General features: G+C 40.5%; 54 protein-coding genes and 1 tRNA gene (1 of these 55 running past the window's edge). 29 read left to right on the top strand and 26 right to left on the bottom strand.

The window, feature by feature from the left end:
• The 3 genes from pyrF to LU635_RS14925 all read right to left on the bottom strand — a co-directional run.
• Window positions 1-262 carry the start of an orotidine-5'-phosphate decarboxylase gene (gene pyrF / locus LU635_RS14935; RefSeq protein WP_240100308.1) on the bottom strand. It extends 557 nt beyond the left edge of the window, so 262 of the gene's 819 nt are visible here — the first part of the coding sequence; it begins with the start codon at window positions 260-262; its stop codon lies off the left edge, out of view.
• Window positions 263-373: 111 nt separating this feature from the next.
• Window positions 374-1,450 (bottom strand): peptide chain release factor 1, encoded by a 1,077-nt coding sequence (gene prfA / locus LU635_RS14930; protein WP_240100307.1) that lies wholly within the window; start codon window positions 1,448-1,450, stop codon window positions 374-376.
• A 62-nt stretch (window positions 1,451-1,512) separates the two neighbouring features.
• A complete protein-coding gene (locus tag LU635_RS14925) occupies window positions 1,513-2,211 on the bottom strand; it encodes a hypothetical protein (protein WP_240100306.1) in 699 nt (232 codons plus the stop codon).
• A gap of 467 nt (window positions 2,212-2,678) precedes the next feature.
• Here LU635_RS14925 and LU635_RS14920 point away from each other — a divergent pair, with 467 nt between their 5' ends.
• On the top strand, window positions 2,679-3,326 hold the full coding sequence (locus tag LU635_RS14920) for an ATP-binding cassette domain-containing protein (protein WP_240100305.1): 648 nt from the start codon (window positions 2,679-2,681) through the stop codon (window positions 3,324-3,326).
• On the opposite strand, the gene LU635_RS14915 is transcribed toward LU635_RS14920, so the two are convergent.
• Both LU635_RS14915 and LU635_RS14910 read right to left on the bottom strand, forming a co-directional pair.
• Window positions 3,323-4,501 carry an AIR synthase related protein gene (locus LU635_RS14915; RefSeq protein WP_240100304.1) on the bottom strand — a complete coding sequence of 393 codons (1,179 nt, stop codon included), beginning with the start codon at window positions 4,499-4,501 and terminating at the stop codon, window positions 3,323-3,325. The genes LU635_RS14920 and LU635_RS14915 overlap by 4 nt on opposite strands.
• A gap of 123 nt (window positions 4,502-4,624) precedes the next feature.
• Window positions 4,625-6,811 carry a glutamine synthetase III family protein gene (locus LU635_RS14910; protein WP_240100303.1) on the bottom strand — a complete coding sequence of 729 codons (2,187 nt, stop codon included), beginning with the start codon at window positions 6,809-6,811 and terminating at the stop codon, window positions 4,625-4,627.
• Between the two features lie 306 nt (window positions 6,812-7,117).
• Between LU635_RS14910 and LU635_RS14905 the strand changes: the two genes are divergently transcribed.
• The gene (locus LU635_RS14905) at window positions 7,118-8,146 is read left to right on the top strand and encodes a glutamine synthetase beta-grasp domain-containing protein (protein WP_240100302.1); all 1,029 of its coding nucleotides are present in this window, start codon (window positions 7,118-7,120) and stop codon (window positions 8,144-8,146) included.
• A gap of 60 nt (window positions 8,147-8,206) precedes the next feature.
• On the opposite strand, the gene LU635_RS14900 is transcribed toward LU635_RS14905, so the two are convergent.
• Entirely contained in the window at window positions 8,207-9,151 is a 945-nt protein-coding gene (locus LU635_RS14900) for a calcium/sodium antiporter (RefSeq protein ID WP_240100301.1), read from the bottom strand.
• Window positions 9,152-9,354: 203 nt separating this feature from the next.
• On the opposite strand from LU635_RS14900, the gene LU635_RS14895 reads away from it, so the two are divergent.
• Window positions 9,355-9,507: an SsrA-binding protein gene (locus LU635_RS14895; protein ID WP_240100300.1), complete on the top strand. Its 153-nt coding sequence runs from the start codon at window positions 9,355-9,357 to the stop codon at window positions 9,505-9,507.
• On the opposite strand, the gene LU635_RS14890 is transcribed toward LU635_RS14895, so the two are convergent.
• Window positions 9,504-10,019: an adenine phosphoribosyltransferase gene (locus LU635_RS14890; protein WP_240100299.1), complete on the bottom strand. Its 516-nt coding sequence runs from the start codon at window positions 10,017-10,019 to the stop codon at window positions 9,504-9,506. The two genes, LU635_RS14895 and LU635_RS14890, sit on opposite strands and share 4 nt — an antisense overlap.
• 9 nt (window positions 10,020-10,028) lie before the next feature.
• Window positions 10,029-10,682 (bottom strand): DUF2461 domain-containing protein, encoded by a 654-nt coding sequence (locus LU635_RS14885; protein ID WP_240100298.1) that lies wholly within the window; start codon window positions 10,680-10,682, stop codon window positions 10,029-10,031.
• Window positions 10,683-10,867: 185 nt separating this feature from the next.
• Between LU635_RS14885 and LU635_RS14880 the strand changes: the two genes are divergently transcribed.
• From LU635_RS14880 to LU635_RS14850, 7 genes are all read left to right on the top strand, one after another.
• Window positions 10,868-11,215: a hypothetical protein gene (locus LU635_RS14880; protein WP_240100297.1), complete on the top strand. Its 348-nt coding sequence runs from the start codon at window positions 10,868-10,870 to the stop codon at window positions 11,213-11,215.
• A gap of 205 nt (window positions 11,216-11,420) precedes the next feature.
• Window positions 11,421-14,627, top strand: coding sequence for a TonB-dependent receptor (locus LU635_RS14875; protein WP_240100296.1), 3,207 nt, complete (start codon window positions 11,421-11,423; stop codon window positions 14,625-14,627).
• 132 nt (window positions 14,628-14,759) lie between these two features.
• The gene (locus tag LU635_RS14870; protein WP_240100295.1) at window positions 14,760-15,968 is read left to right on the top strand and encodes an MFS transporter; all 1,209 of its coding nucleotides are present in this window, start codon (window positions 14,760-14,762) and stop codon (window positions 15,966-15,968) included.
• A gap of 24 nt (window positions 15,969-15,992) precedes the next feature.
• The gene (locus LU635_RS14865; protein WP_240100294.1) at window positions 15,993-16,514 is read left to right on the top strand and encodes a GNAT family N-acetyltransferase; all 522 of its coding nucleotides are present in this window, start codon (window positions 15,993-15,995) and stop codon (window positions 16,512-16,514) included.
• 97 nt (window positions 16,515-16,611) lie between these two features.
• Window positions 16,612-17,010, top strand: a complete 399-nt coding sequence (locus LU635_RS14860) for a group III truncated hemoglobin (protein WP_240100293.1) — start codon at window positions 16,612-16,614, stop codon at window positions 17,008-17,010.
• A 4-nt stretch (window positions 17,011-17,014) separates the two neighbouring features.
• Complete coding sequence (locus tag LU635_RS14855) at window positions 17,015-17,521, top strand: RidA family protein (protein WP_255749889.1); 507 nt, start codon at window positions 17,015-17,017, stop codon at window positions 17,519-17,521.
• Between the two features lie 143 nt (window positions 17,522-17,664).
• Window positions 17,665-18,783 carry a formylglycine-generating enzyme family protein gene (locus LU635_RS14850; protein WP_423738500.1) on the top strand — a complete coding sequence of 373 codons (1,119 nt, stop codon included), beginning with the start codon at window positions 17,665-17,667 and terminating at the stop codon, window positions 18,781-18,783.
• Window positions 18,784-18,914: 131 nt separating this feature from the next.
• On the opposite strand, the gene LU635_RS14845 is transcribed toward LU635_RS14850, so the two are convergent.
• Window positions 18,915-19,619, bottom strand: coding sequence for an NUDIX hydrolase (locus LU635_RS14845; RefSeq protein ID WP_240100291.1), 705 nt, complete (start codon window positions 19,617-19,619; stop codon window positions 18,915-18,917).
• 467 nt (window positions 19,620-20,086) lie between these two features.
• Between LU635_RS14845 and LU635_RS14840 the strand changes: the two genes are divergently transcribed.
• From LU635_RS14840 to moaA, 15 genes are all read left to right on the top strand, one after another.
• Entirely contained in the window at window positions 20,087-20,722 is a 636-nt protein-coding gene (locus LU635_RS14840; RefSeq protein ID WP_240100290.1) for a Crp/Fnr family transcriptional regulator, read from the top strand.
• A 206-nt stretch (window positions 20,723-20,928) separates the two neighbouring features.
• Entirely contained in the window at window positions 20,929-22,326 is a 1,398-nt protein-coding gene (locus tag LU635_RS14835) for a CmpA/NrtA family ABC transporter substrate-binding protein (RefSeq protein ID WP_240100289.1), read from the top strand.
• Window positions 22,327-22,336: 10 nt separating this feature from the next.
• Window positions 22,337-23,443: an ABC transporter permease gene (locus tag LU635_RS14830; protein WP_240100288.1), complete on the top strand. Its 1,107-nt coding sequence runs from the start codon at window positions 22,337-22,339 to the stop codon at window positions 23,441-23,443.
• Window positions 23,444-23,459: 16 nt separating this feature from the next.
• Window positions 23,460-24,299, top strand: a complete 840-nt coding sequence (locus LU635_RS14825; RefSeq protein WP_240100287.1) for an ABC transporter ATP-binding protein — start codon at window positions 23,460-23,462, stop codon at window positions 24,297-24,299.
• Window positions 24,300-24,317: 18 nt separating this feature from the next.
• Window positions 24,318-25,154, top strand: coding sequence for an ABC transporter ATP-binding protein (locus LU635_RS14820; RefSeq protein WP_240100286.1), 837 nt, complete (start codon window positions 24,318-24,320; stop codon window positions 25,152-25,154).
• Between the two features lie 23 nt (window positions 25,155-25,177).
• Window positions 25,178-26,446: an alginate export family protein gene (locus LU635_RS14815; protein WP_240100285.1), complete on the top strand. Its 1,269-nt coding sequence runs from the start codon at window positions 25,178-25,180 to the stop codon at window positions 26,444-26,446.
• A gap of 274 nt (window positions 26,447-26,720) precedes the next feature.
• Complete coding sequence (locus LU635_RS14810; RefSeq protein ID WP_240100284.1) at window positions 26,721-27,902, top strand: molybdopterin molybdotransferase MoeA; 1,182 nt, start codon at window positions 26,721-26,723, stop codon at window positions 27,900-27,902.
• On the top strand, window positions 27,892-28,230 hold the full coding sequence (locus tag LU635_RS14805; protein WP_240100283.1) for a winged helix-turn-helix domain-containing protein: 339 nt from the start codon (window positions 27,892-27,894) through the stop codon (window positions 28,228-28,230). Before LU635_RS14810 ends, LU635_RS14805 begins: the two co-directional genes overlap by 11 nt.
• Window positions 28,227-28,808, top strand: coding sequence for a molybdenum cofactor guanylyltransferase (gene mobA / locus LU635_RS14800; protein ID WP_240100282.1), 582 nt, complete (start codon window positions 28,227-28,229; stop codon window positions 28,806-28,808). The genes LU635_RS14805 and mobA overlap by 4 nt, the downstream gene beginning before the upstream one ends.
• Before the next feature lie 39 nt (window positions 28,809-28,847).
• On the top strand, window positions 28,848-29,648 hold the full coding sequence (gene cobA, locus LU635_RS14795) for a uroporphyrinogen-III C-methyltransferase (RefSeq protein WP_240100281.1): 801 nt from the start codon (window positions 28,848-28,850) through the stop codon (window positions 29,646-29,648).
• Window positions 29,649-29,692: 44 nt separating this feature from the next.
• Window positions 29,693-29,980 carry a MoaD/ThiS family protein gene (locus tag LU635_RS14790; protein WP_240100280.1) on the top strand — a complete coding sequence of 96 codons (288 nt, stop codon included), beginning with the start codon at window positions 29,693-29,695 and terminating at the stop codon, window positions 29,978-29,980.
• Between the two features lie 2 nt (window positions 29,981-29,982).
• Entirely contained in the window at window positions 29,983-31,044 is a 1,062-nt protein-coding gene (moeB, locus tag LU635_RS14785) for a molybdopterin-synthase adenylyltransferase MoeB (RefSeq protein ID WP_240100279.1), read from the top strand.
• Window positions 31,013-31,456 carry a molybdenum cofactor biosynthesis protein MoaE gene (locus LU635_RS14780; protein WP_240100278.1) on the top strand — a complete coding sequence of 148 codons (444 nt, stop codon included), beginning with the start codon at window positions 31,013-31,015 and terminating at the stop codon, window positions 31,454-31,456. The genes moeB and LU635_RS14780 overlap by 32 nt, the downstream gene beginning before the upstream one ends.
• 1 nt (window position 31,457) lies before the next feature.
• Window positions 31,458-32,372: a bifunctional molybdenum cofactor biosynthesis protein MoaC/MoaB gene (moaCB, locus tag LU635_RS14775; protein WP_240100425.1), complete on the top strand. Its 915-nt coding sequence runs from the start codon at window positions 31,458-31,460 to the stop codon at window positions 32,370-32,372.
• Window positions 32,365-33,372 (top strand): GTP 3',8-cyclase MoaA, encoded by a 1,008-nt coding sequence (moaA, locus tag LU635_RS14770; RefSeq protein ID WP_240100277.1) that lies wholly within the window; start codon window positions 32,365-32,367, stop codon window positions 33,370-33,372. The genes moaCB and moaA overlap by 8 nt, the downstream gene beginning before the upstream one ends.
• A 4-nt stretch (window positions 33,373-33,376) precedes the next feature.
• On the opposite strand, the gene LU635_RS14765 is transcribed toward moaA, so the two are convergent.
• The 14 genes from LU635_RS14765 to LU635_RS14700 all read right to left on the bottom strand — a co-directional run bounded on the left by LU635_RS14765 (window position 33,377) and on the right by LU635_RS14700 (window position 50,324).
• Complete coding sequence (locus tag LU635_RS14765) at window positions 33,377-34,819, bottom strand: rubredoxin (RefSeq protein WP_240100276.1); 1,443 nt, start codon at window positions 34,817-34,819, stop codon at window positions 33,377-33,379.
• Window positions 34,816-38,337: a nitrate reductase gene (locus tag LU635_RS14760; protein ID WP_240100275.1), complete on the bottom strand. Its 3,522-nt coding sequence runs from the start codon at window positions 38,335-38,337 to the stop codon at window positions 34,816-34,818. The genes LU635_RS14765 and LU635_RS14760 overlap by 4 nt, the downstream gene beginning before the upstream one ends.
• 125 nt (window positions 38,338-38,462) lie before the next feature.
• Entirely contained in the window at window positions 38,463-39,881 is a 1,419-nt protein-coding gene (locus tag LU635_RS14755) for an MFS transporter (RefSeq protein ID WP_240100274.1), read from the bottom strand.
• A gap of 170 nt (window positions 39,882-40,051) precedes the next feature.
• Complete coding sequence (locus LU635_RS14750) at window positions 40,052-40,705, bottom strand: response regulator transcription factor (protein WP_240100273.1); 654 nt, start codon at window positions 40,703-40,705, stop codon at window positions 40,052-40,054.
• Between the two features lie 51 nt (window positions 40,706-40,756).
• On the bottom strand, window positions 40,757-42,574 hold the full coding sequence (locus LU635_RS14745; RefSeq protein ID WP_240100272.1) for a sensor histidine kinase: 1,818 nt from the start codon (window positions 42,572-42,574) through the stop codon (window positions 40,757-40,759).
• A gap of 13 nt (window positions 42,575-42,587) precedes the next feature.
• Entirely contained in the window at window positions 42,588-43,172 is a 585-nt protein-coding gene (locus LU635_RS14740) for a DUF4202 domain-containing protein (RefSeq protein WP_240100271.1), read from the bottom strand.
• Between the two features lie 15 nt (window positions 43,173-43,187).
• Entirely contained in the window at window positions 43,188-43,565 is a 378-nt protein-coding gene (gene nirD, locus LU635_RS14735) for a nitrite reductase small subunit NirD (RefSeq protein WP_240100270.1), read from the bottom strand.
• Between the two features lie 21 nt (window positions 43,566-43,586).
• A complete protein-coding gene (nirB, locus tag LU635_RS14730; RefSeq protein WP_240100269.1) occupies window positions 43,587-46,097 on the bottom strand; it encodes a nitrite reductase large subunit NirB in 2,511 nt (836 codons plus the stop codon).
• Between the two features lie 331 nt (window positions 46,098-46,428).
• Window positions 46,429-46,502: transfer RNA gene (locus LU635_RS14725), tRNA-Arg, on the bottom strand.
• An 89-nt stretch (window positions 46,503-46,591) separates the two neighbouring features.
• A complete protein-coding gene (locus tag LU635_RS14720) occupies window positions 46,592-46,867 on the bottom strand; it encodes an ATP-dependent Clp protease adaptor ClpS (RefSeq protein ID WP_240100424.1) in 276 nt (91 codons plus the stop codon).
• A gap of 54 nt (window positions 46,868-46,921) precedes the next feature.
• Window positions 46,922-47,755: a 50S ribosomal protein L11 methyltransferase gene (gene prmA, locus LU635_RS14715; protein ID WP_240100268.1), complete on the bottom strand. Its 834-nt coding sequence runs from the start codon at window positions 47,753-47,755 to the stop codon at window positions 46,922-46,924.
• 1 nt (window position 47,756) lies between these two features.
• Entirely contained in the window at window positions 47,757-48,509 is a 753-nt protein-coding gene (gene tpiA / locus LU635_RS14710; RefSeq protein ID WP_240100267.1) for a triose-phosphate isomerase, read from the bottom strand.
• Between the two features lie 146 nt (window positions 48,510-48,655).
• Complete coding sequence (locus tag LU635_RS14705) at window positions 48,656-49,750, bottom strand: BT_3928 family protein (protein ID WP_240100266.1); 1,095 nt, start codon at window positions 49,748-49,750, stop codon at window positions 48,656-48,658.
• A 13-nt stretch (window positions 49,751-49,763) separates the two neighbouring features.
• Window positions 49,764-50,324 carry a DUF1599 domain-containing protein gene (locus tag LU635_RS14700; RefSeq protein ID WP_240100265.1) on the bottom strand — a complete coding sequence of 187 codons (561 nt, stop codon included), beginning with the start codon at window positions 50,322-50,324 and terminating at the stop codon, window positions 49,764-49,766.
• A gap of 87 nt (window positions 50,325-50,411) precedes the next feature.
• Here LU635_RS14700 and folP point away from each other — a divergent pair, with 87 nt between their 5' ends.
• Both folP and cdaA read left to right on the top strand, forming a co-directional pair.
• The gene (gene folP / locus LU635_RS14695) at window positions 50,412-51,236 is read left to right on the top strand and encodes a dihydropteroate synthase (RefSeq protein ID WP_240100264.1); all 825 of its coding nucleotides are present in this window, start codon (window positions 50,412-50,414) and stop codon (window positions 51,234-51,236) included.
• 37 nt (window positions 51,237-51,273) lie between these two features.
• On the top strand, window positions 51,274-52,047 hold the full coding sequence (gene cdaA / locus LU635_RS14690; protein WP_240100263.1) for a diadenylate cyclase CdaA: 774 nt from the start codon (window positions 51,274-51,276) through the stop codon (window positions 52,045-52,047).
• A gap of 3 nt (window positions 52,048-52,050) precedes the next feature.
• Here the strand turns inward: cdaA and LU635_RS14685 are convergent, their stop codons facing one another.
• A complete protein-coding gene (locus LU635_RS14685; protein WP_240100262.1) occupies window positions 52,051-53,817 on the bottom strand; it encodes an ABC transporter ATP-binding protein in 1,767 nt (588 codons plus the stop codon).
• Window positions 53,818-54,564: a tRNA pseudouridine(38-40) synthase TruA gene (truA, locus tag LU635_RS14680; protein ID WP_240100261.1), complete on the bottom strand. Its 747-nt coding sequence runs from the start codon at window positions 54,562-54,564 to the stop codon at window positions 53,818-53,820.
• Between the two features lie 109 nt (window positions 54,565-54,673).
• Here truA and LU635_RS14675 point away from each other — a divergent pair, with 109 nt between their 5' ends.
• Window positions 54,674-55,162, top strand: a complete 489-nt coding sequence (locus tag LU635_RS14675) for a metallophosphoesterase family protein (protein ID WP_240100260.1) — start codon at window positions 54,674-54,676, stop codon at window positions 55,160-55,162.
• Window positions 55,163-55,221: 59 nt separating this feature from the next.
• Here the strand turns inward: LU635_RS14675 and LU635_RS14670 are convergent, their stop codons facing one another.
• Window positions 55,222-55,632, bottom strand: coding sequence for a DUF4293 domain-containing protein (locus LU635_RS14670; RefSeq protein ID WP_240100259.1), 411 nt, complete (start codon window positions 55,630-55,632; stop codon window positions 55,222-55,224).
• Window positions 55,633-55,828: 196 nt separating this feature from the next.
• On the opposite strand from LU635_RS14670, the gene rho reads away from it, so the two are divergent.
• Window positions 55,829-57,436, top strand: a complete 1,608-nt coding sequence (gene rho, locus LU635_RS14665) for a transcription termination factor Rho (RefSeq protein WP_240100258.1) — start codon at window positions 55,829-55,831, stop codon at window positions 57,434-57,436.
• Window positions 57,437-57,671: the final 235 nt, after the last annotated feature.

Genomic DNA, 57,671 nt, shown 5'->3' with positions numbered 1-57,671 from the left:
CCGGGTATTCAGAATGCAGATACTCAATGGTCTTTTTTAGAGCTTTCCAGCCATCAACACCTATAGCCTCGTAAAAAGCGATATTTGGTTTATAGGCCACACAGTATTTATGAGTAGCATCAATAATTGCCTTATTAAAACTGAACACGGGGTCTTTTTCGGAAAGTAAATAGGTAGGGATCCTGTCAAGATCGGTATCTAAACCTACACATAAAAAAGATTTTTTCTTGAAAATTTGCTGCGTCAGCTCCTGTGAAGTCATTTTTTAGTATTCAGTGTTCGGTGTTCAGTTTTCAGAAAGGAAAAATCGAAATTTTAGATCAGAAAGTTTTTTCAAATTCAACTTTCAACTTAAAGCTTTAAACTTTCCTCATTAAATAATATCTGAGTTCTCCTTAAGTTTTTCTGTATTTTCTGCCAGTCTTAATTCATCGATGATCTTCTGGATATCTCCGTTCACGATGTTTGAAAGGTCGTATAAAGTAAGGTTGATACGATGATCTGTCACCCGCCCCTGCGGATAATTATAGGTCCTGATTTTCGCACTACGGTCTCCACTGGAAACCATGGAATTTCGCTTGGCTGAATCGGCCTCCTGTTTCTTGGCAAGCTCCATTTCATAAAGTCGGGAACGAAGTACGCGGAAAGCTTTTTCCTTGTTCTTATGCTGTGATTTCTGATCCTGACACTGCGCCACCAATCCCGTTGGTTCGTGAGTAAGTCTTACTGCCGAATAAGTTGTGTTCACTGACTGTCCCCCAGGACCTGAAGAACAGAAATAATCGATCCTTACGTCTTTAGGGTCTATCTCCACCTCAAACTCTTCGGCTTCAGGCAGGACCATAACGGTAGCGGCAGAGGTATGCACACGTCCCTGAGTTTCGGTTTGCGGCACCCGCTGTACACGATGTACCCCGGCTTCAAATTTCATGGTACCGTAAACTTCCTCCCCGCTCACCTCGAAGATTATTTCTTTGAAACCACCACTGGTACCTTCGCTAAAATCAACAATATTATGTTTCCAGCCTTTGCTTTCCACATACTTGGTATACATACGGTAAAGATCCCCCGCAAAAATACTCGCCTCATCCCCACCGGTACCGGCACGAATCTCCATCACCACGTTCTTAGAATCTTCAGGATCTTTAGGAACAAGCATCATCCGGATCTTTTCCTCCAGTTCGGGGAGCTGTTCTTTAGCCTCATCAAGCTGCAGCTTGGCCATTTCGGTCATTTCAGGATCACTTCCGTCTGAAATGATCTCTTCCGCTTCCTGTATGTTTTCGGTAAGGCGCATATACTTCTCACGCTCTTCCATCAAAGCCTTAAGGTCTTTGTATTCTTTATTTAATTCAATATATCGTTTCTGATCTGAAATCACATCCGGCTGGATTATCAAATCGTTCACCTCATCAAACCTCTGTTTTACGATATTAAGCTTCTCAATCATATAGTCTTCCTGAATTTAAGAAGCAAATTTACGATAATTTGGGTGAATTGTAAGAGAAAGCTTTAAAGGCTTCCCAATTCGGCCACAGCCTTATGACTTCGGGAAAAAGAAGAGAATTTCACCAGACCGGCAATGCCCATTATATAGAAGATACGGTCCGGGAAATAGAACTCCGAAAATTCAAGATAATAGGCTATAAATGAGGTAATATCTGAAAACACAAGGCAAAGCGTTGCCGCCGTAAAGAAAAAAGAAGTCCTGTTAGAATAGCGGTTACTATACGAAATGGCTGCGATGACCATACTTATCATTGACATTCCGTAAGCATAAAACAGCATATCCAGAAATGGATATTTGAACTTTAAAGGCACCATCCCCACCAACATGATGAGCATTGCCAGGTTTAGCCCCAAAACCACCACGAAAATGAATTTCTGAAAAAGATTTGTTCTAAGTTGTCTAAGCTCCGGGCTTATCATGAGTACCAGAAGCACATAGGCAGAGATCCTTGCTATAAATGCAGCTGCATTTCCAAGGACAAATTCGTAGTAAAACAAGAGCAGATCAGAAATAAGCAGCAACACAAATGCGCTTAGAAATCTTTTGCTACGGGAGTTTTGCCAAAGTAAAATGAGAAAGAATACTGCCGTACTTAACACACGTGCCCAGCGACTTATATCCTGATCATACTCATATATTATATAACAATTTAAGACTAGTAGCATCGGTGTGACCACCGATAATAAAGAACTGGATAACATGATATTTTTTTGATTGGTTGCAGGAGATTTACGTAAAAAAACAGGAAGCGGTTTTAAAAAAGGAATTAGCACAATCAAATATACCGCAAATCAAAGTGCAAAAAATCAATGGTTTGATCCAGAAAAAATAAAAACCATATTAATTTTCCTTAAATTGAAAGACTAATGAATCTCATTCACAACTTTCTTTTCAGACTAAAATTATCCTTTCATTTCTACAGGAAACTGATCATTAGTTCGGCATGCCTTAGCTTAATTCTTATCTTTTTAGATAATATAATAGAAGTTATACTCCTGGTTAAGATCTTCCTAATTGGAATACTGTTTCTACACAAACATTTCTTTGAGTCTAAAGACAGCCTTCTTTTTTATAAGAATTTCGGCATCAGCCCTTTATTTCTTTTCACATACTGTATCCTTACCGACTTTTTTCTAAGTGTGACCATTTATAAAATCAGTATGTTGATATGATCTTTGAACTGGATAACGTTGAACTGAGCTTTAATGGAAAACAAATTCTCTATGGTGTGTACATAAAAGCTGAAACCGAAAGGATCACCGGCATACTGGGATCTAACGGTAGCGGAAAAACGAGCTTGTTAAAAATTTTCTTCGGAAACTTATCCTGCAACAACAAACTGGTAAGGATCAACAACAAAGGGACTTTGAAGAAGCTATATACTAAGGAAAATGTGAGGTTTTTACCTCAGACAGATTTTCTGCCAAATATTTCTCTGAAAACGCTTTTTACTATTTACAGGATTTCATGGGAAGAATTTACAGAAAAATTTCCCTCCTTCCGGGATCACATAAATTTTAAACTGAATCAACTCTCTGGCGGAGAAAAAAGGCTGGTCTCTATCTGGCTTACTATAAAAAGCGATGCAAAGCTCATTATGCTGGATGAACCTTTTACCCACCTTACCCCAGTTTATACAGGCATCATAAAGGAAGAACTCATCATTGAAAAGAAAAATAAGGCAATTCTCCTAACCGATCATTTATACAGGGATATTCTTGAAATAACCGATGATCTATATTTTATCAAAGACGGTTGTTCCAGAGCTGTAAGTACTACGGGCGAACTACAGACACTGGGATATATCTCTACTTAATATTCAAAAGTGCCGTGAGAACTTTGAATAGTAAGCCTTTTTGAATCTGCCGCCTCCACTCTACCAACGATCCTTGCATCTACATCGAAGGATTTTGAAATCTCAATAATTTCAGAAGCGATATCTCCATTCACATAAAGCTCCATTCTGTGGCCCATATTAAATACCTGATACATTTCTTTCCAGTCGGTTTTACTTTCCTGCTGAATAAGCTTAAAAAGTGGAGGGGTATCGAATAAGTTGTCTTTTATAATATGAAGGGCATCAATAAAATGCAGGATCTTTGTCTGGGCTCCTCCACTACAATGGACCATCCCATCTATCTTATCACTTCCAATTTGCTGAAGTATCTTTTTAATAATAGGCGCATAGGTCCTGGTTGGAGAAAGTACAAGTTTCCCGGCATCAACCGGACTATCTTCCACGGTATCTGTAAGTTTTTTGCCTCCTGAATAAACCAGTTCTTCAGGGATGGAGCTGTCAAAACTTTCAGGATATTTTTCGGCCAGAAGTTTTGAGAACACATCATGACGTGCAGAAGTAAGTCCGTTGCTACCCATTCCGCCGTTATATTCCTTTTCATAACTAGCCTGCCCGAATGAGGCAAGTCCTACAATAACATTTCCCGGTTTAATATTAGCATTATCTATCACCTTATCCCTTCTCATCCGGGCAGTGACCGTGGAGTCAACGATAATCGTTCTAACAAGATCACCCACATCGGCAGTTTCACCGCCTGTGGAATGTATCTCTACTCCAAAGTCTTTCAATTCTGAGATAAGTTCTTCAGTCCCATTAATGATAGCTGATATAACCTCTCCCGGAATCAGGTTCTTATTTCTTCCAATAGTTGATGAAAGAAGGATATTATCAGTCGCTCCAACACACAAAAGATCATCGATGTTCATGATAAGAGCATCCTGAGCAATTCCTTTCCATACCGAAATATCTCCGGTTTCCTTCCAGTACATATAAGCAAGGGAAGACTTTGTACCGGCACCATCAGCATGCATAATTAGACAATGTTCGTCACTTCCCGTTAAATGATCCGGGACGATCTTGCAGAACGCCTTAGGGAAAATCCCTTTATCTACGTTCTTTATCGCGTTATGCACATCTTCTTTTCCGGCAGAAACGCCGCGGCCTGAATATCTTTTGCTTACTTCCTTGCTCATGAACTAATTCTTAGAGTTGTCAAAGATAATTAGTTTAAACAGTTCTGATAAATAATGAGAAGATTTTAAAGAAAAAAAGCCACGCTTTTGGGCGTGGCCTGAAAAAATCTTTTTCATAGTGAATTATCTCGTAAACAATAGCTCTCGGTATTTGGTAAGTGGCCAAACCTCATCGTCTACCAGTAATTCAAGTTTATCACAGTGATACCTGATCTCATCAAAGAATGGCTTCACATCATCACAATATGCAAATGCTTTTTCTTCAACATCTTCAATCTTATTGGCAACTTTTCTTGCTTCTATCATTGCATTTACCTTGGAGTTGATGGTTGCAATATGAGCTGAAATACTTTCAATTATCTCCAGTTGCTCCTTGGCATATCTTGGGAATTCTTCACCGTAGATATCTTTTAGACCGCGAACATTTCTTATCAGGATATTCTGATATTTAATTGCTGTAGGAATAATATGATTGCGCGCGATATCTCCAAGTACACGTCCTTCAATCTGTATCCTCATTGCGTATTCTTCAAGCTCTATCTCGTGACGTGCCTCTATTTCTGTCTTGTTCATCACCTCAAGATCTTCGTAAAGCTTGATAGTAGATTTACTTACCTGAGCCTTAAGTGCATTAGGCGTGGTACGGTTATTACTCAGGCCTCTTTTCTTAGCTTCTTTTTCCCATTCTTCAGAATAGTTATTACCTTCAAAACGGATTTTCTTTGATTTCTTAATATACTCTCTAAGAACGTTGAAGATAGCATCATCTTTCTTCATCTTCTTATCCTTGATCAGCTTATCCACTTCTGCTTTAAACTGTTTTAACTGCTTGGCAACAATACTGTTAAGAACAGTCATCGCTCCGGCACAGTTCGCAAGTGACCCTACTGCACGGAATTCCCATTTGTTTCCTGTAAATGCGAATGGAGAGGTACGGTTTCTATCGGTATTATCCAGAAGTATTTCCGGAATCTTACCTACAACGTTCAACTTAAGATCGGTCTTTTCCTGAGGAGAAAGTTTTCCATCGGTTACTTTTTCAAGTTCATCAAGAACTTTCGTTAACTGTGTACCAATAAACACTGAAAGAATTGCCGGTGGCGCCTCATTTGCTCCTAAACGGTGGTCGTTGGAAGCACTCGCGATAGCAGCTCTAAGCAGCTCTTCATGATCATAAACTGCCTTAATGGTATTTACAAAGAATGTAAGGAACTGCAGGTTCTTCATTGGTGTAGAACCAGGAGAAAGCAGGTTGACTCCCGTATCAGTTGCAAGGGACCAGTTATTATGTTTTCCACTACCGTTTATACCAGCGAATGGTTTCTCGTGCATTAATACACTAAGATTATGTCTTTCCCCAACTTTTTTCATCACATCCATGATAAGTGAATTGTGATCTACTGCAAGGTTAGCCTCTTCAAAGATCGGAGCCAGCTCAAACTGATTAGGAGCTACTTCGTTGTGACGAGTCTTAACCGGGATACCTAATCTCATACATTCTATTTCCAGATCCATCATAAAAGAGATAGCTCTTGATGGAATAGATCCGAAATAGTGATCATCCAGCTGCTGACCTTTAGCAGGTGAATGTCCTAATAAGGTTCTTCCGGTAAGGGTGATATCAGGTCTTGAAGCCACGAGTGCAGAGTCTATAAGGAAATATTCCTGTTCCCATCCCAGAGTGGCGTTCACTTTCTTTACGTTCTTATCAAAGTACTTTGCAACATCGGTGGCCGCATGATCTACCGCCTGTAATGCCCTTAATAAAGGAGTCTTATTATCCAGCGCTTCTCCTGTATAGGAAACAAATACTGTAGGAATACAAAGGGTAGTTCCCCAGATGAATGCCGGAGATGTAGGATCCCATGCAGTGTAACCACGTGCTTCAAAAGTATTTCTTATTCCTCCACTAGGGAAACTGGATGCATCCGGTTCCTGCTGAACAAGCTGACCTCCACCAAATTTTTCGATAGCAAGACCTTCTCCCAAGGGTTCAAAAAATGAATCATGCTTTTCCGCAGTGGCTCCCGTAAGAGGCTGGAACCAGTGCGTATAATGGGTCACTCCTTTAGAGATGGCCCATTCCTTCATCCCCGTTGAAATATGATCGGCTACAGAACGCTCAATCTTCTTTCCCGTACGCATCGCCTCTAACACATTATTATAGGCTTCTTTAGTTAGAAACTGTCTCATTACAGTCTCATTAAATACGTTTTTACCGAAAATATCAGATCTTCTCCCTGGCTCATCTATTTTGACGGCCTTCCGGTTCAAAGTTTCTTTGATTGCTTGAAATCGTAAAGTTGACATATTAATTTTTAAAAATTTAAGTTGTTGATAATCTATATACTAAGCTTTTTATGCTCAAATCCTTATTAAAAAAGCCGGTTTTTACAAAAATTCCCGGGTTGAAGTTGCGAATATATGATTTATGTATTGAAAAATTAAAAATTACGGCCTTAAAAAATGATAAATTCAAATATTGCCCCCTTAATTTTTAGGGCATACATAAAAATTAACTCAATTTTGCACTTTAACACCCCACCACTAAAGGGGTTTAGGATATAATTAATATTTTTGGTGCTTTAAGATTTTCAATTAAAACAATAATGAATTATGAGCAGCAAGGCAAAACTTGAGTACATTTGGTTAGATGGGTATTATCCTACCCAAAACATGCGGAGCAAAACCAAAGTTGAAGAAAACTTCAGTGGCAAACTGGAAGATTGTCCAATCTGGTCTTTCGATGGTTCTTCAACCAAGCAAGCCGAAGGGGGATCTTCAGACTGTCTTTTAAAACCAGTGGCGATCTATCCCGATCCGGCACGTAAGAATGGTTATCTGGTAATGTCTGAGGTTTTAAACTCAGACGGAACTCCACATGAAACCAATTCAAGAGCAACTATTAATGATGAAGATGAGGATTTCTGGTTCGGATTCGAGCAGGAATACTTTATAATGGACACTAAGACACAGCTGCCTTTAGGCTTTCCTATGGGCGGATATCCAGGTCCTCAGGGAATGTATTATTGTTCCGTTGGTGGGTTAAACACTCACGGAAGAAATCTTGTTGAAGAACATGCAGACCTTTGCCTGGAAGCAGGAATAAATTTTGAAGGAATCAATCAGGAAGTAGCAAGCGGACAGTGGGAATTCCAGGTTTTTGCCAAAGGAGGCAAGAAAGCTGGTGATGAAGTTTGGGTAGCACGTTATCTGCTAGACCGACTTACCGAGAAATACGGATACTACATTGAATACCATCCAAAACCAGTAAAAGGAGACTGGAATGGTTCTGGTATGCACTGTAACTTCTCTAACACTCTTTTACGTACCGCTGGCTCTAAAGAGATTTACGACCAGGTATGTGAGGCATTCAGACCTGTTACCAAAGAGCACATAGAAGTATATGGAGAATACAACGATCAAAGGTTAACCGGACTACATGAAACCGCATCCATCAACGATTTCAGTTACGGTGTTTCTGACCGTGGAGCCTCCATACGTATTCCAATTATAACCGTGGAAAAAGGTTATAAAGGATGGCTTGAAGACCGCAGACCGGCATCGAATGCCGATCCATATAAGGTAGCAGCCAGAATAATCGAAACCGTGGAAAGCGTGAAAGTGGAACCGGTTACCGCTTAGGGAAAATCATTCATTGAAAAAGAAAAAGGAAGAAAAAGCCACCCATTCGGGTGGTTTTTTTTATATCAGAGTGAGTACAATAAATGCGGAATAAGCTATCAGCAAAACAAAACCCTCCTTACGTCCCATTCTTGAGATTTTAGGAATTAGGAGTAAAGGCAAAATAATGAAAGCGATACCTAGCATCCAGAACATATCATTTGAAAGGATCTTTTGAGACTGCAGGCTTATAGGTGTGATAATAGCAGTTATTCCAAGAACCGAGGATATGTTAAAAATATTGGATCCGATTAGATTACCTAATGATATGGCTTTTTCTTTCTTAACAGCAGCGATTAAAGATGCTGCCAGTTCAGGAACACTGGTACCTACGGCGATGACGGTAACTGATATCACCCGTTCACTTATCCCCAACTGGGTAGCGAGTTGAACCGCTCCTTTTACCAGCAATTCAGAACCACCCCAAAGTGCAAAAATACCTATCAGCAGCCATATGCTCATTTTGAATCCGCTTACAGCACGTAGTGATTCATCAACTTCTTCTATAATTATGGTATCTTTTTTTCTGGAACGCCTTATTAATACAAACAGATAGATTACCAGCCCCGCAAGTAATAAAAGACCTTCTATTCTGGATAATTGATTATTGCTTAACAAAAAGAAATAAAGCACTATAGAGAAGACCATCATTACAGGCCAGTTGATGCGGAAGAAATCCCGGTCTACCATCAATGGAGAAACCATGGCCGTAAGCCCCAGCACAAGGCCAATATTTGCAATATTGGAACCTATCACATTTCCCAGGGAAATATCTGAAAAGCCATCTATTGCCGCCTGCAGACTCACCAGTAATTCAGGAGCCGATGTAGCAAAAGACACCACGGTAAGCCCTATCACCATCCGGGAAATATCAAGCTTCAGGGAAAGCGCCACAGATGATCTCACTAAAAACTCCCCTCCTATAACCAATAAAACAAACCCAATGAGTAGAAATACAACGCTCATAAACAATTTTTGGCGAAGATAGGAATTGCCTCAAATATTACCCAGAATAAAAAACTCAACTACTTCCAGAAACTTCAGAATAGCCTTTGACAAATGAAAAACTTCATAAACAGATCAGATAGGAGCAGCAAACATAAAGGAACCTCTGGTGAAATATTTTAGTTTTATAAAATCTTTATCTTTGAGAAAACCACCTCCAACCAATGAAAAAGAAATTCTTTAAAATGCTCGCCCAACTAAATAAGAAGGTATTGCCCAGTTATTCCAAAAAACGACTGGATCTTCGGAAAGCCAGTAAACTGCAAATGGCTATTATAGGCTGGAGAGTATGGGTAACCAAGAATTCACTGGACTAAGTATATTTTAATAAAGAAGACACCTCATATCCTTTAAGTTTTTCGGCACCCTTAAGAAAACCCAGTTCTACCAGAAAAGTACATTGCACGATCTCCCCTCCGCATTTTTCTATCAGCTTGCAGGTTGCTGCGGCCGTTCCTCCCGTGGCAAGCACATCGTCATGCAACAGAACCTTCTCCCCTTGCTTAATAGCATCTTCATGTATTTCCAAAGTGTCAGTTCCATATTCCAGCTCATAATTCTCACTATGAGTACGATGAGGGAGTTTGCCCGGTTTACGAACAGGAATGAATCCTGCCCTGAGTTTTTCAGCAAGGAGTGTGGCAAAGAAAAATCCACGGGATTCTATTCCAACTACCTTATCAATATCGGTATGAGGCAAATTCTGCATAAAAAGTTTTACTGCAAGTTCCATTGCTTCGGGATCAAGTAAAAGCGGAGTAATATCTTTATAACTGACACCTTTTTTGGGAAAATCGGCAACATCCCGAACGTATGATTTTAAATCCATTTATAATAATTATACAGTTACTGCATTGTTTAAATATCTTCTGAAGGGCAACATCTCCCTGTAAACATCTATTACCTTCTGCTGAAAATCGTCCTGCTGAATTTCTTTCTGACTGAAAGGATGCATTACCGCAAAGCTTTTATTCCTTAGAAGATCTATATGTTTATGATCTTTAGGGTATCCTTTTGGTGACGATTTCAGTTTATCATCTTCCAGAAGATCTTCAAATATATCCTTAAAGGATTTCCTGTTCAAAATATTTTTTAATTCATTCCCATTATAATCAATGGCAGCCCTAATGCTATCCAGTGTTTTTTTCTTAGGCCGGTAAAATCCTCCAGCCATAAAGCATTCATTGATGCCTATATGGATATAGAAATCACCCTTTCCCTTTTGCTTGTCCAGGCCGGCACCAAAATGATCTTTATAGACAGGTTTATCAGGATGGAACATCAGATTATTATTTATCCTGTTGATAGCCTGTTTCCCGGTCGTGGGGGTATATTCAGGATCTATTTTTCCAAGTTTAATATCCAGTTCATTGAGCCAGTTTATGAAAAAGTCACGCACCTCATGATACTCATCCCTGTGCTGATCCATCCACTCCTTGTTATTGTTCCTGTTAAGTTCCCGAAGAAATTCAAATAATTTACTGAAGCTCATCTTTTATTTTTAAAGGTATTAAACAGTATGAAAACATAAACCCCTCAGGGATTATTTTCCCTTACTAAGAACCAAAAAACACTGATTTACAATCAAATGAATCCAATTAAAATTCGATAAAGTCAAAAATGACTAATGATTTTTATTATATTTATTACTGCCTAATCATAAAAACCCAGCCGAGAATGAAATTTGAGAAACTGGGGGATTTTATCTACATCCCCAAACACACGGGTACCCCTCTTAAGGGAAAAAAGAACATTAAATTCAATTATTATCTTTCCAGCAGGGTGAATGGCAAGCTTATAGATCTGGACATCACTACCAAGCTCTTTGACGAAGATCAGATGTTCATCCGCAAAGCCTGTTACAGGGTAAAACTTGGAGAGATAGAAAATTGTGTGAAGGCAAACCTTCTGGATCACATGAAAAGTCTGGGAATGGATGAAAGCAACATTCCAGAGTCCCTTATGGCTTTCGGCATTAGCAGCCGGGCAGTACGGAGCTCAAATCAAAATGCTTTCAGTGATTAACTTAAACATCCTTCGGTAAAGAACCCCGTCCAGTTGGACGGGGTTCTTTATTTAGGGCCTTTTCTTAATTTATAGTATTAAATGTCAATTTTATCAAAATGAATTATTCGAAAAAATAGTAGTCTAAAAAAAATTGTAAGAGTTGTAGGAAAGACTACTTTTGCAAAAAATTTACATTCACTTAAAACAACACAAACAACTAAACATGAAACGACTATTACTGCTATTAACAATAGCATTTGTTAGCATTGCATCTGTAAACGCACAGGTGACAACTGCAGAAATCAGCGGGGAGGTATTTTACGAAGAAGGAACGCCTCTGCCTGGTGCCAATGTAACAGCCGTGCACACGCCAACCGGAACCACCTATGGAGCCGTCACTAATTTTGACGGCGGTTTTAACCTTTTGAACCTTCGGGTTGGTGGACCTTACAAAATATCGGTAAGTTATGTAGGATTTAAAACTTCAGTTCTTGAAGGTGTTGACCTAAACCTTGGACAGACTTACAATGTTGAGATTGAAATGATCTCTGATGCAACACAACTTGACGCTGTGGTCATCACGGGATCAAAAAACAAGATCATCAACAGTGATCGTACAGGAGCCGAGACCAACATCGGAAGAAAGGAACTGAAGACCCTGCCAACCATTTCCAGATCGGCCTCAGATTTTTACAGGCTTGAGCCTACCGCTTCAAGTAACGGATCCTTTGGCGGAAGAAACGACCAGTTCAATAACTTTAGTTTAGACGGTTCTATTTTCAATAATCCATTCGGCCTTGATGCAGCAACTCCCGGAGGACAAACCAATGCCCAGCCTATCTCTCTGGATGCGATTGACCAGATACAGGTTTCTACTGCGCCTTATGATGTTACCCAGGCAGGATTTACTGGAGCATCAGTAAATGCTGTAACAAAAAGTGGTAGTAATACTATTGAAGGTACAGTATATGGGTTTTACCGTAATGAAGATATGACTGGAGACAAAGTTGCCGGAAATAATATAATTGTCCCAGACTTAAAGCAAGCTCAGTATGGAGTAAGCATTGGTGCACCAATTATTAAGGACAAACTTTTTGTTTTTGCCAATTTTGAAAAAGATGACAGGAAAGATCTTGGATCGAATTTCGTAGCAAGCAGACCTGGATTAACCGGCGAAAATGTTTCAAGAGTATCTGCCGAAGATCTTGAGTATGTTTCAAGTTCACTGGCTTCTTTGGGATATGAAACAGGTCCTTATGAAGGTTATACACACGAGACCGCTTCAACAAAAGGTATACTAAAGCTGGACTGGAACATCAATCAGGATCACCGTCTTGCTTTCATCTACAACTTTCTGGATGCTTCCAGAGATCTTCCGGCACACCCGGAAGCACTTGGAAGACGAGGGCCAGACCTTACTACCCTTCAGTTCAGAAATTCAGGTTATACCATCAATAATAAGATAGACTCATGGCTGGTAGAGCTTAACTCAAGTTTTGGAAACAACATTTCCAATAAATTCCAGGCAGGATATACTTTCTTTGATGACAGCCGTGATCCTTTCTCGGCTCCTGCTCCTGCAATCAGCATTCAGGAAGATGGGGTTCGTTACATTGTGGCTGGTCATGAACCATTCTCTATAAACAACAGGCTTGAACAACATGTTTACCAGATCACTAATAATCTTAACCTGGTAGCCGGACACCACACCTTCACCTTTGGAGGTAGCTTTGAAAAATTTGAATTTGACAACTCCTTTAACCTTGGAGCTTATACTTATTTTAATGATAATGGAGGGGTTGGAGCTTTTGCACCCGATTTTACCAGCGTAAGAACCAATCCTGCAAATCCGGGCAGAAGCTTTCAGGAAGCTATCGAAAACGGACTTATAGCTGGGGCCCTTACCAATGCGCAAAGCGTATTTGAAAGCAATAACCAAAATGACAGCTGGGCTCTTGCTGAAACCAATGTGGGTCAGCTTGCTTTCTATGCTCAGGACAGATGGAAGATGACTGACGATTTTACCTTTACCTACGGCTTAAGAGTAGATAAGCCTTTATACTTCGACACCCAGGATAAAATTCGGGAGAATATTGAGCGTCAATCCGGAGGAACTTTCCCTGACGGCCTATATCAACCGGACGTGACCTATTATGATGAGAATGGGGAGCCCACCAAGCTTAACAGTTTAGACTTGCCTTCCAAAGATATACTCTGGTCTCCAAGATTAGGTTTCAACTGGGATGTAAAGGGAGACAACACTTTACAACTTCGTGGTGGAACAGGAATTTTTACCGGAAGACTACCATTTGTATGGATTGGAAACCAGGTTGCCAACACTACTATCTTCTATTACCAAACAACGGCTCCTGACTTTGAGTTTCCTCAGGTATGGAGAAACAGTTTAGGTGCAGATTACAGATTTGAAAACGGTATTGTTGCCACTACCGATATTATCTACACCAAAGACATCAATGCTCAAATGGTTAGAAATTATGGTCTTTCTACCCCAAGCGGAAACCTGAACGGTGTGGATAACAGACCAATTTACCTGGATAGCGACAGAACGATTAGTGAATTTGGCGACGTTACCAATGCCTATGTATTTACCAATACTGATGTTGGTTACTCTTTTAACTGGTCTTTGAAACTTGCCAAGAATTTCGAAAATGATTTTTATGCGAGCATTGCTTATAACTACTTAAAAGCTGAAGATGCCAGTTCTATTGAAGCCGAAATTTCAGGTGATGCATACGATCGTAATCCCGCTCTTGGAAATGTAAACAGAGCGGTAAGTACACCTTCAAGATACGGTGACAAACACAGAATTGTTGGCCAGCTGAACAAACAATTCAGTTACGGAAAGGATGATCGATGGGGTACTTCTATCGGAGCATTCTACGAGTATGCTCAGGGAGCCAGATTTTCTTATACCTATTCAGGAGATATCAATAACGACGGCTCTGGTTTGAATGACCTAATCTATATCCCTACCCAGTCTGAATTGCAGCAATATACATTCAGCGGAGATGCGGCGCAGCAGGAAGCACAAAGACAGGCCTTTGAAGCTTACATCCAGCAGGATGATTATCTGAGCGAAAATCGTGGAAACTATGCTGAAAAGTATGGTATCCTTAGTCCGTGGAGAGGCAGATGGGATATTAAGATCCTTCAGGATTACAATTTCAAGGTTGGTGATAAAACCAACACCATTCAGCTTAGTCTGGATATCCTGAACTTTGGAAATCTTCTGAACTCTGACTGGGGAGTTATCGAAATTCCGGTAAACGATCAGCCAATTGGAGTTACAGTGGATGAGAACAATTCCCCTGTCTATACATTTGGAACAGATCAAACCAGGACCTTTGCCTATGATTTCAGTCTGGAATCCAGATGGCAGGCCCAGGTAGGATTACGATATATTTTCTAATACTTACCTCATAATTGAGAAAAAAGCAGTCCGCAAGGGCTGCTTTTTTTATTTGGATCTATTTCAGGATTGCAACTCCTTTTACTAAATAATAAAATGATTCCTTTAAATTTGCCTCCCTAATCCAATTTGATGACACAAAAATCCATACAACTAGGTCTAAAGGAAAACTGGCGCCAGTTTGTTTTACTTGTAATCATAAACGCCTTTGTTGGTGGTATGATAGGCCTGGAAAGGACAATATTTCCAGAGTTTGCCTCCTCAGAATTTGGAGTTGCCTCCAAAACGGCTATTCTATCTTTCATCGTGGCTTTTGGGATCACCAAAGCCATTTCTAATTACTTCGCCGGAAAGCTCGCAAACCGGATGGGTAGGAAAACACTTTTATTGGTTGGTTGGTTAATAGCCATTCCAGTGCCATTTATTCTTATTAACGCCTCTCACTGGAATTGGGTCATATTTGCAAATATTCTACTGGGAATTAATCAGGGGCTAACATGGAGCAGTACGGTAGTAATGAAGATAGATCTTGTAGGGGAAAAGAATCGGGGTCTTGCTATGGGTCTCAATGAATTTTCAGGGTATTTTGCTGTGGGTGTCGTAGCCTTCCTTTCCGGTTATATTGCCGACAGATATGGCATCACTCCCTACCCATTCTATTTAGGGATAATTATTTCAGTTTTAGGCTTTATAATAACCCTTTTCTGGGTGAAAGACACCAAACACTTTGTACATAAAGAACATGCCACCAGCACTACCGGAGCTCTTCAGAATATCTTTAAAGAAACGACCTTTACCAACAAGACTTTAAGTTCTGTTACCCAGGCAGGTCTTGTAAATAATCTGAATGACGGAATGATCTGGGGATTACTGCCAATAATACTGCTGTCCTTTAATTACAGTACGGACAATATTGGGATCATTGCTGCGATCTATCCCACGGTTTGGGGAATCGGCCAATTATTCACGGGGAAGATGTCTGATGTATACTCCAAAAAAGCCATGTTATTTTGGGGAATGCTATTGCAGGGTATCGCTATTTTATCAATTCCATATACCTCCAGTTTTTTTCTACTGGCTTCCATTTCGGCAATTCTGGGTCTTGGAACAGCCCTGGTCTACCCTACTTTCCTTTCAACCATCGCCCAGGCGACCAATCCCAGTCAAAGGGCTGAAAGCATTGGCACCTTCCGTCTATGGAGAGACCTGGGATATGCGATTGGCGCAGTGATATCGGGAATTACAGCCGACCTTTTCGGGGTAACCTATGCTGTCTTACTCATAGGGATACTTACAATAATTTCCTCTGTCATCATTAAAGTGAGAATGCCTTCTATTTAAGTCAGGTTTAAGATCAAATAAGAAATGGAAAAAGCCTTTAAAATTAGAAATGCAAGCGAAAAAGACTTTAGGAAAGTCGGCAAATTGATGGTAAAATCCTACTCCCAGTTAGAAGGATTTCCTAAGCAATCTGAACAACCCGAATATTATAAGATGCTTGCAAACATTGGAGAGCTAACAAAAAAACCGGAAACCGAACTATTGGTGGCGGTCTCGGATGAAGGAAAGATTGGTGGCGCAGTAGTTTATTTTAGTGATATGCAATATTATGGTTCCGGAGGAACAGCAACCCTGGAACAAAACGCCTCAGGCTTCAGGTTACTGGCTGTAGATTCTCAACTACGCGGAATAGGAATTGGCAAACTCCTGACCACAGAATGTATCGAAAAAGCCAGAGAAAAAGGCCATCAACAGGTAATAATCCATACTACCATTTCTATGCATATCGCCTGGAAGATGTACGAAGGCCTAGGTTTTAAAAGATCTAAGGATTTGGATTTCATGCAGGAAAAGCTTCAGGTATTCGGGTTTAGAATGTTACTTTAGTAAGTAAGAATTCTACATAAATTCACTTTGAAAAATATCATCCTGATAACCTGTTAAAAGTTATCAGGAAATCATCAAAAAAAGTAAATAAAACCTAATGGCGAAAAACACCACTAATATTTCAAAAGACATACAGTCTAGAAAAGATATTGAATTACTGGTAGATGAATTCTATAAAATGGTTATTAAAGATGATCTTATAGGGCATTTTTTTACTAAGGTGATAGAGTTAGACTGGGACCGACATATCCCTGTGATGTATGATTTCTGGGAAACGAGCCTGCTGGGAGAAATGAAATATAAGGGAAACCCCATGCTCAAACATATAGAGCTGAGCAAAAAAGAAACTTTAAAGCCTGAACATTATGAAAGATGGCTTAGCCTCTGGAAACAAAGCATCAGAGGAAACTTTGAAGGTGAGAAAGCCGAAACTGCCATTCAAAGAGGCCGGCAGATTGGTGAACTGATGAAAATTAAAATTGAAAAGTATACCTAAAGATATGATTATTAAAAACTTAATTATTAGTTCACTCCTACTTCTGTTTTCATTATCGGTTACAGCACAAACACCCGAACAAAAGCTGCAGGAACTGAATATAGATCTTCCGGAAATCACTGAACCTGCAGCCAATTTTGTTAAATGGAGAAAAGTTGGCAATTTGCTTTTCCTTGCGGGAGATGGAAGTGAAATGAAGGGCAAACTTGGGAAAGATTTAACTGTAGAAGAAGGTTATCAGGCAGCACGGCAATCAGGTATTGATATTCTTGGTACCTTAAAAGCGGCCTGTGGAGACCTGAGCAAGATTAAGCAGTTTGTAAAAGTCCGGGGAATGGTGAATTCCACACCAGATTTCTATGATCAGCCGAAGGTCATAAATGGTTTTTCAGATCTGATGGTCGAGGTTTTTGGCGAAAAAGGAAAACATGCCAGGGCTGCTTTTGGGCATTGTAGTCTCCCTTCGAATATTGCCGTTGAGATAGAAGTAGTGGTGGAACTGGTGGAATAAAAAGTAATTAATAACCTGTTACATACCAATAATGAATAAGAATATTGAAGGCTTTAAGGAACGTGATGAATAAAAAAAATACTAAACAACAATAATCAAGTAGGTTTAAAAAGAAGAAAATGCAATTAGTTAAAAAGAAAAGTTTGAAAAAAACTTTAATAATACTCCCAGTGGTGTGCAGCCTTTTCCTGATTCAGTGTAAAGACCAGAAGAAGGAAGCCGACAACAGGGATAATGAAAAAGTAACACAAACGCTTCCCGAATTAGTCAAAACTTACCCGGACGATATTGAGGTACCTGAAGGTATGGTCTGGATTCCTGGAGGTGAATTTAAACAGGGAGCTGTGGAAGGTGATGAAATGGCCGTAAATCATGAAAAACCCGCCCATAAAGTAGCTGTTGACGGCTTTTTTATGGATGAGACCGAGGTGACAAATGCTGAGTTTAAAGAATTTGTAGAGGCTACAGGATACAAAACCGTGGCTGAAAGAGATATAGTTTGGGAAGAGATTAAAAAACAACTCCCGCCGGGTACACCTAAACCCCCAGATTCTGTATTACAACCTGGTTCACTTATCTTCAGAAAGACAAGTAAAAGTGTACCTAACCTATATGATTATACACAATGGTGGCAATGGAAGGTAGGAGCCAACTGGAAACACCCGCAGGGACCTGAGAGCAGTATTGAAGGTAAAGAGGATTATCCTGTAGTACATATTGCATATGAAGATGCGAAAGCTTACTGCGAATGGGCTGGAAGAAGACTTCCCACTGAAGCAGAATGGGAATATGCGGCAAGAGGTGGTTTAGATACCAAATTTGCCTGGGGGAATGATATTTCCAAGCTTTCGGAACGTGCGAATACCTGGGAAGGAGAATTCCCTACAGTCAACACCAAAGCCGATGGTTTTGAAAATAAAGCTCCTGTAAAATCTTATCCGCCTAATGAATTCGGCCTGTATGATACCACCGGAAATGTATGGGAATATACACAGGACTGGTACAATACCAATTATTATAACGAACTAAAATCAAATGAGGTTACCGTAAATCCTCAGGGACCCAACAAACCATATAACCCGAATAACCCTCAGATTTCGGAGAAGGTAATTAAGGGTGGTTCCTTTCTGTGCGCCGCATCTTACTGTGCGAGTTACAGGCCCTCCGCCCGAATGGCCAATGCACTGGATTCATCACAGGAACATCTCGGTTTCAGGACAGTGGTAACTGTAGATATGTTGAAAACCAGGGAAACAGAATAAAAATAAAAAAACCGGGACATAATTCCCGGTTTTTTTTAAAGTCATTTTTACAGGAGATTCTCCCAAAACATTCCTTAATTCATGAGGTGATTTTACACCATTAAAAAATATTGAGATAAAACCTTAAAAAATCAGGAAATTTCGAAATTAAAGCCTTGCCTTAGAAGTTTCTGATAGTTAACATAATTAAACTTATATAGAAAGGCTCCTCTTTTGGAAGTGGACTTATCCTTTTCCTCAAGTTTATTAAGTACGTTAAGAGATATAACCTTTTTCCTGAAATTTCTTGCGTCCAGTTGCTCCCGATAGACTGCCTCGTAAAGTCTTTGAAGCTGAGGAATGCTGAATTTTTCCGGTAAGAGTTCAAAACCTATTGGTTTATATCGGGCCTTTCTTTTAATTCTCTCAAGAGCATCTTTTACCATCTGATTATGATCCAGGACAAGTTGTGGCACTTCATCGATGTCGTACCAGTCTGCCCCATGTTTCTTAACAAGCTCCTTATCATACTCTCCTATTCGTATAAGCGCATAATGGGCAATAGAAATACAGCGGTACCCAGGGTCACGGTCGGCTTTACCATAAGATTTTAACTCTTCCATGAATACACCGTCCAAACCTGTAATTTCTTTTAAAACCCTTTTTGCAGCGTCCTGAACATCTTCCTCTAGACGCACAACACTCCCAATCAGCGACCATTCTCCTCTCAGGGGTTCTACCCTTCTTTTAAATATTAGTAATTTTAAATTGCCTTCATCAAAACCAAAAATCACGCAATCAGTGGCCACATACATTCTATCTCCCTGTATATAAGAGTCTTTGTCGGTTTCCTCCATGAATGGCTTCGAATTGGTACTTTTTAGCAAATAAAGATATAATTTTTCACAGAATTTGACATTTTCCTCATTTCAATTTAATATGTATTCTCAAACTGGAAGTTATTCTATTGCAGACTCAATCATAAATATGTTCAGATAAGAAATTTATCAGTAACATATTATTTCTTTCATTTAGGATCTCCAGTTTATTTCAGATTAGAAATTTTCAATTAGCACTGAAAAATTTTATCACAATAGCAGCCCATTTACTCTTTTCTGCTAATTTGGCAAAACTAAGTACTTTTACTTATTTTTTTGAGCATTTTATGTCCTTTTCCAGACGCTATTCTTTATTTTTGGCTATAACAGGTTGATAATTAAAGTATCTCCTGAAAAATAAAAATATGATGCCACAGGAAAGAATAGATTGTAACACTTGCTTGAATGAGAACTGCCTGATAAAAAAACATCTTTCAACCAGCTTGATGCAGAAGTCAGTTGAAGGGCGCTCTACTATTGTCTGCAAGAAAGGGCAGCAATTCATCATGGAAGGTTCGCCGGTGAATGGATTGTATTTTCTATATAAGGGAAAGGCAAAGGTCCTAAAGACCGGTATTTATGGAAAAGAACAGATACTTCGTTTTGTAAAGCCAGGTGAGATCATGGGGCACCGGGGTTATGGAACGAGTAAAAAATATGCCATTAGCGCCCTGGCAATGGAGGATTCCATCTTATGCCATTTTAGTAATGAAAACCTGTTTGAGATGCTCCAAAGCATCCCTGCACTCACCTATGATCTTATGCTATTTTATGGGGAAGAGCTGGACCGTTCTGAAACTAAGGTAAAGGCATTCGCTCAAATGACCGTTAGAGAACGTGTAATAGACACCCTGCTTTACATTCATAGAAGATTCGGTGAGAAGAACGGATTCCTAAGTTTGTTACTGAGTCGAAAGGAAATTGCAGATTATGCCGGAACAACCAATGAACAGGTAATCAGAACCTTATCAGCTTTAAAAAAAGAGAAACAGATCTATACTTCCGGTAAAAGAATTGCTATTGGAGATGTGAACAAATTAAAACGGGAAATCTCCGAACATAATTACTTTATAGATAGCTGAATAACCGGGCTAAGTAGTTTTTCGAACCATTCCTGAATTTTGATTATCAGTCACTTATAACAAAAACATGCTGTTTCGCATGTTTTTTTTTGCTAAAAAGACTGGATAAACATCGTTTTTATCATAATTCAAATCTTTTAATACTTATACATTTGTCAAAACTACGTATCATTACGTATTTAGGTTAACTATTTAAAAGAGAAATTATGAAATCATTATTATTTAGATCATTTGGATTGATGATAATCCTCCTGATCGCTTCCTGCGGAGAAAATAAGAAAAAATCATCCGGCGAAGAAAGCAATGACCTGGCACTTTCAACCAGTAAAACGGTTCAACTTGAAATTGAAAAGCCACAGCTAACATTCGGCTTTATCAAATTAACCGATATGGCTCCCCTGGCCATCGCGAAGGAGAAAGGCTTTTTTGAAGATGAAGGTCTTTTTGTTTCTGTAGAGGCCCAGTCTAACTGGAAAAATGTGCTGGATCGTGTAATTGACGGCCAACTGGACGGCTCACACATGCTGGCAGGTCAGCCTATCGCGGCCGGAGCGGGATTTGGGAGACAGGCTAAACTGGTAACTCCTTTTTCCATGGACCTCAACGGAAATGCAATTACAGTTTCCAACGATGTCTGGTCAAAAATGAAACCTAACGTCCCTCTGAATGAAGAAGGCAAACCTGCCCACCCAATTTCAGCCGAAGCATTAAAACCGGTAATAGATGAATACAAGAAGACAGGGCGTGCTTTTAAAATGGGTATGGTCTTTCCGGTTTCAACTCATAACTATGAAATAAGATACTGGCTGGCCGCCGCCGGAATAAATCCGGGAATGTACACAAGGGATAATATCCAGGGGCAGATAGATGCCGAAGTACTTCTTTCGGTAACTCCTCCACCTCAAATGCCCGCGACTCTCGAAGCAGGCACCATTCATGGTTACTGTGTGGGAGAGCCCTGGAACCAACAGGCCGTTTTTAAAGGAATTGGTGTACCTGTGGTTACCAACTATGAAATTTGGAAGAACAACCCGGAGAAAGTATTCGTGATGACCAAAAAATTTGTGGAAGAAAACCCGAATACAGCTATAGCGGTGACAAAAGCTCTTATACGTGCCGGGAAATGGCTGGATGAACCGGGGAATCGTGACGAAGCGGTAAAGATACTTTCCAAGCCACAATATGTGGGCGCAGATGAAGTGGTACTCGCTAATTCAATGACAGGAACCTTTGAATTTGAAAAAGGTGACAAACGTTCCATGCCAGACTTCAATGTCTTTTATAAATATAATGCCACCTATCCATTCTATTCAGACGGGATATGGTTCTTAACACAAATGAGAAGATGGGGACAGATCCCTGATACAAAACCGGCAGACTGGTACGATGAAACCATCAAAGAGATCTACCGCCCTGATATCTGGAAAGAAGCGGCAAAACTACTGGCTGATGAAGGTCACATCCCGGCTTCTGATATTCCTGAAACGGATGGATACAAACCAGCGACATCAGATTTCATAGACGGTAATACCTATGACGCCAAAGATCCTATTAGTTATATCAACAGCTTCAAAATAGGTAACAAAGACGATTCCTCACTTTAAAAAACGCATCATGAAACAAAGCATCACATTGGATAAAGTAACTGAATATGTAGAATCAGGTGCTTTCACATCATCCGTTAAAAGTTTGGGTAAAAGGACCCTTAAATTCAATTCGAAGAAGTTCTTTAGGAACATTCTGATCCCATTATTTTCCATTATTGTATTCATAGGAGTATGGCACCTGGGATCCAGAGCCCTCTTCAATATGGAAGCCGATTATAAGATCGAAAAGGCACTGAATGAGCGGGGAACCGAAGCTGCGGCCGAAATTGAAAGCTGTATAAAATCGGGAAACATTGCCTGCCAGCCTAATACCCTGCCTTCCCCAGTACAGGTATGGGATTCATTTCAATCACTTATTGCCGATCATAAAGCGATCAGGGCCGACAAACGGGCCTTTGTGGAAAAAACCGCGGTTCTCAATGAGAAACGCCTGGCTGCTGGAAAAGAACCAATTACCTATACTGGAAGACCTTCATTTGTTGATCAGATCCTTACCAGCTTAGAAACGGTATTTGCAGGATTCTTACTGGCATTGTTCATAGCAATCCCCATAGGGGTGATAATAGGACTTAGCCCTACTTTGCGAAGTTCCTTTAACTGGTTAATACAGATCTTCAAACCGGTATCCCCGGTAGTATGGCTGCTTTTGGTCTTTATGATCGTAAAAACGATGACCAAAGACTCGAATTCTGATAGCGCCTTTATCATCTCCTTTATTAGCGTAGGGCTGTGTTCCATGTGGGCCACCCTGGTGAATACAGCTATGGGAGTATCATCTGTAGATAAAGACTATATCAATGTTGCCAGGGTCCTGAAGCTTGGATCTCTTCAAAAGGTATTCAAAGTGATATTGCCATCGTCCCTTCCTTTGATTTTCACGGGATTGCGAATCACCCTTTCAGTAGCATGGATGGTGCTTATCGCCATTGAGTTACTCGCTCAAAGTCCGGGTCTTGGCTCCTTCGTATGGGAGGAATTCCAGAACGGTGCCATAGATTCTAATTCAAAGATCATCGTCGCCATGTTCGTGATAGGAATCATAGGCTTCTTACTGGACAGAATCATGCTTACCATACAGAACATGGTGTCATTCAACAAGAATGAAGGAGTTTAATCTAAAAGAATAAAAAATGGCATATCTGGAACTAAAGAATGTAAATAAGACTTATGGACGGGGTAAAGAAAGTACACAGGTGCTTTCTGATATCAACCTTGAGATCGAGGAAGGAGAATTCGTGGCGATTGTGGGATTTACCGGAAGCGGAAAGACCACTTTGGTAAACCTCATCAACGGATTGCTGGAACCTAGCAGTGGAGAGGTACTCTTCAAAGGAAAGCCGGTTAACGGCACAAGTCATGAACGCGGAGTGATATTTCAAAATTATTCGCTACTCCCATGGCTTAGTGTTGGTCAGAATGTATACATGGCCGTAAAGGAGGCTTTCCCAAAGGAAAAGAAACAGGTTCTTCATGAAAGAGTAAAGGAATATGTAGATATGGTAGGACTTACTCCGGCTTATCACAAACGTCCCAAAGAACTCTCAGGTGGAATGCGCCAGCGCGTTGCGGTGGCAAGAGCCCTGGCTATGAATCCCGAGATGATCATCATGGACGAACCCCTGGGCGCCCTTGATGCACTTACCCGCGGAAACCTTCAGGACGAGATCCTGAATATATGGAGCAAACATAAACGCACGGCCCTTCTTATTACTAATGATGTGGATGAAGGTATTTATATGGCCGATAGGATAATACCCTTAAAACCCGGACCCAATGCCACACTGGGACCTGAATTCAGGATCGATATAGCCCGGCCGAGGGACAAGACCGATTTGAATGACAATCCGAATTTCAAGAAAACAAGGAACGCTATTATCGAGTATCTGATGGATATAGGGGAACAGCGCAAGTCGGTGTCTCAAAAGGAATATAGCCTTCCGGATATAAGCCCGAAAAGCTTTGTGGCCTAAACTTTAAAACTGAAAAAAATGAGCACAGCAACCATACAAGAAAAAAAGAAGGCGGAAATCACGGAGAACGGTATTCTATATCCGTCTTCAAGGATCATGCTGGACCTTCATGACCTTAAAAAGGTTTATCCCACCCCAAAAGGGGATTATGTAGTACTTGAACACCTGAACCTCCAGATTATGAGGGAAGAATTTGTGACCATCATCGGACATTCCGGTTGCGGAAAGACCACCATGCTCTCTATGATTGCAGGCCTGAATCCAATTTCAGATGGAAGAATCGCGGTACTGGGAAATCCTGTAAAAGGGCCGGGACCCGATCGCGGAGTTATATTTCAGTCGCCAAGTCTTATGCCATGGATGACAGCACTGCAAAACGTACTACTGGGTGTTAACCAGGTTTTTCCGAATGCATCCAAAAAAGAAAGGCACGAGATTGCCAAATATTACTTGCAGAAAGTAGGTCTTGATGGGGCATTTGACAAAAAAGCCTCTGAACTTTCTCAGGGCATGCAACAACGGGTTGGAATTGCAAGGGCCTTTGCCATTAAACCTAAAGTATTGCTGCTGGATGAACCTTTTGGAATGCTGGATTCCCTTACACGAGGAGAGTTACAGGACATCCTTATAGAGATCTGGAATAAGGAAAAAATAACCGCCGTAATGGTTACCCACGATGTGGATGAAGCCATTTTTCTTGCAGACCGGGTGGTTATGATGACCAGCGGCCCGAGAGCCAAAATCGGTGATATCCTCAATATTGATTTTCAAAGACCACGTACCCGTAAATCGGTGCTGGAACATGAAGATTATTACAACTATAGAAAACATCTTATCGATTTCCTCGAACACTAATAATTAATCTTTAACTAAAAAAAATGAAAAAGAATTATTTACTAATAATCACGGCCATCCTGGCAACCCAATTCTCCTTTTCACAATTCTCACTGGATGGGGAGCTCAGGCCCCGAACGGAATACCGCCATGGGTTTGGAAGCATTTTTCCGGAAGCTGCCGAAGCTGGCTTTGCCATTTCAACGAGAGCAAGGCTGAATACAAGCTATAAAACTGATTCATACGAATTCTATTTAAGCCTTCAGGACGTACTGGTATGGGGGGAAAACAGGCAAATATTACCTTTTGATCTCAATAATTCCTTCGCTATTTTCCAGGCTTGGGCTAAACTGAAATTAAGCAGCAGCCTATCCACCAAATTAGGAAGGCAGGTTATCTCATATGATGACCAGCGTATCTTTGGTGGACTGGACTGGGCGCAACAGGGTCGTAATCATGACGCCATTTTATTGAGCTATAAAAAAGAAAAGTTCATGTTCGATCTTGGTCTTGCCTATAATCAGGATTTCAGTAATCCATCCGGGTTCATTTCACAGGGAAATACTTACAATACCACCGGGTTCTTTTCTTATAAAACCATGCAATATGCCTATTTAAATAAGCAGTGGGATGCATTTGCCGCAAGCCTGTTATTACTGAACAATGGATTTCAGGAATTTGAGGAGGATGGTACAACTCCGGATGGCCTGAGCAATTTGCAAACCTTTGGAACCCATCTGAAGTATGGAAAAGGAAAGTTTTCAGCAGCTGCTAACCTGTTTTTTCAAACAGGAGAGAGACAGGGTGAGGTCGATGTAAAAGGGGCTTATTTAGCCAGCTTGGATCTTAACCTTAAGGCTTCTGAAAAAACAACTTTTGGGATCGGTGCAGAAATAATCAGTGGTAATGATGGAGAGACCGGTGATACCGGAGCCTTCTTTCCACTTTATGGAACAAATCATAAATTCAACGGATTCATGGACTATTTCTATGTGGGGAATCACGCAAACTCGATTGGACTGGTAGATGTCCATGTCAGTGCGAACTTTGCCTTTAAGAATAACTCCGGCCTTCTTATAAAGGTTCTGAACTTCTCCGGAGAACAGGAACTCCCAAGTGGAGAGAGATCATTAGGTACCGAAGTTGACATTGTTTATTCCAAAAATTTCAATGGCTACGCATTAAAGGCTGGCTATTCCCAAATGTTTGCCAGTGACGGGATGTATGAACTTAAGGGAGTTCCGGAAGCCGATGCTGCTTCCTCACAAAACTGGGCCTGGGTAATGCTCGTGCTTAAACCAAAATTCCTTTAATAATCTTTCTACATATTACTTAACACCTATGCTAAAAGCCCTGTCAGATTAATATTTGACAGGGCTTTAAAATTTAACCGGACTAATATTCACCGAGATAAGCCTCAGATAATCTCGCTCCCTCTACCCTTTTACAAAGCAAACTTAGATAGCCGCCATACTTTTATTTGACCTCATCTAGGCTCTGTAAATTAATTTTTAAGTATTTTTACTTACTTTTTATTTGTTTATACGTATTTCTACGTTATATTTGAAAAAACATAACGCTAGAAAAATGATCTCAGTTAACCAGGCATTATCTCTTATACAGCTGGAGGCGGTAGCTCCCAGACCTGTGGAAGTAGCTCTTGAAGAAGCCAGTGAAAAGGTCCTGGCAGATAATATTTCATCACCCATAGACATGCCACCATTCTCCCAATCGGCCATGGATGGCTATGCAATAAGGGGTAATAGCTCTGGTGAATTCAGAATAATAGGTGAATCCAAAGCGGGCGACGCACCACAATTCCATCTGGATGAGGGAGAAGCCGTAAGGATCTTTACCGGAGCCATGGTTCCTGAAAATGCCGATACAGTTGTGATCCAGGAACACGTAGAAGTAAAATATAATAAACTAAGTATTATAAAATTTCCTTCAACAGGAGCTAATATCAGATTAAAGGGAGAACAATTTCAAAAAGGTTCTCCGGTCTTAAATAAAGGAACCGTTTTAAATGAAAGCGGGATCGCGCTTCTGGCTGGTCTTGGGATCAATAAGGTGAAAGTTTTTGATACACCTAAAATTGCAATCATTGTCACCGGAGATGAACTTCAAAAACCTGGAACAGTTTTAAAACCCGGCAAAATCTTCGAAAGCAATTCCTTTATGCTTAAAGCCGCCCTAAAGCGCAACAAATTCAGGGAGGTACATCATTATAAGGTAAGAGATAATATTCTCGAAACTAAAGAAACTATACGGAGCGCACTGGCTGAAAATGATGTACTGTTATTATCGGGTGGTATTTCAGTGGGAGAATATGATTTTGTTAGAGAAGCACTATTTGCTAATGGAGTTGAGGAGATCTTTTATAAGGTCAATCAGAAACCTGGAAAACCCCTGTGGTTCGGCAAAAAAGAAGATAAGAGGGTTTTTGGTCTGCCTGGCAATCCTGCAGCCAGCCTCGTATGCTTTTATGTATATGTGTTACCGGCATTAAGAAGACAGAAAGGTTTTAAGAATGTAGATCTTAAAAAAGCCAGCGCAGTTTTATCCCGTCCCGCTGAAAATAAATCTGGGAAAAGCTTATTTCTAAAGGCAAAAGTCCAGGACGGGAGAATTGATATCCTTGACGGACAGAGCTCATCTATGATGCACAGTTTTACACAAAGTAATGCCCTGGTTATGATACCCGGAGAAAAAGAATTAATCGGTAAAAACGAAAAGGTAGAATACCTGGATCTGGGATATGGGTATTAAAAAGATAAAAAGCAGGATATGGATAGAAAGGAATGGTAAGCCATTTCTGGGTTACGGAAAGATCCTTCTTCTGAAAAAAATAGAAGAAACAAGTTCTATAAATGCCGCAGCGAAAGAGCTTTCGATTTCCTATAAAAAAGCATGGGAAATGATGAACAGTATTAATGAGTCTGGCAAGGAGCCGGCTACAATTAAAAAAACCGGTGGAAGAAATGGCGGAGGAACCGTGGTAACCAGTTATGGCAAAGAGCTTATCCGCCAGTTCGAAGAAATCAATGATAACTGCATTTTCTTCCTGGAAGAACAATTAAAAAAGTACGAGCTATGAAAACTAACACATCGATAAGTGCATATATACTGTGCGGCGGAAAAAGCAGCAGAATGGGCACCGATAAAGGCTTCGTTAAATTCAGGGACCACTCGTTTATAGGCTGGTGCCTTGAAGCTGCTAGGCAGATCACCAACGATATTCATCTGGTTACTGCCAATAAGGAATATGCACAATTCGGCTATCCACTCCTGGAGGATATTCATAAAAATAAAGGGCCGGTTGGTGGCATACATGCGGCCCTGGAACACTCGGTTACGGACTGGAATTTAATTCTTAGCTGCGACGTACCCGGGATTACCGGTACACTTCTAACCTATCTTGTTGAACGAACACCTAAAGAAACTTCTGTAGTATTTCTAAGCAGTGACTCGAACGACTATCCGCTTGTCGCCATGTATCACAAAAATTGCAGGGAGTATTTTTTCGAAGCTATTCAACAAAATGATCTGCGACTGATGAATACTATCAAAAAATTGAATTATGAACGAACCGAAATTCCGCTATCTGAAAGTCATAACCTCAATAACATAAACACTAAGGAAGAATTGCAGGATCTAATTAACAGCACATTATAAAATGATTACGCCATATCCGGCCTTTAAAAATTAATCAAGATGAAAAATTCAATAAGAAAATTACCGAAAGTGAGCCTTGTAGGCGCAGGACCTGGTGATCCCGAGCTGCTTACCCTAAAGGCTTTGAAAGCACTTGAAAGTGCGGGAGCCGTTCTTTACGATGCTCTCGTAAATCAGGATATACTCCACCACGCGCCCAATGCCGTAAAGCTTTTTGTGGGGAAACGCAAAGGCTGTCAATCCTACACTCAGGAAGAGATCAATGAGCTTTTGGTTGAACATGCTCTGCGGTATGGTCATGTGGTTCGCCTTAAAGGTGGCGATCCATTTGTTTTTGGAAGAGGAAGTGAAGAAATAGCACATTTGACCCGCCGGGGGATTTCTACTGAAGTGGTTCCCGGTATTTCTTCAGCTTTAGCAGTCCCTGCCTACAACGGAATCCCTGTAACTCACCGCCAGGTTGCAGAAAGTTTCTGGGTGATTACCGGAACAACCTCAGCCAGGGAATTATCAGATGACATCAGGTTGGCGGCAAGATCAAGTGCGACCGTGGTGATTTTGATGGGAATGAGCAAATTGCCCCAGATAGTTTCAATATTTAAAAGAGAGGGCAAGGACAAGACACCGGTTTCCGTAATTCAGAATGGAACAAGAGAGGATCAGAAAAGTTGTATTGGGAAAATCTCAAATATTGAGGAACTGGTAACAGAACAAAAACTGGGTTCCCCGGCTATCATAATCGTTGGAGAGGTAGTAGAAATCTCTAAAAATGGAAGGAACGACCTGTTAAGTGATGAATTCATCTTTCAGAACCTGGGGATCGAAGCTATACCCGCTTAACGCGTCAAGCTGTCCCGATAACTATCGGAAAGTTAGAATTAATAATGAAGAAGCTGAAACAAGTTCAGCTTGACGATAACCAAAAAAAAGAAAATATGATCAATATAAAATACTTTGGAGCGATTGCGGAAGTCACGAACTGCAGTTCGGAAAATATTAAAAAGAGTAGTTCCAGCCTCAACGATATTATTCAGGAGATATATTCAAAATATGACCTGAAGCATATTCCGCTGAAATTCGCCCTGAATCAGAAAATAATTGAGACAACAGAAGGTATAGATGTAAATATAAATGATGAGATCGCGGTATTGCCGCCATTTGCAGGAGGATAATTATGAACAGGTACTCGAGACAGAAGAAACTTCACCAGATTGGTGATGCCGGACAGGAAAAATTGAAGAATGCGCGGGTTCTTGTAATCGGAGCCGGCGGCCTGGGATGTGCAGTCCTGCCCTACCTTGCTTCCGCTGGCATTGGTACTCTGGGCATTATTGACGGTGACAAGGTTGAGGAAACAAATCTTCATCGTCAGGTTTTGTATACCGAAAGATCTCTTAAGGCTTTTAAAGTAGAGGAAGCCAGAGATCGACTAGAGGCAATGAATAGTTCAGTAGAAATAGAAATATATAGGGAGTTTCTCAATGACCGGAATGCTTATGAAATTATTTCAGCTTATGATCTTGTTGTGGATGCCACAGATTCTATCTCGATACGATACCTTATCAATGATGCCTGTGTGATAGCCGGAAAGGCCTTCGTCTATGCATCTGTTTTCAAGTTCGAAGGACAGGTCTCGGTCTTTAATTATAGGAATGGCCCAACCTATCGTTGCCTTTTCGGAGGGAAGGGACAGGCTGTTCAAAATTGCGAGGAAGCTGGTGTTATGGGAACCACCGTAGGGCTTATAGGAATGCTCCAGGCAAATGAAGTGATAAAAATAATAACAGGGACCGGTGAACCACTTTCGGGGAAACTGCTGGTTTACGATACGCTCAAAAACAACCAGCATATTTTCAGCTTCAAAAAAAATAAGCAGTTGAAAATTGACGAAGAATTCTTCAGGGATCATTATCAAAAAGAGGATCTCCCGGAGATCACTCCGGCTGAAGCACTCAAATCTAAACATATTTTGGTGGACGTGAGAGAACTTCATGAGATGCCACAAATAGAATTAAATAACCTGGTCAGGCTACCGCTTTCTGAACTGGAGGAAAATATACATCTGCTGAATAAAAAAGATGAAATCAGATTATTCTGCCAAAGTGGAATAAGAAGTTTGAAAGCCCTGAAAATACTGAAAAATAAAGGATTCCAGAATCTGAAGAGCATCCGCGGAGGTGCAAGAGAAATTTCAAAAATACTGAATGATGAAAAAGAAGAAGAATATATTCATTGAAGGGGCTATTAGTCCGGAATTTATAGCGGAATCCATAGCTAAACATCAAACAAAGATGAACATTGGTGCTCATAATATCTTTCTGGGACAGGTTCGTGCCGATGAAGTTGAAGGTAAAAAAGTATCTGCCATAGAGTATACCTGCTATAAAGCCATGGCAGAGGAAAAACTAAGCGAAATTAGAGAAAGAGCATTTGAAAAATACGATCTAACCTGTATGCATATTTATCATAGCCTTGGAAATATAAAGGCCGGGGAGATCTGCTTTTTTGTCTTTGTCTCTTCAAAAAGAAGAAAGCAGGTATATGTCGCAACCGAGGATATAGTGAATATGGTTAAAACTGACGTCCCCATCTTTGGGAAGGAGATCTTTGAAGATCAGGATTATCAATGGAAAGAAAATACATTTTAAGATGGTTGATATCACTCACAAAATAAAAACGTTACGAGTGGCAGTGGCTGAAGCCTTTGTTAAGGTTGGTGAGCCCGCTACCATCAGGGCGATCAATAATAACGAAGTACCTAAAGGGAATGTCCTGGAAATGGCAAAAACAGCCGGACTTTTAGCTGTTAAGAATACCCATCAAACCATCCCTGACTGTCATCCGCTACCGATAGAATTCGCTTCGGTAAATTATGAAATTGATGAATCTGGAATAAGGATCCTCTTCAAAGTGAAAACCGTTTATAAAACCGGGGTTGAAGTGGAAGCCATGCACGGGGCATCGGTTGTTGCTCTAACCATGTATGATATGCTAAAACCGATCGATAAGAATATCGAAATAGAAAAAATCAGACTGGTTGAAAAGAAAGGCGGAAAGAGCGATTTCAATAAACATTCTTCAAGACTCAGCGCCAGCGTGATTGTTTGTTCAGACTCCATTTCCGAAGGAAAAAAAGAGGATCGAGCCGGCAAGGCAATTATCAAAAAACTTGAGGAAAGCAAAGTGGCTATCAATGCTTACGAAATAATCCCCGATGAACTGGAGATCATCAGGAGTAAGGCCCTGGAATATGCTGAAACCGATAACCTGGTGATCTTTACAGGAGGAACCGGACTTTCATTCAGGGACGTTACCCCGGAAGCCCTGGAAACAATTCTGGAACGAAGAATCCCGGGAATTGAAGAAGCGATACGCAATTATGGGCAGGAACGTATGCCTTATGCCATGCTTTCCCGAAGTATCGCCGGGACGATTGGCAACTCGCTGATCCTTGGACTACCAGGATCCACAAAAGGTGCCAGTGAATCTATGGATGCAGTTTTTCCCCATTTACTGCATGTATTCAAGATCTTAAGAGGGGCAAAACATGATTCCAATGACTAAAACGACAAAAATACTTACCGATAATTTCAAAAGACAGCATAACTACCTGCGTATCTCGCTCATAGAAAAATGCAACCTGCGCTGTGCTTATTGTATGCCAGCCGATGGCGTCCCACTCACACCAAAGAATCAGCTGATGCAGGCCGATGAGCTCCTTGAGATCGCAAAGGTATTTGTAAATAATGGCGTGGACAAGATCCGGCTTACAGGAGGTGAACCACTGGTTAGAAAGGATTTTTCAGATATCCTTAAAAGACTTTCAGCTCTGCCTGTAAAACTATCCGTTACTACCAATGCTGTACTTGCGGACAGGTATATCGAAGATTTCAGAAGGTATGGGCTTAATGACATCAATGTAAGCCTGGATACTTTACTGCCTGAAAAGTTCAAAATGATCACCCGCAGGGATCAGTTCAAAAAAGCCTGGAAAAATATTCATTTACTCATCAGAGAAGGATTCAATGTTAAAATAAACGCGGTATTGATGAAGGATTTCAATGAGGATGAGATCACCGACTTTATACTTTTCACAAGAAACCTACCTGTTACGGTAAGATTCATTGAATTTATGCCTTTTGACGGCAATCGATGGAACCGCTCTAAACTGGTGACCGAAGAAGAAATACTTGGAAAAGCCGAAGAATTCTTCGGAAATGAACACGTAGAGAAACTAGTAGATGAAAAGAATTTCACCTCCAGGAATTACAGGATAAAAGGATTTGAGGGCCGGTTTGGTATTATTAGTTCGGTAAGCAATCCCTTTTGCGATGGCTGTAACCGGATAAGACTTACAGCAAATGGCAAGATCAAGAACTGCCTGTTTTCCAATCATGAAACCGATCTTCTATCTGCCTTGAGAGAAGGAGAGAACTTAGAAGAACTTATAGCAAACTCTCTTAATAAAAAGAAAGCGGTACGTGCCGGGATGAATAGTTTTGAGAAATTAAATGACCCTGAAAGACATACTAACAACAGGAGTATGATAACAATCGGCGGATAGATTACTATTTATCGACTTTTGCAAAAAGCTTCTTTTTAAAACTCGATTTAGGGGCCTCACAAACCGGACAGCTATAATCTTCAGGCAGATCTTTAAATGAAGTTTCAGGTTGAATATCCTGGGTGACATCACCATAGGCTTCATCATAAATAGTGAAACATTCCTCGCACTGATATACTTCGGTTTGAACGACCTCCTTTTTGGAATTTGTTGATTTTTCTTCCTCTTTCTTCTGACCTAATTGCGCAAAATACATCTGGCTCAATTCCATTAAAAGTCCGGGTAATTCCACCTGATCCACATCCTGTACATGAGTAATATACTTTCTTGTATTGGGGTCAAAATCCTTCGCATATAACAAGTTGAAAGTGTCCCTGATCTCAAATCCTGAAAGGTCTTCAGGAATTGCATTCTTTTCAATGACTATTGAAGTAAAATAATATACTCTTCGCGTATAATTCGCGATGCTGAAGGTGAGTCCGTAGGTACTGATATCATTCTGATCGAAATTTGCGACCAGGTATTTCTTAAGTTTTAAAAGCTCATCATTGGCAACAGGTAAATGCCAGTTAAGCTCAAGCATGGAATGCCTTACATTTATCCCGAATTTGCCCAGGAGTTTTTCCCATTGAAGTTTAGATTCCTGTGGAATACCCTTAACGATAAAGGATTTCCAGGGAGTAATGCATATTCTTCCAATTTTCTGTTCGGCACAGAGATCACACATGGCTTTAAGAAATTCAAGATCATACCTGTTATTTCTCCAGTAAAGCCCAAGCCAGTATTCACCTGTCCCGGTTCGGTTCATGCCTTCATAATAAGGAAAAGGATAGAATGGTACTTCAAGTGGTTTATCTACCGTACGGTTATCGGTATCCACAGCGTCATTCACAAGGTCAAAGATCATCTCAATATCCCCGGGTTCTTCCTGTAGAATATTTTCAATCGCCTCGCCTACTTTTGCTATATCCCAGCTGTAAATCAGGGCCGGGTACATTTCAGTCTTTTCCCATTCCGGTAAACGAACATAGAGGTACCAGTAATCTTCATGCTTAGAAGCAATGAAATTCAAATGACCGGTAAAAAGAGGAACCAGTCTTTGCCTGGGTTCTGTAATATTAATCTTAAGCGATGGTTCATAACGTATCTGCTCCAGAATATACAGATACCTGTCACCTGTTAACCAGGCTGTGGTGGGAAAAATATCTGTAGTAACATATGAAGAAACTATATTTTCCACGGGCTTTGATACAGGCTCAATGATATTGAGCTTTTTAAGACCTTCCATCGCATCCTTTTCGATAGCATCGGGAAAAAGAATATCCTGTCTGGATCCAAAGGAGATCGTGCTAAGGCCCGCATCTTCTGCAGTTTCAGCTATAAATTTAAGTTCTGCAGGTGAGAGTACACCGCCCTTTACTATTAACCTTGGAAGCATCTTTTTCATACCAGTTCTTTTGATGAATTTAATATTTCCTTCACCTCCGTCTTACAACTACCACATCCAAGTCCGGCCCCGGTTTGCTTACACAATTCCGTAAAATCGGTACAGCCATTAGAGATAGCTTCTCCAAGATTTCCGGCACCTACCTGACTGCAGGAACACACCAGTTTTCCTTTCACAGGTTCATCATTTCCAGAACCTCGTAACAGACTGTCTCTCCTGTCTGACAATTCGATCTTACTTTCAATAAGGCTCTTGAATTCGGCGAATTCATTTTTATCTCCCATTAAAACGGCACCTACCAACAGATCATCTTTTACGATGCATTTCTTATAATATCTTTTCTTGATATCGGTAAAGATTATCTCCTCATAGCTGTCATCATTCCCGGGGACATGTATGTCACCAATGCTACAAACATCAAGATCGTTGAATTTTAAAATATTCATCAAAACCGAACCGTGATAAGTGCTGCTTATGTCTCCTGCCATAAAGTTAGCAAGGATGGTCGCCTGCTCTTCCGCCGCTGAAGTGATTCCAAACAATTTATTTCTGAACTCGGCAATCTCGCCCAGTGCGAAAATATCGGGATCTGAAGTTTGCAAATGCTGGTTCACTTTAACCCCACGACCGCAAACCAGTCCGCTTTTCCTGGCAATATTGATATTTGGTAGTGTTCCAATAGCATATACAATGGCATTCGCATTTATATTCTTACCACTTTTAAGGGTAATATTCAGATTGCCGGAATCTTCATCATCAAAAACGGTACTCACCTCATTATCGAAATAAATCTGAATTCCCCGTTCCTGTACGTCCTGTGCAAGTAATTTGCTCGAAGTAATATCAAGCTGGCGTTCCATAAGTCTTGAAGACCGTTGGACTATAGTAACTTTCACATCCTTATGTTTCAGGGCTGCAGCCAGTTCAAGTCCCAGAAGCCCGCCACCAACGATCACTACGTGTTGCTGTTCGGGTGGCAGTCCGGTAGCATCCATATAGGCTTTAAAGCTATCGGCATCCTTTTTACTTCTCATGGTAAATCTGCCCGGCAAATGAAGTTGCGCATCCTTAGGGGCAAATGCCCGGCTACCGGTTGCAAGGATCAGCTTGTCGAAAGAATGAGTTTTTCCATTGTTATCGGTCACTGTCCTGTCTTCAGTATCTATAGCAGTAATAAAGCTTTCCTTATGAAGGTTTATTTTCAGTTTTTCAAGTTCTCTTTCCTTTATCTTCTGAAGCTGTTCCCAGGTGAGCTCTTCGGTGATATATTCCGGAAGCAGAACGCGGTTGTAAAATGGATTCTCTTCCTTGGAGAAGACATCCAACTGATCGCTGGTATTATGCTCGCGGTAATTCTGAATAAACCGGAAAGCAGCCGCACCCGCTCCTACTATCAGTATTTTTTCTTTCTTCTTTTTATATTTCTGAACGGAGACCGTAGTATATTTAAAATCGGGCTCCTTTGAAAGTGGATCTACCAGGTCACTGGTAAGATTATTTGCCCGGTTAAGATCATTATGAAGCTGCTTACCCCAGTGCATTGGCATAAATACCACACCTTCCCTAACGTTTTCAGTTACCTTCGCCCTTAACCTTACGGTACCGCTGGCACTTTTCACCTCAGTGACATCTCCGTTTTTAATATTATTTAAATAAGCATCCACAAGATTGATCTCCAGGATTGGATCCGGATAATGCGTTTTTAATCTCGCGACTTTCCCTGTTCGCGTCATGGTATGCCATTGATCCCTGATCCTTCCTGTAGTAAGTATAAGAGGATATTCAGAATCAGGTTTGGCCGATGTATTTATAGTACTGGCGGGAATATTGAAAATCGCTTTTTCTGATGGGGTATAGAATTTCCTGTCCTGGAAAAGTCTTGGAGTCCCGGCATGTCTATATTCGGGTACCGGCCATTGGAATGAACCTTCATTCTTTAGTCGGTCATAGCTAAGATGAGAAATATCGATATTGGTCCCCCTGGTCATTTGGGTATATTCACGATAGATCTCTTCGGTATTATTGTAATTAAATCCCCTGAATCCCATTCTCTGGGCAAAATCACAAAGAATCTCTACATCGGCCCTGGCTTCTCCCGGCGGATGAATATGTTTCTCCAGGTAGGAAATGCGCCTTTCAGAATTGGTCATGGTTCCATCTTTCTCAAGCCAGCCGGCTGCAGGCAAAACCAAATCTGCAAAATCTACAGTATCCGATTTATGTGAAATATCTTGAACCACAACAAATTTGGCTTTTTTCAGAGCCTTTTCAGCTTTTCGAACATTAGGCAAACTCACCATGGGATTGGTGCAAATGATCCAGATTGCTTTCAGCTTACCTTCTTCAAGTGCATCGAACATTTCAGTAGCCGTATAACCGGGTTTTGGAGAAATCTCATTCACACCCCAGAATTGAGCAACCTCTTTTCTATGTTCTTCATTAAACAGGTCTTTATGAACTGCCAGCAGATTGGCCATCCCTCCTACCTCGCGACCACCCATTGCATTGGGCTGACCGGTAAGGGAAAAAGGTCCGCAACCCGGTTTCCCGACCTGACCTGTTACAAGAGAAAGATTCAGCAAGGAAAAATTCTTGTCAGAGCCAATCACACTTTGGTTAAGCCCCATTGCCCACATACTTATAAAGCCTTTTGAACGGCCAATAAGAGTCGCAGCCTTTTTAATTTCTGCAGCGGGAACCCCGCATAATTTTGAAGACTGATTCAGGGATAATTCCATTACTTTTTCCCTGAATTCTTTAAAGCCTTCCGTATGGTTCCTTATAAAGTTCTTATCTATAAAGCCCTTTTTCAGCAACTGCCTGCCAATGGCATTATAAAGGATCACATCGGTTCCCGGTAGTAGCTGAAGATGAAGATCGGCAAAATTAGCGGAATCGGTTTTACGGGGATCGGCAACAATTATTTTTACATTGGGATTTTCCTCCTTATGCTTTTCTATTCTTCTGAAAAGTATTGGATGACACCAGGCAGGATTCGCCCCGGCTATCAGGAAACAATCGGCCAGCTCTATGTCGTCATAGCTCCCGGGTACTGAATCTTCTCCAAAGGTTTTCTTATAACCAACAACTGCCGAGCTCATACAGAGACGGGAATTGGTATCTATATTATTGGTGCCTAAAAATCCTTTGGTAAGTTTATTGGCTATATAATATTCTTCTGTCAGGCACTGGCCGGAAACATAAAAACCAACACTATCGGGGCCGTGTTTTTTTATTATTGATTTGAAAACACCGGCAGCCCTGTTCATGGCATCGTCCCATGAGACTCGTTCCCTGGGATGGGAACGACTCCACCGCATTTCAGGATAAAGGATCCTGTCTGAAGTATCATTCACCACATAATGGAGGTTCATCCCCTTGGAACAAAGCATCCCTTTATTAACCGGATGCTCCTTATCTCCTTCCACCTCAATACGGTTCCGGGCATTTTTTTTAATTACAACACCGCATCCAACTCCACAGTATGAACATGTACTTTTCGCTTCTTTCCCGATCATATGCCCCATGTTTCTTTACAAATTTGGTCTTTTTGATGATACAATAAAAGTCCTGACTGTATTTTTACGGATACTCTAAAGAACCTTTACTTTTTTTATAGTTTATTGATTTTTAACTAAATAGATTAAGCATTTGCAGGCACAACATCCAGGGAGGCGTTAAGTTCTTCCCTGGCCAGCTTCTCATCTTTTACTGAGAATCTTATTCCCAAAGCAACTATTCCGGATGCTATCACGGTAAGACCAATAAACAGATATCCTTCTGAAACTGCCTGGGCAGAGGCTGCAGATTGCGCTGAGCGTATTACATCCTGGCTTAAACCTTCGTTGGCTGCTATCGCTACCTTTTCAGCGGCGCCCGATTTAAATTTCAGAAGCAGGGCTGCCAGGAAAGCTCCAACATTACCTCCCGCTCCCACGATCCCTGAAATAGAACCGATCGCTTTTTTATTAATAAACGGTACCACTGAAAAGGTTGCTCCTTCGGCCATTTGGACTGAAAGACTGAAGAGTATTAAAAAGCCTATGGCTATGTAAAGATTGGTAATCCCTGAGAAGGAAGAAAGTACAATCCCCTGCACCACCAGGATAAATGATAGAAATAAAACTCTACCCCGTAACCCCTTTAATTTCCCGAATCTATCGCCAAAAGCGCCTCCCAGGGTACGGGCAAAAATATTCATTAAAGCGAAGGACAGTACCATATTTCCCGCCGTGATCCTTTCCAGCTGAAATGTGTTTTGAAGATAATCGTCCATGGTTCCATAAACGGTTAATTCTATTCCAAAACTACAGGCATATACTATAAATAAAATCCAAACCCTGTAATCCTTTAATGCGTTTAAAAAACCCACTTTATCCTTTTTGATTCCGGGAACATCTTCTTTTTCTGATAATTCACTGAAATTACCTTCAGGGGTGTCCTGCGTAAAAAAGTAATAGACAATTCCCATTGAAAAACACAGGATTCCGGCTATGATAACCGAATATCTCCAGGCCGATGATTCTGCCACGCCCAGAGCTATAACGAGAGCGGCAATAAGTGGCATTCCCAGGCGATTTGCTCCTCCTCCAAGATTTCCCCATCCTGCTGAAGTAGCATTTGCTGTACCTACTACATTGGAGGAAAACATTAAAGAGGTATGAACCTGGGTTATAACGAATGATGCCCCTATAAAACCTGTGAGCAATCTGCAAATGAGAAACTGATCGGCCGTTTGTACAAAACCGGTTAAAATCACAGGTATAGATCCAAATATAAGTAACCAGGTATAGCAGAGCCTTGGTCCATATTTATCACAAAGTTTTCCAATAAAAAGCCTGGCAAAGACGGTCCCGGTTACTGCAAGCACCACGGCACTCCACTTTTCTGACGGACTTAATCCAAGCTCCCTAACCACATCTGGCATGAAAGGAACAATTCCGAACCACGAGAAAAAACAAAGGAAAAATGCGAATGAAGTGATCCAGAAAGTGCGAATTGGGACACTTTTGATGTTTTTGAGATTTAACTTGGTTGCTTTTTTAGATATTGAATTTTTCATCACGTATGATTTTAAAGCGCCAAATTAAGTATTTTTACTTAATATGTACTTATAAAATATACGTATTTATGAAAAATTACGTACTCCGAAATAAGCCCTATTTGATTTTAAGGAATCTGTATAATAAACTCAAATGAGTGATTTTTTTTTAAAGAAATGATTTGTTGCTATCAGGCGAGTTGATACTCCCGTGCTTTATTGGTAAGCTCTATAAGGTTCTTAACATCCAGTTTCTTCATAAGGTTGAACCTGTGTACCTCAGCTGTCCTTTTACTAATTTCCAGCTCATTCCCTATTTCCTTATTGCTTTTTCCTTGTAGCACCAGTTTAAGTATCTGCTTTTCTCTTTTGGTAAGATTAAATGGATCCTCCTGTTTCTTCTCCTTCTCAACAGGCTTTCCATCTGTGAAATTATTTATAAGAATGGCCGAAATATCACCAGAAAAGTATTTACCTCCACTTGCTACTTTATGCAAGGCTTTAAGAAATTCATCTTTGCTGGATCCTTTTAAAAGGTAGCCATCAGCTCCTGCCTGAACAGACTGCACTACGTATTCTTCGGAATCATGCATGGAAAGAACAAGAGTCTTAACATCCCACTTATTATCACGGATCTTTTTAACGACCTCGATCCCGTTCATTTCAGGCATACGTATATCTACGATAAGAAGATCAGGCAGATCCTTTTCAAGAATCCCGATGGCTTCCTTTCCATCTGAAGCTTCGGCAACCACCTCCATATCGGGTTGTTCTTCCAGTAATGACTTTATTCCATCTCGAACCAGAACGTGATCGTCTGCCAGCACTATACGTATATTATCCATTTTTCAATTTAAATTCTGCCCCTAAAATTAGTGATTTTTTAGGTATTCTCTTTATTCTGTCAAAGGGATGTTAAGAGTTACCCTGGTTCCTTTACCGGGTTCAGAATTTATAAAAAGTCGGCCATTGATATATTTTATGCGTTCTCTCATGAATGTCATCCCCATACCTCCGTCACCATTCCTGGTCTTAACGTTTTTCATATCAAAACCTTTTCCATTGTCATCTATAGTTATACTAAGTATGCTGGAGCTATGGGAAACCGTAACTATAATATGAGTAGAATCGGCATATTTAATGGCATTATTAATAGCTTCCTGGGTGATCCTGTAGATATTGATCTCAATTAAAGAGTTCATGCGTTGGGCAAAGCCCGTCTTATCATATAATAGAATATTCTTTCCGGTTAGTTTACCAAGCTCCCGGGTAAGTTTGGTAAGTGCCGGAATAATCCCATGGTCACTAAGTTCGGGAGGCATTAAATTGAAGGTCGCCGTCCTGACTCCTTTGATAATGCTTGCTGTGAGCTCTTTAAGGTGTTCAATCTTCTGCTCGGCCTTCTCAGTATTATTAACATCTATACTTTCCAGATTAAAACTAAGGCCGGTAAGCATTTGACCAATTCCATCGTGAATATCCTTAGCGATACGATTCTGCTCGTTCTCCTGGTTCTCAATGATCTTACTTGAAATCAGTTTTTGCTGATTCATCTTTTCCTCAAAGCTCTTCTGGGTGAGCCGCTCTATTTCAAGCTGAGCCTCCTTTCTACTGGTAATATCTGTTGCAATTACGAGAAGTTCCCACTTATCCTGGGCGGGATTAAAAGGAATAAGAGACATTTCCATCCAAACATCGGCTCCTTCGCTAGTGGTGGCTTTTACTTCTCCCTGCCAGCTTTTCCTGGCATTTTCTTCAAGTAAGCTCTCGATATTCTTTCTCTCCTCCTCATTTCCGGAAAGTAAAGCCTGAAATTTGCTGTAATCGCCAAACTTTCTGATCTTGAATAGCCTGGAAAATTTCTCTCCCAACTGGATAATATCTCCCTCCGGAGTGATCCTGGCGAATAAAAGTGTTTGATTCATGGCCTGATTAAGCACCCTTAACTCTTTAACCGATTTTTCCTTGGCCTGGCTTAAAAGATCGGCATCATGAGCCATTTTCCTGGCGTTTCCTTCAGCAATAAGTAGTTTATGTATGGTATTTCTAACGGCTTTAGCTGCCGGCCAGAAGATAAAGAGGAATTCACATAACAGGATCAAAAGAGTAATGGCCATTATGAAAAGTTCCAGGTTGCCCAATCTCACCACCTTTTCACTGGCCTCATATTCATATTGATTCACGATCCTGTCCATTCCTTCCAGAAAAGCCGCTTCATTACTTTTTACAGTAAGAATCTCATCCCGAAGTTCAGAAACGGACACCTCAGGCTCATTCTCAAGTTGAAGAATTATAGATTCGCTGGCATTTTCCATTTCCAGGAAATAGGGCTGTATCTGCGCGAACATTTCCCTGATCTTTTCACTGTTATTACCGGGAAGTCCCAGACTATCGCTTCCTTCTATGAGTGCATAATGAGAGAACTTCCATCTCTCAAGGGTAGAGTTAATATTCTCCTTAAGTTCTGATATTTCAGAAGTATCTTCTGCGATCAAAAGCTGAAGGCTTTCTTTGGTAAGTTTCTGGCTAAGCATCCTCTGGCGCCCCGCAATATTCACCACTGTAGAATCACTCTCCTGATCTTCAAGAAACTGATGAATAAGAATCTGGCTGATAATTACGGAAACGGCTATAGCACTAAGGGCTATAATATATAGTCGGCTTAGCTTTTTGAAGGTATGTTGATCCAGCGAATTTCCGGGAGTATTAGGCATCCACTTGAAATTTTTAGGACAGGGCCTGTTTCACAAGAGTTTTACTTCTGTCATCAAGAGGTAATTCAAGGGCAGCTTCATGTCCTTTTTCCGACATTTTTGCCCAGGTTTTCCTAATGATGTCAACCACTTTCTCATCCTCATGCTTTGCAGCAAAATCCTTAAGATAATATTCCAGAAACACAAGGCAGATAACGTCCTCAAGTGTTTGAGAATCCTCATCTTTTTTAATCTTTTTCTTCTGGATAAGGAATTTCACCCGGTCTATAAACTCTTCATCATAACCAACCTCTTCGAGGATCTCTCCCGTGATCTGAGCATGCAGTTTCTTAAGCTCATTTCTCCATTTCAAATAGCCCACGCGGGTGGATGGATATTCACTACGCTCTACTTTCCAACGACAGATATGCTGTGCCCTGGCCGCAATCTTAAGTTCTTCAGGCGCATCGGGAGCAAAATCTTCCAGATGCTGAGTCATTCTTTGAGAATATAAAAGTTCCTTAGGGGCTATTTTCCCATTATTGAACTCTTCCTTATTGGGATCTTCAGAATTCCTCGCATCTATACGGCGTATCGCTTCTTCAAATTTTTTATCCATCAGATTTTGCTGGTGTTAATCAGAAAAACCAATATACACATTTTCATCCTCAATCTTTACAGGATAAACCGCGATATTATAATCATCACCGTTGAGATTATTCCCGTCTTCAAGGGAAAATGTCTTTTTATGCATTGGGCAGGCTACCTTCGGAATTCCCTCATCTTCACCAATCATTCCACGGGAGATCACCATCTCAAGCTTATGCGGACAAAGATTCTGACAGGCATACCATTTGGATATTCTCGTAAAATGAAACACGGCAATTTGCTTGTTTTCATATTTCACGCAGGCACCCCCGTCCATCGGAAAGTCGGTGGTTTTTCCAGCCTTGAACCATTTCTTTACATCTGTGGCAGTAACCGAATTATATTGTTCTATAATATTTTGCATGATCTTTCAGTTTTAAAAATGTTATTTCCAGACTCTTGTCTTCTTCTGATCTCTCATCGGAACAAATTCCAGGTTATCATCGGTATCATCAGAGTTCACAAAATGTTTAAAACGTTTCATCATCTCCGGATCTTCAATCGCCTGCTTCCATTCGCATTCATATTTATCTACGAGTCCCTGCATTTCTTTCTCTAATTCTTCAGCTATTCCAAGAGAATCATTCACCACCACATCTTTAAGATATTCGATCCCTCCTTCAAGCTTTTCCAACCATGGCGCAGTACGTGTGAGTGGCGGAGCGGTACGTATGTAATACATCAAAAATCTGTCTATATATTTGATACAGGTTTCATCATCCAGCTGTTCAGCCAGCAGGATCGCATGTTTTGGAGTGGCTCCCCCATTCCCGCATACATACAGGTTCCATCCGCTCTCTACGGCTATAATCCCGAAATCCTTTCCACGTGCTTCAGCACACTCCCTTATACAACCTGAAACGCCTCCTTTTAATTTATGCGGTGATCTTAAACCTTTATATCTTTCTTCAATACGTATGGCAAAGCTTACGCTTTCATGCATACCATACCTGCACCAGCTTGAACCTACACAGCTTTTTACCGTTCTCAGGGATTTTCCGTAGGCGTGACCGCTCTCAAAACCGGCATCTATAAGTTCCCGCCAAATATGTGGCAGTTGATGGAGTTCAGCTCCAAAAAGATCGATTCGCTGTCCTCCGGTGATCTTTGAGTAAAGGTCATATTTCTGTGCAACCCTACCCAGAACCATCAGTTTTTCCGGAGTTATCTCTCCGCCCGGCACGCGTGGCACAACCGAATAACTACCATTCTTCTGAATATTCGCCAGAAACCTGTCATTAGAATCCTGAATGGTGACCTGCCTGTTCGCCGTTTCCATATAGATACTGGAAAAGATGGAAGCCAGCGCCGGTTTACAAATTTCACAACCATTCCCCTGTCCAAAAAGATCAAGGGCCTCGTTATAATCCTTTATTTTATTAATCTTGATAAGATCGTATAATTCCTGCCTGCTGAATTTAAAGTGGGAACAAATAGTTTCTTTCACTTCCTTGCCCATGGATTTCAGAGTAGCCTTTACAAGGTCGGCTACCATGGGTTTACATCCACCGCATCCCGTTGCGGCTTTTGTCGTCTTTATAACATCTCCCAGGCTTTCACAGTCTCCACTCTCCACAGAGCAACAAATTGCTCCTTTAGTAACACTTTCACAGGAACATATCTGCGCCGTATCAGGATAATCCATGGCGCTTCCCATGGCACTTTCTTTTCCGTCTTTGGAGGGAATAATAAGGTCTTCGGGATTTTCGGGCAATTTCATCGCATTGATGTAGAGCTGAAAAAGATTATTATAATCTGAAGAGTCACCTATAAGGATACCTCCCAGAAGTTTTTCTCCCTCCCTGGAAACATTGATACGCTTATAAATTCCCGAACGTTTATTTTCATAGACGATGGTGGCAACCTCGTCATTATCGATAAATGGATCACCAAAACTGGCCACCTCGGTCCCGATCAGTTTTAATTGTGTAGACATATCGATGGTCTCGATCATTATTTTATCGCCACCGGTGATCTGCTCCACGGCCACTTCGGCCATATTATAACCCGGTGCAACAAGGCCATATAGCCCTCCATTATAAAAGGCGACTTCACCTATGGCATAAATATCTTTATTTGAAGTCTGCATTTTATTATTGACCCACACCCCTCCGCGTTCACCGGTCTTCAAACCAGCATTTACCGCAAGCTCATCCCGGGGTCTGATTCCGGCAGAAATAATTAGCATGTCAGTCTTAAGTGAAGTGCCGTCAGAAAATTCCAGACTTTCAACGCCTTCCTCTCCTGTAATTACTGAAGTGGCTTTATTAAGGTGAACATTGATTCCCAGACTTTTGATCTTGGATTCCAGCATTTTACTGGCAGACTCGTCCAATTGTCTTGGCATTAAACGAGGAGCAAATTCCACCACATCTGTTTGCATTCCCAGTTCCCTGGCGGCATTTGCCGCCTCCAGGCCAAGGAGCCCTCCACCCAGAACAGCCGCCCGGGTCTTTCCTTCCTTTTTTAACCTGGAAGCATAATGCCGCATCGCGTCAAGATCTTCAATGGTACGATAAACAAAGACGCCGGGCTTATCTGTTCCATTGATCGGCGGTACAAAAGGGTAGGAACCTGTGGCTAATACAAGCCGATCATAATTATATACCTCATCCTTATAGGTAATAACCTCTTTTTGTTCAGGCCTTATCTCTTTGATCAGTTCTGAAGTACGTAATTCAATATCATTTTCGTGATACCAGGATAATGGAGCCATTAATAGTTCATCTGGCTGTTCCCTGGAAAAATACTCACTAAGATGAACACGATCATAAGCCGAGCGTGGTTCCTCACCAAATACAAGGAGTTCAAAGTCCTTTCTTCGCGGTGAGGCAATGAGTTTCTCACAGAATTTATATCCCACCATTCCATTACCAACTACAATTATTTTTTCCATAACTACGTATTTACTAAACAAATATATGTAATAATACTTAGTTAATTATACGTAGTAAAAGAAAAATTACTCTAACAAGGAAATATTTTTTGATTTCGTAATGAATGTATTGGAGAAATTCAGGTATTATAAAAAATACAGCGATTCATTACATATTTGTAATTATACCAGCTGATCAAATCCGCCCGAAAGAATCATAATTGTTTGTCTGAAGTAGGATTCAATACAAATGGGTGATTACTGAAGATGTCCGAATCAACTTTTGTAAGTATGAGGAGGAATGGAAGAAATAAAAAACCCCTTCAATTTGAAGGGGTTATGAATTTTAAAGTGACCTCGGCAGGATTCAAACCTGCAACCTTCTGAGCCGTAATCAGATGCGCTATTCAGTTGCGCCACGAGGCCTTATAATCATTCACTTTGTGTCTCACAAAGCGGGTGCAAATATATCGTTTATTTTAAAAACTGAAAATGTTTAAAAAGATTTTTTTCGACTAAATGATCTCAGCACTCAATCCGGCATCAAGCATTTTAGAACAGCGAGGTTTGAGTTCCTCATAAGGTCCCGTTTTAACGGTGCATTTTCCTTTGTAGTGAACAAGGATGGAACATTGTTCAGCCTGTTCCGGAGTATGGTCACAGGTGTAGATAAGGGTTTCTATAACATGATCAAAGGTATTGTAATCATCATTATACAATACGATCTCATTCTGCTTCTTCTTTTTGGTCTTTACTTCAAGCTTTTCTAATAATTCTTCTTTCGTGCTCATCATCAAAATTTTCTCATGCAACTTAATTCAAAGATACAAATTATGATAAAAACCTCAGCGTGAAAACTTTGCAGCTACCCAGTCGTTCCTTTCAAAATTTTCTACAAAGTACAAACCAAGCTCTTTGCAAGCCTTTTCAATTACGGGCAAATCTCCACTATAGAAACCACTTAGAAACAAATTCCCTTCTGGTTTAAGGCTTTTTTCATAAACAGGCAGGTCCTTTAAAAGAATATTCCGGTTAATATTGGCAAGGATCATATCATAGGTCCGGCCTTCGAGCAACTCTGCTCCACCTTCTTCAACATTTACATGCTCACAATCGTTGCGTGAAATATTCTCAAGAGTATTAAGATAACACCAGTTATCGATATCTATAGCATCAATTTTAGAGGCTCCTTTCATTGCGGCAAGGATAGCCAGGACCCCGGTTCCACATCCCATATCCAGAACTGATTTACCTTCCCATTCATTCTTAAGGATATGCTGGATCATCATATGGGTGGTAGCATGATGACCGGTACCAAAAGACATCTTGGGTTCGATCACAATATCGAATTCAGCATCTGTTTTGGGGTGAAAGGGTGCCCTTACACTGCAATGTTCATCAACCAGGATAGGAGTGAAATTCTTTTCCCACTCTTCGTTCCAGTTGAATCTTTCGATCTCACTCATGGTATAACTGATCTCGAATTCTTCAGACTGCAAAATATGAACACCCGCGAGCAGATCGTCTTCATATTCCTCCACGGGAATATAAGCAGTTACTCCATCATTATTCTCTACAAAGCTTTCAAATCCCAGATATCCCAGTTCAGCGATTAGGATTTCAGAAGCCGGTTGTACCGGTTCTGTTTTGAACTGAAATTCAAGGTAATTCCCACTCATTTTAGAATGAATTTACAATCTCCACAAAGTCTATTGCATTTAGACTGGCACCACCAATAAGGCCACCATCCACATCTTCTTTCGCGAAAATTTCTTTGGCGTTACCTGGCTTCACACTACCCCCATAAAGTATGGATGTATTTTCTGCTGTTTCAGCTCCTATATTCTTTTCCAAAAGTTGCCTTATATGTTTGTGCATTTCCTGAGCCTGTTCAGGGCTGGCTGTTTCTCCGGTACCAATGGCCCAAACCGGTTCATAAGCCAGAATAATATTGCTCCAGGCACTTTTATCAAGCTGAAAAAGACTTTCCTTCAATTGGGTTTCAACCACCTCAAAATGCTTATCACTCTTCCTGTCTTCGAGTTCTTCCCCAAAGCAAAAGATCACGGTCATTTCATTATCTATTGCTGTCTTTACTTTTTTCTCAAGTATTTCGTTTGTTTCATTGAAAAAGGCCCGGCGTTCACTATGACCCAGGATTACCGTTTCCACACCTACACTTTTAAGCATGGATGCTGAAACCTCTCCGGTAAAAGCTCCCTTTTCGCTTTCATGCATATTCTGAGCAGCAACAATTATTGAAGTATCCCTTAAAGCCTGAAAAGTAGGGTAAAGATTAGTAAAAGACGGTGCCACCATAACTGTAGCCTCTGGCTCTTTTACCATTTGAATTTTTAAACGGCTAATAAGCTCTTCCGTTTCAGCAAGATCGTTATTCATTTTCCAGTTTCCGGCTACGATATTATTTCTCATGATATAAATTTTGGTTGAAATTTTTCGAGCTGAAAATTTCGGTTTCAGCTCTAATCACAAATATAAGTAAAGGAGTATTGACTGACTCTTAATCCAGAGCCAAACCTTTATATTTTAAGGATTTTTTAAAGACTGGTGTAAATTATTTATAATTCAATATCCGAAGCATCAAACCAGTGCTTTTTCTGGGTGATCGTGCCTTTTTCAAGAGTGAGTATCCCCGGGTTGGAGCGTACGATCGTCTTTAATGCAGTCTCATCGGTTTGATAGAAATCGAAATTTAGATCATACTTCTTTTTTAATGCATTTTGAAGCTGATCACCTGAAGCCGTGAGTCCTATAACCCTGTAGCCTTTTTGATTCGCTTCTTCACTAAGAGATTTCACGGCTTTATAGCCTTCCCTTTCCGTAGACCTAAGATTATAGGCTATAATAAGCAGTACCTTATCCTCAGAAAGTATATCCCCGGTAATATCTCCCTCCTCGCTTTCTATCACAAAATCATGAATTGGTGGCACGTAGCCTTCTTCCACCTGAGTGGTCTCCACACCAATAAACTCCCCTTCTACCTGTGGATATGCACCATTATTCCTGATTATCTTTTCTTCCCCGTTTTGACTGAATTTCCATTCATATGCAAATACAGCTTCGGCAGCCCCTTCGGGCACACTCATTTTTTCAGCAATATTATTCCCCACTTTATAAGGACGAAAATCGAAAACCGGCAAATGCATTAATACGTGATAGCAAAATGCAAAACTGGCAATGAATGATATAAAAATCACCCATTTATGATATTTTGGAGAAAATATTGGGTTTATAAACTTCTGATTGAAGAAGATAATAAGTATGAGGATAAATAATATCACATCCTTATAAAAGGATTCCCATGGAGTTAAAGGGATGGCATCCCCAAAACAGCCGCAATCTGTCACCTTGTTAAAATATGCCGAATAGAAAGTTAGAAAAGTGAAGAAAATGATCATCACCAACATACTCCAACTGGTAAACTTTCTTGCATAACCTATCAAAAGCATAATCCCCAGAACAAGTTCGAAAATCACTATAACAATTGCAATGATTAACGCAAACGGAATTAAAAATGGGATATCCAGAACAGGCTCGCTGAAATACTCCTGAAGCTTATAAGAAAACCCAACCGGATCATTGAGCTTTATGAATCCTGAAAAAATAAAAAGAACACCTACCAGAATCCTGGCTATACTTACAATTGCTTTCATTGATTATTCTGAATTAATTAGATTGTTGTTTCTCGTCGGCCTCCATAAAGTGTATCATAGCAAAAACCGAATAATTTATCATATCCTGGTAATTGGCATCTATACCTTCACTAACAAGGGTCTTTCCCTTATTATCTTCAATCTGCTTGACTCTTAATAACTTTTGAATGATGAGATCTGTCAAAGAACTGATTCGCATATCACGCCAGGCCTCACCATAATCATGATTTTTATCCATCATCAATTCCTTTGTTTCAGAAATATTTTCATCATACAGGGCAGTTGCTTCCTCAACTGTAAGATCAGGCTGATCTGCAATTCCCTTTTTCAACTGAATAAGGGCCATGACCGAATAATTTATGATCCCTATAAATTCCGATTTTTCATCTTCCTCAATTTTACGCACCTCACTTTCCTGCAGTTGACGAATTCGCTGGGCTTTTATAAATATCTGATCGGTAAGGGAAGGCAGCCTTAAAATTCTCCAGGCACAGCCGTAATCTTTCATTTTATTAAGAAACAAACTCCGGCAAACTTCGATTACCGAGTCGTATTGTTTTGAGGTATCCTGCATGAAGTAGTTCTAATTTGCGTAAATTTCGGGCAAATATTTCAGATAGTCAAAGTTATTTCTCCGGCTGTTTAAAACCCGACCATTAGTATGTTCATCAATTGCAAAGGAAATTTAATCGATCTATCCCAACCAAAGATCATGGGGATAATCAATATTACCCCCGATTCTTTTTTTAGCGGAAGCCGTTCTACCTCTGAAAAAGAAATTCTGGAGAATACTGAAAGAATCCTAAAGGAAGGAGCAGATTTTATTGATCTTGGTGCTTATAGTTCCAGACCCGGGGCCGATGATATCCCGGTGGAAGAAGAAATGAAACGAATGATCCCTTCCGTTGAACTCATCCTTAAAAATTTTCCAGGAGCCCTGCTTTCAATCGACACCTTCAGATCTGAAGTTGCCGCCGAAAGCATTCAGGCCGGAGCTGCTATTATCAATGATATTTCAGCTGGAAAACTGGATGAACAAATGCTTCAGGTAATTGCCAGATATCAGATTCCTTACATTATGATGCACATGAAAGGAACACCCCAAAATATGAAGGACCTCAATCAATATGAAGACCTTGTAAAAGATATTCTTTTTTATTTTTCTGAAAGGACCAGGGCGGCGAGAGACCTGGGAATTAATGATATTATCATCGATCCGGGATTCGGATTTGCAAAGAACATAGAGCAGAATTATGAACTCTTTTCTAAACTCGAAATTTTCAGGAACCTTGAATTACCTATATTAGTAGGCATCTCAAGAAAAAGCATGATATGGAAAAAGCTTGGTATTTCGGCAAATGAAGCTTTAAATGGAACCACTGCATTAAATTCCATCGCGCTTATGAAAGGAGCCAGTATTTTACGCGTGCACGATGTAAAAGAGGCTGTAGAATGCATCAAATTAACCCGTGAATTGATAAACTAATTTTAGATTTTCTATTTTTACATAAAACCCCAGCAATTTGGACATCTTAGATCTTCGAATTCTCGATATCCTCGACATTGTTTTTGTAGCCCTGCTTCTATACTATGTGTATAAACTGGTGCGTGGTACGGCAGCTGTAAATATCTTTATAGGTATTGTGGTTATTTACCTGGCCTTTTTACTTACGCAGCTTCTTCAGATGGAACTGCTAAGCAGTGTCCTTGGTGAGTTCATCGGGGTTGGAGTATTCGCACTAATTGTTGTTTTCCAACAGGAAATCAGGAAATTCCTTTTAATGATCGGTTCTACGAACTTTACGCAAAAAGGAAGGTTTTTCAGAAGCTTCAAGTTCAATCGCGATGACTTCGACTCAAAGACAAATGTGGAAGCCATAGTAAATGCCTGTGAGGCTATGGGGAAAACCTACACCGGCGCATTAATGGTGATCCAGAAAAGCAGCAAGCTGGATTTTGTGAAGAACACCGGCGACAAAATGAGGATAGAGCTCAATCAACCCATTATTGAATCTATATTTTTTAAAAACAGTCCGCTTCACGATGGCGCTATGATTATTGAGGAGAACAAGATCACCGCGACCCGGGTTATATTACCGGTTTCCAATGATCGTTCTATTCCCTTAAGATTTGGTTTAAGACACAGAGCTGCGGTAGGTATAACAGAAAAAACAGACGCCCTGGCACTGGTTGTAAGTGAAGAGACCGGGCAAACTTCCTATATCAAGGACGGGCAGTTCATTATGTTTGAAACGATGGAAGAGTTAAAAGATAAATTAAAGGAAGATGTCAATTAACAACTAAATAGCCTCCTCTGCCTTAAACTGCACCTCATACAATTTCTTATAATAACCATCGGCTTTCTGAAGCAATTCACGATGATTTCCAATTTCCACGATCTCTCCCTGATCCATTACGATAATCTTATCGGCTTTTTTAATAGTGGCCAGACGGTGTGCGATCACGATAGAAGTTCGCCCTTCGGTGATCTTATCTGTCGCCTCCTGAATGAGCTGTTCACTGTATGAATCCACCGATGAAGTTGCTTCATCCAGAACCAGGATACTGGGGTTGCTAACATAAGCCCTAAGGAATGATATCAATTGTCTTTGTCCTGAAGAAAGCATAGCCCCTCTTTCCTTAACATTATAATGGTATCCATTAGGGAGCGAGCTAATAAACTCATGAATTCCTATCTGTTTAGCGGCAGTAACAACATCTTCTTCTGAAATATCGGGGTTGTCAAGATTGATATTATTCAGAATCGTATCGGCAAAAAGGAAGACATTCTGCAATACCACGGCTATCTGAGCACGTAAGGATTTAAGCTGAATATCTTTAGTATCAATTCCGTCAATTAGAATGGAACCGCTGTTAATTTCATAAAACCGACTAAGCAGATTGATGATAGTAGATTTACCTGCTCCGGTGGCTCCAACTATAGCAACTGTTTCACCGGGATGTACTTTAAATGAGATCCCCTTGAGCACTTCCTCATCATCAACATAGCTAAAACGAACATTCCTGAATTCGATCTCGCCTTTAAGATTATCAACCTGAGTGGTTCCGGTATCTTCTATCCTCGCTTCGGTATCAAGGATCCCAAATACACGGTTCGCTGCCACCATACCCATTTGGAGGGTGTTGAATTTATCTGCGATCTGTCTCAAAGGCCTGAACAGCATCTGGGATAACTCAATAAAGGCAACTATGATACCCAGCGACATCTCATCTCCGGCCACAACTCTCAATCCACCAAACCATACGATCAAACCTATGGTAATGGAAGTTGACATTTCTGCAATCGGGAAAAATATCGAGTTATACCAAACCGTCTTCACCCATGCTTTCCTGTGCTTATCATTAATTTCCTGGAAACTGGCATATTCGGTCTTTTCCCTAGTAAATAACTGAACGATCTTCATCCCGGTAATTCGCTCCTGAACGAAGGTATTAAGATTGGCTACCTGGGTTCTGACTTCCTCAAAGGCCAGTTTCATTTTTTTCTGGAAGACACGGGTAGCATAAAGAATAAAAGGAAGAACCATTAGCACCAGTAAGGTCAATTCCCAGCTTTTATAGAACATTACCCCAAGCACCACCAGCATTTTAAGAAGATCGCTGATGATCATAAAAAGTCCCTGGCTAAAGATACTGGCAATAGTTTCAATATCACTCACCGCACGGGTAACAAGTCGGCCCACAGCAGACTTGTCATAGTATTTCATTTTGAAGCCGAGCATATGTTCAAAAAGCTTCACGCGTATATCGCGTACTACTTCCTGCCCAAGCCAGTTTGCATAATAGATAAAGCAAAACTGAAATAAAACTTCCAGTACAAGTACTCCCAGCATCAGGCTCACATAATATATAAGGCTGTCAAAATCGGCAGGGATCAAAGCTTCATCTACGGTCTCCTGAAGAAGGATTGGTCTTAAAACAGCAAATAGGGAAACCAGAATTGCGGCGACCGCAACAAAATAGAAAATTCGCTTATAGGGATTGGTGTATTTAAGCAAACGCTTAAACAAATCCATATCGAATGCATTTCCGGTTTTTGAAGCCATTTATTCTAATCTAATATTTTCAGGATACACAATCCTCGTTAAATATAATCCGTGAGCCGGCGCAGAAGCACCTGCTTCTCCCCTGTCTTCACTTTCAATAATTTTGTGCATTCGTGAGACAGGATATTTATTTTGACCAATATCGATAAGGGTACCTACAATGGCTCTTACCATATTCCTTAGAAATCGGTCGGCAGTTATATGAAAAACCAACTTATTATCCTGCTTTTTCCATTCAGCCTGATCAATCCTGCAATTATAAGTCTTTACGTCTGTACGACTCCTTGAAAAAGACTTAAAACTGGTATAGGTTTTCAAAATTGCGGCTGCTTCATTCATTTTTTCGATATCGACTTGCTGCCTCATCAGCCATACCAGGTCCTGACTAAAAACATCTTTCTCCTGTACAACATGATATTCATAACTTCGGGATATGGCATCGAACCTGGCATGTGCATCATTTCTTACCTCAAATATACCAGCTATGCCAATATCTTTCGGAAGCATGGAATTCAACTTATACTTCAATAAAGCTTTATCCAAGGGCTTATTATAGTCAAAATGAGCATACATTTGCCGGGCATGCACTCCCGCATCAGTTCTGCCCGCTCCTACTATTTCCACGTCTGAACGTAAGACCTTGCTTAGGTTTGTTTCCAGAACCTCCTGAACACTTATCGAATTCGGTTGATTTTGCCATCCATGATAAGCCTTTCCAAAATATGAGAGTTCTACAAAATACCTCAATTCCGCTTTATTTTTATATTAGCGAAATGCAAAGATAAGGCAATTATACCAAGGAAAAAGTCTTTCTGAAGCCATCCTTTGTTAAACGAATTTTAAAAATACCCACAATTTGAAAAAGATACTCCTTCTAAGTGATACTCATGGACATATAGATGACAGAATACTCCATTATGCCGGTGAAGCTGACGAAGTGTGGCATGCAGGAGACATTGGAAATCTGGATGTAACTGATAAACTACAGGCTTTAAAGCCTGTAAAAGCTGTTTATGGGAATATTGATAATGCGACAATCAGAAAAGAATTCCCTTTGAATAACAGGTTCGTGTGTGAAGAAATAGACGTTTGGATCACGCATATAGGCGGTTATCCCGGAAGATATTCACCAGCCATCAAAGATGAAATAAGAAAGCACCCTCCGAAGATCTTTATTTCCGGGCATTCCCATATCTTAAAGGTGATGAACGACAAAAATCTGAATCTTCTTCATATGAATCCGGGAGCAGCCGGAAAGCAGGGATTTCATAAGAAACGTACCATGCTCAGATTCAAAATAGACGGTAAAGACATAAAAGATCTTGAAGTAATAGAACTGGAATAAAAAAACCCGAAGCTTTCACTTCGGGTTTTTCACGCACTAATACTACTAAGATGATAGGCTTATCGTAATCGATCTACAGATTTTACGAGATCTTCGTCCTTTTTAATGGCCTTATTGGCCAGAACAAGAAAAACGATAGAAACAATAGGAAGAAACATCCCAATACCCTTCTCTGAAATATCCATTTCTCCAGGTAAAGTTAGAGACCAATAAACAAACACTCCTAGTAAAAAAAGGTTCAATATTATATTTAAACGCCCCAGCACAAACTGGAGTTTTCTATTCTTAAACATAAAGATGCTCACCAAAGAAATAGCCGCCGATGCTATAAACATTCCAAATGCAATTAACTGGTCCTGAGCATAAACCGGCTCTCCTGCCGAATTTTCCCAGAGTGAAAATACAAATATTAGTCCTGCACTCGTTATAATACTTAAAAGCAAGTAAACCGTTTGTATTCTTTGAAGCATAGTTTTTTCTGTTGCGGCACAAAAATAAAAGATTCTTTTTAGAATTCCTGCGTAAAAGTTTAAAATAAAGTTGTATTATTGCAAGAACATTTCGTAACCCATTCAATGTTGGTTACTTAAGTCTCCAAAACTTTTTGTTCTTCTTCGAGAAGTTTTTTAAAATCAACCCAAACAACAAAATTATTGTAACGCATTCATGTTTGAAATTTCAGAATTAAAAGCTAAAAAGCTTCCTGAACTTAAGGAAATTGCTGAAACGCTTAACGTTCCTAAGTACAAGACTTTAAAAAAATTAGATTTGGTGTATCAGATTCTGGATTACCAGGCATCAAATCCAAAAAAAGTGAAAGAAGTACTCACCGAAGAAAATGAGGAAACCACTCAGGAGAAGTCGAAAAGGCCTGCTAAAGTTGGCAGCAAAAAAAGACCACCAAAATCGGCAGACTCTTCTAAACCCTCACAAGCTAAGTCAGGAAAAGACACCCCTCATCCTTCCAAAAAAGATGACAGCCAGAGCTCAGGAAAAAGCGGACGTGACAGAGGTCAGTCCGGCAAAAAAGATACACGCGGGCGTAGCGATAACAGAAATGAAAATCGCAACGATAACCGCAGCGACAACCGCAATGACCATAAAAAGAATAATGGGAACCGTGATAACAGAAACCGTTATCGCGAACCCGATTATGAGTTCGATGCTATCATAGAAAGCGAGGGAGTACTGGACATTATGCAGGACAACTACGGTTTCCTTAGAAGCTCAGATTACAACTACCTTACTTCTCCAGATGACATTTATGTTTCCCAGTCACAGATAAGACTTTTCGGCCTTAAGACCGGCGACACGGTTCAGGGGCAAATAAGACCTCCTAAAGAAGGAGAAAAATATTTCCCCCTTATCAAGATCAATAAGATCAATGGGCTGGATCCACAGGTGGTAAGAGACAGGGTTTCTTTTGAACACCTCACTCCACTTTTCCCTAAAGACAAATTCAACATTGCTGAAAAGCAAAGCTCAATTTCCACAAGGGTAATGGATCTTTTTGCACCTATCGGAAAAGGTCAGCGTGGAATGATCGTATCACAGCCTAAGACCGGTAAAACCATGTTGCTTAAGGATATTGCCAATGCGATTGCAGCGAACCATCCTGAAGTATATCAGATTGTTCTTCTTATTGATGAGCGACCTGAAGAGGTTACCGATATGCAACGTAATGTAAAAGGTGAGGTTGTAGCTTCAACTTTTGATAAGGAAGCACATGAGCATGTAAGAGTTGCAAATATTGTACTTGAAAAAGCAAAAAGGCTGGTAGAATGTGGTCACGATGTAGTTATACTTCTTGACTCGATCACCAGACTTGCGAGAGCATATAACACAGTTCAACCTGCCAGTGGTAAGGTACTGAGTGGTGGTGTTGATGCAAATGCTTTACATAAACCGAAAAGATTCTTTGGTGCTGCACGTAATATTGAGAACGGAGGTTCGTTATCAATTATAGCGACAGCACTTACTGAAACAGGTTCCAAGATGGACGAGGTGATCTTTGAAGAATTTAAAGGTACCGGTAACATGGAACTTCAGTTAGACAGAAGAATCTCCAACAGAAGAATTTTCCCTGCAATTGATCTTGTATCATCAAGCACACGTAGAGATGATCTTCTTTTAGACGATAATACGATTCAACGTATGTGGGTGCTTAGAAAGTATCTTGCTGATATGAATCCTGTGGAAGCCATGGAATTCATTAATGATAAGATAAAAAGCACTCGAAACAATGAAGAGTTTCTAATCTCCATGAACGGTTAAATAAACTGTTAAACCCTACTTTAACAGCCACGCCCAAAAAGCGTGGCTTTTTTATTTTATCATAGTTTAATCTGTCACCCTGAATTCATTACAAAATTTCAAATCCCTGATTATAGAAACTGAAACAAGTTTCATAAATAAAAAAAGACCTCATTTTACAATGAAGTCTTTAGAGCGGGAGACCGGGTTCGAACCGGCGACATTCAGCTTGGAAGGCTGACGCTCTACCAACTGA

The organism is Christiangramia crocea (genome assembly GCF_022410465.1).
GTDB lineage: Bacteria > Bacteroidota > Bacteroidia > Flavobacteriales > Flavobacteriaceae > Christiangramia > Christiangramia crocea.
The sequence above is the reverse complement of the archived record's forward strand: the minus strand, read 5'-3'. Positions and strand labels throughout refer to the sequence as shown.

Excerpts from the sequence above, each read along its gene's own strand:
- prfA (WP_240100307.1), bottom strand. The coding sequence starts at position 1,450 with ATGATTGAGAAGCTTAATATCGTAAAACAGAGGTTTGATGAGGTGAAC.
- LU635_RS14925 (WP_240100306.1), bottom strand. The coding sequence starts at position 2,211 with ATGTTATCCAGTTCTTTATTATCGGTGGTCACACCGATGCTACTAGTC.
- LU635_RS14920 (WP_240100305.1), top strand. The coding sequence starts at position 2,679 with ATGATCTTTGAACTGGATAACGTTGAACTGAGCTTTAATGGAAAACAA.
- LU635_RS14915 (WP_240100304.1), bottom strand. The coding sequence starts at position 4,501 with ATGAGCAAGGAAGTAAGCAAAAGATATTCAGGCCGCGGCGTTTCTGCC.
- LU635_RS14910 (WP_240100303.1), bottom strand. The coding sequence starts at position 6,811 with ATGTCAACTTTACGATTTCAAGCAATCAAAGAAACTTTGAACCGGAAG.
- LU635_RS14905 (WP_240100302.1), top strand. The coding sequence starts at position 7,118 with ATGAGCAGCAAGGCAAAACTTGAGTACATTTGGTTAGATGGGTATTAT.
- LU635_RS14900 (WP_240100301.1), bottom strand. The coding sequence starts at position 9,151 with ATGAGCGTTGTATTTCTACTCATTGGGTTTGTTTTATTGGTTATAGGA.
- LU635_RS14895 (WP_240100300.1), top strand. The coding sequence starts at position 9,355 with ATGAAAAAGAAATTCTTTAAAATGCTCGCCCAACTAAATAAGAAGGTA.
- LU635_RS14890 (WP_240100299.1), bottom strand. The coding sequence starts at position 10,019 with ATGGATTTAAAATCATACGTTCGGGATGTTGCCGATTTTCCCAAAAAA.
- LU635_RS14885 (WP_240100298.1), bottom strand. The coding sequence starts at position 10,682 with ATGAGCTTCAGTAAATTATTTGAATTTCTTCGGGAACTTAACAGGAAC.
- LU635_RS14880 (WP_240100297.1), top strand. The coding sequence starts at position 10,868 with ATGAAATTTGAGAAACTGGGGGATTTTATCTACATCCCCAAACACACG.
- LU635_RS14875 (WP_240100296.1), top strand. The coding sequence starts at position 11,421 with ATGAAACGACTATTACTGCTATTAACAATAGCATTTGTTAGCATTGCA.
- LU635_RS14870 (WP_240100295.1), top strand. The coding sequence starts at position 14,760 with ATGACACAAAAATCCATACAACTAGGTCTAAAGGAAAACTGGCGCCAG.
- LU635_RS14865 (WP_240100294.1), top strand. The coding sequence starts at position 15,993 with ATGGAAAAAGCCTTTAAAATTAGAAATGCAAGCGAAAAAGACTTTAGG.
- LU635_RS14860 (WP_240100293.1), top strand. The coding sequence starts at position 16,612 with ATGGCGAAAAACACCACTAATATTTCAAAAGACATACAGTCTAGAAAA.
- LU635_RS14855 (WP_255749889.1), top strand. The coding sequence starts at position 17,015 with ATGATTATTAAAAACTTAATTATTAGTTCACTCCTACTTCTGTTTTCA.
- LU635_RS14845 (WP_240100291.1), bottom strand. The coding sequence starts at position 19,619 with ATGGAGGAAACCGACAAAGACTCTTATATACAGGGAGATAGAATGTAT.
- LU635_RS14840 (WP_240100290.1), top strand. The coding sequence starts at position 20,087 with ATGCAGAAGTCAGTTGAAGGGCGCTCTACTATTGTCTGCAAGAAAGGG.
- LU635_RS14835 (WP_240100289.1), top strand. The coding sequence starts at position 20,929 with ATGAAATCATTATTATTTAGATCATTTGGATTGATGATAATCCTCCTG.
- LU635_RS14830 (WP_240100288.1), top strand. The coding sequence starts at position 22,337 with ATGAAACAAAGCATCACATTGGATAAAGTAACTGAATATGTAGAATCA.
- LU635_RS14825 (WP_240100287.1), top strand. The coding sequence starts at position 23,460 with ATGGCATATCTGGAACTAAAGAATGTAAATAAGACTTATGGACGGGGT.
- LU635_RS14820 (WP_240100286.1), top strand. The coding sequence starts at position 24,318 with ATGAGCACAGCAACCATACAAGAAAAAAAGAAGGCGGAAATCACGGAG.
- LU635_RS14815 (WP_240100285.1), top strand. The coding sequence starts at position 25,178 with ATGAAAAAGAATTATTTACTAATAATCACGGCCATCCTGGCAACCCAA.
- LU635_RS14810 (WP_240100284.1), top strand. The coding sequence starts at position 26,721 with ATGATCTCAGTTAACCAGGCATTATCTCTTATACAGCTGGAGGCGGTA.
- LU635_RS14805 (WP_240100283.1), top strand. The coding sequence starts at position 27,892 with ATGGGTATTAAAAAGATAAAAAGCAGGATATGGATAGAAAGGAATGGT.
- mobA (WP_240100282.1), top strand. The coding sequence starts at position 28,227 with ATGAAAACTAACACATCGATAAGTGCATATATACTGTGCGGCGGAAAA.
- cobA (WP_240100281.1), top strand. The coding sequence starts at position 28,848 with ATGAAAAATTCAATAAGAAAATTACCGAAAGTGAGCCTTGTAGGCGCA.
- LU635_RS14790 (WP_240100280.1), top strand. The coding sequence starts at position 29,693 with ATGAAGAAGCTGAAACAAGTTCAGCTTGACGATAACCAAAAAAAAGAA.
- moeB (WP_240100279.1), top strand. The coding sequence starts at position 29,983 with ATGAACAGGTACTCGAGACAGAAGAAACTTCACCAGATTGGTGATGCC.
- LU635_RS14780 (WP_240100278.1), top strand. The coding sequence starts at position 31,013 with ATGATGAAAAAGAAGAAGAATATATTCATTGAAGGGGCTATTAGTCCG.
- moaCB (WP_240100425.1), top strand. The coding sequence starts at position 31,458 with ATGGTTGATATCACTCACAAAATAAAAACGTTACGAGTGGCAGTGGCT.
- moaA (WP_240100277.1), top strand. The coding sequence starts at position 32,365 with ATGACTAAAACGACAAAAATACTTACCGATAATTTCAAAAGACAGCAT.
- LU635_RS14765 (WP_240100276.1), bottom strand. The coding sequence starts at position 34,819 with ATGAAAAAGATGCTTCCAAGGTTAATAGTAAAGGGCGGTGTACTCTCA.
- LU635_RS14760 (WP_240100275.1), bottom strand. The coding sequence starts at position 38,337 with ATGATCGGGAAAGAAGCGAAAAGTACATGTTCATACTGTGGAGTTGGA.
- LU635_RS14755 (WP_240100274.1), bottom strand. The coding sequence starts at position 39,881 with ATGAAAAATTCAATATCTAAAAAAGCAACCAAGTTAAATCTCAAAAAC.
- LU635_RS14750 (WP_240100273.1), bottom strand. The coding sequence starts at position 40,705 with ATGGATAATATACGTATAGTGCTGGCAGACGATCACGTTCTGGTTCGA.
- LU635_RS14745 (WP_240100272.1), bottom strand. The coding sequence starts at position 42,574 with ATGCCTAATACTCCCGGAAATTCGCTGGATCAACATACCTTCAAAAAG.
- LU635_RS14740 (WP_240100271.1), bottom strand. The coding sequence starts at position 43,172 with ATGGATAAAAAATTTGAAGAAGCGATACGCCGTATAGATGCGAGGAAT.
- nirD (WP_240100270.1), bottom strand. The coding sequence starts at position 43,565 with ATGCAAAATATTATAGAACAATATAATTCGGTTACTGCCACAGATGTA.
- nirB (WP_240100269.1), bottom strand. The coding sequence starts at position 46,097 with ATGGAAAAAATAATTGTAGTTGGTAATGGAATGGTGGGATATAAATTC.
- LU635_RS14720 (WP_240100424.1), bottom strand. The coding sequence starts at position 46,867 with ATGAGCACGAAAGAAGAATTATTAGAAAAGCTTGAAGTAAAGACCAAA.
- prmA (WP_240100268.1), bottom strand. The coding sequence starts at position 47,755 with ATGAGTGGGAATTACCTTGAATTTCAGTTCAAAACAGAACCGGTACAA.
- tpiA (WP_240100267.1), bottom strand. The coding sequence starts at position 48,509 with ATGAGAAATAATATCGTAGCCGGAAACTGGAAAATGAATAACGATCTT.
- LU635_RS14705 (WP_240100266.1), bottom strand. The coding sequence starts at position 49,750 with ATGAAAGCAATTGTAAGTATAGCCAGGATTCTGGTAGGTGTTCTTTTT.
- LU635_RS14700 (WP_240100265.1), bottom strand. The coding sequence starts at position 50,324 with ATGCAGGATACCTCAAAACAATACGACTCGGTAATCGAAGTTTGCCGG.
- folP (WP_240100264.1), top strand. The coding sequence starts at position 50,412 with ATGTTCATCAATTGCAAAGGAAATTTAATCGATCTATCCCAACCAAAG.
- LU635_RS14685 (WP_240100262.1), bottom strand. The coding sequence starts at position 53,817 with ATGGCTTCAAAAACCGGAAATGCATTCGATATGGATTTGTTTAAGCGT.
- LU635_RS14670 (WP_240100259.1), bottom strand. The coding sequence starts at position 55,632 with ATGCTTCAAAGAATACAAACGGTTTACTTGCTTTTAAGTATTATAACG.
- rho (WP_240100258.1), top strand. The coding sequence starts at position 55,829 with ATGTTTGAAATTTCAGAATTAAAAGCTAAAAAGCTTCCTGAACTTAAG.